We start from the raw sequence: 51125 nt of genomic DNA, 5'->3' as shown, positions 1-51125 counted from the left end.
AACACTTGAAAAGAGGTGCTTTTATGGCTATTAGCGAAAGAATTCACTTTTTCCGAAATCTGCGTGGAATGACACAGAAATATCTCGGTTTACAACTCGGTTTTCCCGATAAATCTGCTGATGTTCGCATGGCACAGTATGAAACAGGTTCCCGTACTCCAAAAGCGGATATTACCGCAGCGTTGGCACAAGTTTTGGATGTTGCACCCGAAGCATTGAACGTGCCCGATATTGACAGTTACATAGGTTTGGCTCACACTTTCTTTGCGCTTGAAGATATTTATGGCATTACCGTCAGCGAAGCCGATGGGGAACTCTGCCTTAAAGTTAATGCCGACAAAGGCAAGGATGCCGCAGAGGTTATCCGTATGCTTGCCGCTTGGAACGAACAGAAAGCCAAACTCGATTCAGGTGAGATCGACAAGGAAACCTACGACCAATGGCGCTATCACTATCCCAAGTTCGATACAACGGGCGGATGGGTTAAAGTTCCTTCCCAAGAACTCAGCGATGCTATGGTCGAAGCGTTCAAAGACCGTTTGAAACCGGACTAAGAAAAAAGACGACAAAAAGCCCTTAACTGCGGTAATCCACAGTTAAGGGCTTTTTAATCGTCTAATACAGATTTAATTGTTGATGACAACCACTTGGCTATTATTCTGATAACCTACAAACCACTCGTGGTATAGAATAATGGTCACTCTAAGGATTGTTATCAAATCGTTATCAAAAGGGGTGAGCGAAATCCGAATACCCTTGATATTACTGGGTTTTTGGGCTCTCTTTTATTATTCCCACTCGACTGTGCCGGGGGGTTTGGAGGTGATGTCGTAGACAACGCGGTTGATGTGGGCGCATTCGTTTGTTATGCGGTTGCTGACCTTTGCAAGAATGTCGTACGGTATTCTTGCCCAATCGGCTGTCATAAAGTCGTCTGTGGTTACTGCTCTGATTACCACAACATTATCGTATGTTCTATGGTCGCCCATAACGCCTACCGAGTTTACGCCCGGAAGCACACAGAAAAACTGTGCAAGGTTACTCTCGTAGCTATTCTTTGCCATCTCGTCACGAAGAACCCAATCGGCATCCTGCAAAATCTTTACCTTTTCGGCAGTTACCTCGCCGATAATTCTTACGCCGAGTCCGGGGCCCGGGAACGGCTGACGCCACACAAGCTCGTGAGGAATTCCAAGCTTTTCGCCTACTGCCCTGACCTCATCCTTAAACAAATCTCCGAGAGGCTCGATTGTATCAATAAACGAAATATCACTTGGCTTTTCCACCATATTATGATGAGTTTTGATAACGGCAGTCTGTGCCTTACCGTCGCTTTTTCCCTTACCTGATTCGATGCGGTCGGGATAAATGGTTCCCTGTGCGAAAAAGCCCTCTGCGGCTCTCGCTCTGACCTCGTCCCAAAAGACCTTATAGAATTCGGTACCGATAATCTTGCGCTTTTGCTCCGGATCGGTAACACCCTTTAGACATTCCATAAAATGCTCGCCGCAGTTTACACGAACAAAATTCATATCAAAAAGTGACGTGAAGGTTTTTTCTACGAAGTCGCCCTCGTCCTTTCTCATAAGACCCTGATCGACAAAAACGCAGGTGAGCTGTTTGCCGACTGCACGGGAAATCAAGCCTGCCGCAACAGAGCTGTCTACACCGCCGGACAAGCCGAGGATAACGTGCTTATCGCCGATTTTTTCACGCAATTCCTTTACGGTATTTTCAATAAAATTATCCATCACCCAATCACCTGAGCACTTGCAGACCTCGTACAAAAAATTGTACAAAACCTGCTTGCCGTACTCGGAATGAGTAACCTCGGGATGAAATTGAACAGCGTAAATATTCTTTTCCTTATTTTCCATCGCGGCACAGGGACAATCGTCTGTAAAGCCGATAATTTCAAAGCCCTTTGGCGGAGTTGCAATATAATCGGTATGGCTCATCCAAACAACAGATTTTTGAGGAACATCCTTGAAAAGCACGGATGATTTTGCGTTAAGCTCTATCTTGCCGTATTCCGAAACAGGAGCTGTCTTAACCTCGCCGTCACCCATCCACGCGATAAGCTGACAGCCATAGCAAATGCCCAAGACAGGAATGCCAAGCTCCAAAATATCCTTTGTATAATGAGGTGATGACATATCAAAAACAGAATTAGGTCCGCCTGTAAATATTATGCCCTTGTAACCGTTTGCTTTGATAGTTTCAAGCGGTGTGGTATAAGGCAAAATTTCTGCATAAACATGGTGGTCGCGCACACGCCTTGCGATAAGCTGATTGTACTGACCGCCGAAATCCAAAACTAAAATCTTTTCCATAGCATTCTCACAATCTAAATAAATGTAAAAATATTATATATTAAACCAATGATTATTGCAAGTGGGTATTGCACCAAAAGCATTGATTACGACAACTATGCTTTTTTGAGGACGAAGACGAGCCAGCCGTTGTTTTCGAAGCGGTCGGTGACCTCAAAGCCGTTTTGGGCAAAGGAGAACAGCACCTCATCCTCTCTGCTTTCAATTATTCCGCCTGTGATATACACTCCGTCGTCGGTCAAAAAATCCCCGACAGTCTTATTAAACTCCATAATAATATCGGCAACAATATTGGCCACAACAACATTAAATTTGCCGTTAACCTTATCGGACAGATTGCCCTGAACAACGGTGAATTTGTCATCGCCGAAGCCGTTTTGGAGAGCATTTGCCTTGGCAGTTTTTACGGCGAGAGAGTCTATATCCACACCAAAGGCAGACCTTGCACCGAGCAAAAGAGCCGCTATTGAAAGTATGCCCGAGCCGCAGCCGATGTCAAGTACGGTGCTGTCGGAGGTGATATAATTTTCAAGGGTTTCGAGGCAAAGCTGAGTGGTGGGGTGAGAGCCCGAGCCGAAGGCAAGTCCCGGCTCAATATCGAGCACCTTTCGGTCGCCCGCGTCATAATTATCCTCCCAAACAGGACGGATAAGAAGCTTTTTGCCGATAGGCATGGGGTGAAAATACTGCTTCCAATTATTCTGCCAATCCTCCACCTTGCAATCGGAAATTGTAATTTCGTGCTTAATTCCAAGTGCATTAAGTCTTTCTGCGATAAACGATGTTGACTCAAGAGGGTTTTCCTCCGGATTAATATAAACGTGAATTATTCCCTTTGTTCTGTCCTTTTCAAGCAACGACTCCTCAATCAAATCGATATGAGCAATCTGCATTGTTTCCTCCTCCAAGGCAGAATAATCCTCTATATAAATACCGTACGGCACAACCATATTTGCAATATCGCCTGCTGTGTCAATATCCTTTGTGTCAACAGTGACAGCAATTTCTGTCCAGCTGTCCTGCTCAACGGCATTTGTCATTCCCATTGTCGTACCTCCGATTAAAAGTTAACCTTATGCTCGGGCTTGCCCAAGCTGTGATTGTATATCTTTCTGTTATCAAGAGCCCACTGTCTGTCGGAAAATCCGCCTGTCTGAACACCGCTGAGTGCATTGTTAAACTCAAAAATTGTTGCATCAAGGGTATCAAGAGCAGAAAGAATTTCTGCCTCAATAAACATTGGACGCACGGGTGACCCATACTCGGGAACGCCGTGATGTGACAAAATCATATGCTCGAGCAGGGTGACCTTTTCGCCCGTAATTCCAAGCTCCCTTGCAGCCTGCTCAACATACATTGCGCCCTTTACAAGATGACCGATAAGGTCACCCTCGGTGGAATAACCGCTTGCAAGGCCGGACTGTGATGTTTCAATCTCCCACGTTTTTGCAACGTCGTGCAGGATTGCACCGGAAAGCAACAGCTCCTTATTTATATTGGGATAGATTTTGCAGATTTCCTCTGCCATACGCACAATGCTCATTGTGTGATACATAAGTCCGCCTACAATTGCGTGATGAAGCCTTAATGCAGCCGGATAAACCACAAGCTTATCCCTTTTTTCATCAATGATTTTAAGCACTATTGCCTTAAGCTCGGCATCGTCAAAGGCGTCTACCCTTGAGCGAAGCATACCGAAAAGCTGTTCGCCGCCAACCTCTGCCGACGGCACAAGGTCGGAAAGATTATAGCTGTCGCCTGAATTGGCAGGTCGCATTTGAGAAATCCTGAACTGATCCTTACCGTTGTACTGCTCCACCGTTCCTCTGATTTTAACAATCATATCGGCAGAAAAGACATCATTAGGAGTATAATCCCACCACTTGCCTGTCATTTCGCCGTCCTTGTCGCATATAACTACATCAAGATAGCAGGAGCCTGTTTTTGTCCTTTTTTCTTCACATTTTTTAAGCAGGACAAAGCCCTCGCTCATTCCGTTTGTCAACTGTGTAAAATTCATACGCCGTTATCTCCTTCAATATCAATTTCAAACTACAAGTCAATTATACATTAACAGCCGTTTTTTATCAACCGTACATACAAAAATATTCCCCATATTATTTGACAATTCAAAAAATATATTGTATTATTAATTAGCATTAATATAAAAATTACTCGGGAGGATATACATATGAGTACATGTTGGCTTCAGGGCAAAACCGTTGTTGTTACCGGTGCATCGGGCGGTATGGGTGCAGGCATCGCCGCAACCCTTATCAAAAAGCATGACTGCACAGTAATCGGTGTTGCAAGAAACGAAAAGAAAATGCTTAAATTTATTGAGGAGCTCGGCCCCCAATATGCAAGCAAATTTTCATACAAGCTTTTTGACGTAAGCGTTAGGGAAAATTGGGAGAGCTTCGCAGAAGAGCTTAAAGCTGACGGAACAAAGGTTGATGTACTTGTCAACAACGCAGGCATTTTGCCAAAGTTTAAGAGATTTGATAGGTATTCATACGACGAAATTGAAAGAGCAATGAACATCAATTTCTTCTCGTGCGTATATTCCGTAAAAACAATGCTCCCCATGCTTCTTGAGTCAAGTACACCTGCAATCATCAACATTGACTCCTCTGCGGCTCTTATGACCTTGGCAGGCACATCAATGTATTCTGCATCAAAGGCAGCTCTCAAAGGATTTACGGAAGCACTTCGTGTTGAATTTCAGGGAAAGATGTATGTAGGACTTGTTTGTCCGGGCTTCACAAAGACTGACATTTTCTCCGGTCAGGGCGATGCAGATATGTCAAACGGTGCAAAAATTATGGATATGATTTCCACCGATTGTGACAAAATGGTTAAAATGATTATGTTTGGCATTGAGCATAAGGCTCCGATGCAGGTTCACGGCTTTGACGCTCACGCAATGAGCGTGTTCAACCGCCTTATGCCTGTTTACGGTTCAAAGCTCTTCAGCTCTGTTATGAGAATGGCAAACGTAGATATATTTAAGGAAGTATTTTCAGACTGATTGCTGAATAAAGCTGCTTCTTTGTTTTGGTAATGACGCCAAGGCAGGATAGTATTATTCTGTCTTGGCTTGTTTTATTATTTTGGAAATGAGGTATAACGAATATGGGAGAAACTGTCTCAAAGCAAAAGTATCTTAGCTTCAAGGAAATTGCGGCTTACTCGCTTGGATTGTTCGGCTTTCAGGCAATAGTCGGATTGCTCAACAGCTACCAGGCAGAATTTGACGGCTCAATTTTGGGGGCAAATGTATCGGTTGTTGCAATACTAATTTTGATTGCAAAAATTGTATCTGCCGTCGCTGACCCTGTTGTAGGTAATTTGGTAGACAGGTCAAAAAGCAAAATGGGCAAGTTCAAATCCATGATTGTTTATTCAATTATTCCTTTGCTTATTTTCACCGCGGTGATATTTATTGATGTTCCGTTTAAGGAAAACAAAATTGCAACATACATTTGGATTTTTGTAACGTACCTGATATGGAGCATTGCCATGACAATGGGTGACGTTCCTTCGCAGGGCATTGCCGCTGCACTTACTCCAAATCCAACAGAAAGAACAAACGTTGTTTCTATCTCTAACACATTCAAGCAGGTTGGCTTCAGCGCATGTGTTGTTATCGTGCCTATTGTATGCCTTATCATTCCAAACGGCTCAAAGGTTTTTGTTAAATCGGGCGAGACCGATACCCCTATGATTGCCATGGAATATCTCGGCACGGCAATACTTACAGCCATTCTCGGCTGTGTGCTGTTTGCTCTCATCCCGCTTATCAACAAGGAAAGGGTAACGGTAGAATCCGCAGAAAAAACAACAGCAAAGGATATGCTTTTTGCTCTTAAGGACAACAAGCCGTTTATGCTTGTAATTGTTTCATATTTTCTTGGCTTCGGCAGACAGATGGCTATGGGTATTCAGGTTCAGGCCGCAACAGTAATTTTGGGAAGCCAAAACCTTGTTGCCGTTTTGGGTATCGTAACCGCCGTTGGCTCAATGATAAGCATGGCACTTTGCCCTCTGCTCATCAAAAAGCTTAACGAACGCAATGCTTACATCCTTCTTTCGGTATACGGCTTTGTTGCATCGGTGTTCTCGTTTGCCGTTGGCTATTTCTGGTTCAAGTCACCTCAAAGCTTAGTTCTTACCGTATTGTTCTACGCAAGCCTCTTCCTTATCGGCTTGCAGTTTGGTGCAGTAACCCTTATGCCGATGATTATGACAGCCGACTGTGTAGACTACTACGAATACAAAACAGGCAAGAGAATGGAGGGTACCTGCTATTCTATCCTCACTCTAACAATCAAGGTTTGCCTTGCGCTCGGTACGGCAGTAGGTCTTATCTTCGTTCAGGCATCCGGCTACTATGACGGACTTGCAACAGGTACATTCACACTCGGCACAAAGAACATTATCTTCTTTGCATACACAGCATTGCCGGGTATACTTGCTCTGCTGTCTGTTATACCAATGCTCAAGTACAAGGTTGTCGGTGAGAAGAAGGCAGAAATCAGCGAAGCACTTGCAAAAAAGAGAGAAATTCAGTAATCGCAGATATATTTGAGAATACAAAAAATCGGGTTGAATTTTAGATTCAGCCCGATTTTATTTATCTGTGTTGTTGAATGCTTTATCCCTTCAGTAGTCATAAATGACGACAGCTCCCCTTACATTAAGGGGAGCCGGGAAAAGTTTTTTATTTTGCTGTTTTTGCTTTGATATTTGACCACGGACCGTAATATGTTTTGCCGTTTGCTTTTTTGAATGCACGGATTTTTACATAATACTTTCTGCCCTTGGTAAAGTTCTTGCCGGTATAGGTTGTATATCTTCTGCCTGTGATTTTTGTTTTTGCAACAATCTTCTTAAAGGACTTATCCCTTGCCCAATAGATTTGATAGCCTGTTGCAGAGGTTGAGCACTTATTCCACTTTGCCTTGATTTTGTGACGGCTGCTGTACGCCGTAAGGCTTACAAGCTTAACCTTGGCAGGTGTATAATTCTTTGTGGTAGTGGTTGGTTTGGTTGTAGTGGTTGTCTGCTGAGGAACAGTTGCGTTTGTATTATACAAAACCGCATCTTTTTTTGCTTTCATAAATCCGGCTGCCCAAGCCAAACCATCGGATGCTGTTACATATGCACCGATATTAAAATAATTATACATACCCTGGAACGGAGCAACCGTGCCCTTAACAGCCGTTGCAGTTGGGCTTGTGCCGCCGTTTTCCTGCCTGATTTTTGACGAAATATAGTTTACTCCAAGCTTACTGTAAGCGGATGCCTTCTCGATAGCCTCAACATAAGACTTAACCTGCGAAACGGTTTTTGCCTTGCCCTCGGTATCGGTGTACGAAATAGGCTTTGAACTGTCGGCCATCCACGTTCCATTAAGTATAGCCTTGGCAAGCTTTTGCTTTGCGTTGGAGCCTGCCAAGCATTCATTAGCCTCAGCGGCAATTATGCTTTCGAATTGAAAAATATACTGATCGGTTAAGAAATTAAGAGGGTTGATGTAACGCTGAACATCAGCCTTACTTGCACTTTTGTTTACAGCCATTTCGCCCTTTACTGCGTTTGCAATAGACATTCCTGTGGGCTTAAGAACAAAGTTCCAATTTGGGTGCTTTGCTTTTAATGCTGTCAGCTTATCGGCATAGCTCTTGGGTATACCCTCATACTCACCCTCACTTACCACTGTGTCGCCCGATTCGGCATTGTATACAGGAATGTAAAACGTGTGCTTTGCATTAAGCAGGCCTGCATTCTTGTATCCGTTATAAAGTATTATTCCCTCGTCATATGCACCCTTTATATTAGACATGTACTCGTGCGAAAATTTTTTGCCGGTGGTTATGACATTAAATTTTTGAAAGTACAATGTGTACTGATGTGTAAGATAGTTGTTTGCAATGTACTTTGCACCGTGGTATATAGCTTTATAGGGATCGGTCCATGGTCTGCCCTGATTGTTAAAATATGTTACATCGGCATCCGCCTTGTTGATATAACCGACAATTCCGTTTGTTGCCGTTGCACCTGCAGAGGTTTTTGTTGCCTCGTACTTGCCATTGGCAAGCTCGGTGTAAAGTCTAACCTTATACTGAGTTGATGTTTCCGAAATATAGGTCATACGCTGACCCTCGCTTATCTTTACATTTACCGACCCCGCCGCCTGAACAGGTGATGCAAATGAACATAATGATGTACACAGCATTGCAACGGACAAAATGCCGGATACTATTTTTTTCATACATATACTCCTTAAATATTACAAATTGTAACCTTTATTTCAATATATCACAATTCATTGCAAAAATCAACATACAAATTTTTGCAATTATGCTTTGCTTTGTGCTATAATAAAACAAAAGGAGTGATACCATGTTTGATATTGCGATTGTGGGCAGTGGTCCTGCCGGAATTTCCGCAGCGATAAACTGCAAAATCAGAAACAAAAGCTTTGTGCTGCTTGGCAATAACGAGCTGTCGCACAAGGTTGAAATTTCGCAAGAGATTAATAATTATCCTGCTCTGCCTAATATTTCGGGAAGCGAGCTTAACGAAAGGCTTCGTGCACATCTTGACAATATGGGCATAGAGGTTACACCGCAGAGAATTACAGGTATATACAATATGAACGGCAAATTTGTACTGCTTGCAGACAAAAAGCAATTTGAGGCAAGAGCGGTTATACTTTGCCTCGGTGCAGAAACCGTAAAGCCGTTGCCAAACGAAAGAGAGCTTCTCGGCAGAGGAGTCAGCTACTGTGCCACCTGTGACGGTATGCTTTACAAGGACAGAACGATTGCTGTTTTTTGCGACAGCAAGGAGCAAGAGGAGGAGGTAGAATATCTTGCCGACCTCGCGAAAAAGGTATATTACAGCCACAGATACGACTCGGATATAACCGCAAAAAATGTAGTTCACCTTGAAAAAAGGATTGCAAAAATCAACGGCGAAATGAGGGTTAGCGGAATTGAGCTTGCAGACGGGACAAGCATAGAGGTTGACGGTGTGTTCTTCATCAAGCAGGCTGTGTCGGCAGATGTTTTGCTAAATAACCTGCAAACAGAAAACGGAATAATCAAGGTTGACAGAAGTATGCAAACAAGCATTGACGGTTGCTTTGCCGCAGGCGACTGCACGGGAACACCGTACCAAATTGCAAAAGCGATAGGTGAGGGCAACATCGCCGCCCACTCCGCCATAGCATATCTGTCAAAATAAAAGCAGCAGTTGAGGACTTGAACTTCAACTGCTGCTTATTTTATATCACTAATTGTATCTTTGTAGACAATGTATTTTTATCACCAAATCATTTACTTTTACTTGATTATTTCACTCTTTAATGATAATATATATTTATTAAAATATACGCTAACTTAACATATCTTTTAGAGGAACATTACATATGGATAAGAAAAATATAAAGATGGATAAATATACAACAAAAGAAAAGCTATTAATTTCCTCCCTGGTTTCTGCAATGGTTTCATTCATAGTTTTTATATTTAATCCGATAGATATCTTTGCAAATAATGCACAAGAATTTTCATTTGCATTTAAGGACATTGTTTTTCCCTTTTTGTTGTGCTTTTTGGGAAGCTTTGCTGCTATATTCGGAATACTTATGATATTCAACAGGCATCTTCTTAATCTTATTACTTCAACGTTAATATCCATTTTCATAGCAGGATACATATACAATATTTATATGGGAAAAGACACTTTCGTCTCGGGTGATGTAAGAATAGATTTTGATAAGGCTACAACAACGTACACTATTATTTTAGGCATTACAATTTATGTAATGTTTTTGATTGGTCTGTTTTTGAAGAAAAAATGGAAAAACATATGTGCATTTTTATGTATAGTTTTGATTGCCATGAATTCGGCAACGCTTATTTCCGATTTTACAACAAAAGACTTTGTTTCAAACAGTGGAATAAACGTAAAATATGCATTATCTGAAAAAAATATGTTTAATGTATCACAAAAGGAAAATATCATATATTTTCTTTTTGACAGATTTGATAAAATCTTTTACGACGAGGTTGTACAGGAATATCCTGATTATTTTAATGAATCTTTAGACGGCTTTACCTTTTTTGATAACACTGTCTCAACCTTCAGTAGAACGTATCCGGCAACAACAGGCCTTATAACAGGAGTTGAATACGATGGCAAAACCGATGCAAAGGAATACTTTGAAAAAGCCTATACCACCTCTCCGTTTCTAAAAGACTTAAAAAACAACGGATATGACATTAATATTTATGCTGACAGATATTATGAATACACAGATGCAGACATATTCAAGGATTTAGTTAGCAACGCAACAAAAATTGATGGATATACTCCAAACAAAAAGGATATACTGGAGTATTTACTAACCCTTTCAAACGGTCGTGTATTTCCGCATCAAATGCCGGCATACATTTTTAATTTCACTGCACAAGGTACGGTTTTGAAATTGTCAAGCCTTGACAGTGATAATGAAATATATCACGACGATGACGCAAAGCTCTATAAAAAGCTAAAGGAAAACGGATTAGATTATTACGACAGCGATAAAAACTTTACATTTATCTATTTACACGGTACTCACTCTCCATACACCCTTAACGCAAACGCCGAAAGGGTTAGAAGCTCAACATCAATAGAGCAAACTCTCGGTTCTTTCAAGATAATAAAAGAATACCTAAATGAGCTCAAAAGATTGGGCGTATATGACAATTCAACAATAATTATAACAGGAGACCACGGCTATCCATACACGGATTACAAAAATCTACTTAATGAAGTTTCAGAGGGCACACGAACCTGCGTCTTTATAAAACCAAAGGCTTCAAAATCCCAAGGATTAGCTGTCAGCCATGTACAAGCCTCGGTTTCAGACATAATACCAACAATAGTAAAGGACGCTAATCTGGCAACCAAAAACAATTACGGTGACAGCTTGTTTGAAATAAATGAGGATACTGTACGCACAAGAATTTATTATCACTCAAGAATAAACGAAAACAGCAAACTGATTTTGGATAAATATCAAATAACCGGTGATGCCTCAAATATTAAAAATTGGAAGCTTGAAAAATCAATAAACACAAAACAAGCATGGTATTAATTAGGAGAAAATATGGAATATATATCCAAGCCTTTTGGTATAATAATGAATTTTTGCTATAATCTTGTATCAAACTACGGCATTGCAATAATATTCTTTACATTAATAACAAAGATTATAATGTTTCCCATTTCACTGTGGACACACAAAAATTCATTAAATCTTATAAAAATTCAGCCTCAGCTTAACGGCATAAAGGCAAAATATTACGGCGAAAAGGATAAAATTTCCGACGAACAGTTAAAGCTATACAAGGAACAACACTATCATCCTTTGGCAGGATTAATACCTATGATAGTTCAGCTGTTTTTGCTTATGTGCGTTATTCAGATTATATACAATCCTCTTACCAATATTTTATCAATTGGAAAGGCAGAGGTTTTTCAGATAATATCTGCCGTTTGCGATAAAACAGGATTTGATATAAGCTCAAACACCGTCCAGCTTTTTGCAGTAAGAGAAATTCAAAACGGATTTTCCATTTCCCAAATATGCAGCAAAGATACGGAAAACGCAATTAAATCGCTAAATATGAATTTTGTAGGCTTTGATTTATCAGCCACACCGTTTTCTGCAGGAGGGAAAATGTATATTGTTCCCGTTTTAGCGGGATTATCGGCACTTGCTCTGTGCCTTTTTCAAAACATAAAAAATCCTCTTCAGGCAGAGCAATCAAAGGTTGAACAAATAGGTACAAATGCTGTGTCTATCGGCATTTCACTTATTCTTGGCGGGTTTGTGCCTGCCGGCATAGGCTTTTATTGGATTTGCAGCAATCTTTTTACCATGCTTCAACAAATAATTCTTAATACGGTTATGAATCCAAAAAAGCACATTGACTATGATGCATTGGAAAAAAGCAAGGCAGAGCTTGAAAAAATTTCTTCAATAGGCAGCACAAGCTCTCCAAAACGAGGCACAGAACTGTATAAACGCGAGAAAACAGCTTACAAACGTTTTTTCTCTGTTGAAAACAAGCATCTGGTAATCTATGCTGAAAACGGAGGATTCTATAAATATTTTGATAAAATTATCACTTATCTTTTGAACAACTCAAACATTATTGTTCACTATATCACAAGTGACCCTAATGATAATATTTTTAATTTGGAAAAGGAGTTGAAAAATCTTAAGGCATATTTCATAGGCGAGAAAAAAATGGTTACTGTTTTTATGAAGATGGATGCCGATATTGTCCTTATGACGACTCCTGATTTGGAAACTTATTATTATAAACGTTCTTATGTAAAAAAGGACATCGAATACATATATACCGTACATGGACCAATGAGTACTCATATGGTTATGAATAAAGGATGTCTTGACCATTTTGATACTATTTTTTGTGTAGGAGAATTTCAAATACCCGAAATCCGCAAGCAAGAGGAAATCTATAAGTTACCTCAAAAAGAGCTTGTTGTTTGCGGATATGGATTTTTAGAAACGCTTCAGGAAAAATATGACAATATGCCAAAGCAACAAAACAGTATCCCAAAAATACTGATTGCTCCTTCGTGGCAGGAGGGTAATATTCTTGACAGCTGTATTGAAAATCTTCTTTACGAATTACTTCAAAAAGGATATAATGTTGTTGTAAGACCTCACCCTGAATACAAAAAAAGATATCCGAACAAACTTGATACATTAGTTGAAAAGTATAAGGATTACAATGGAAATGATTTAACATTTGAACTTGATTTTTCATGCAGTGACTCAATTTATAATTCCGATATAGTAATCACAGACTGGTCATCAACCTGCTTTGAATTTTCCTATGTAACTCTAAAGCCATGCATTTTTGTAGACACACCTCCAAAGATCTATAACAAGGATTATGAGGAAATAGGAATTGAACCGCTCGAGCTTACATTAAGAAATATCATCGGAAAAAGATTTGAACCAAATAATTTTGAAGGTATGTCAGACACAATCAACGATATGCTAAAAAACAAGGATGAATATACCGACAAAATAAAAACTATTCGCAACAAATATGTTGCAAACTACGGCAAAAGCGGCGAGGTTGCCGGCAAATACATTATTAATCGCCTAATTCAAAAGCAAAAGGAGCAAAAGAAAAATGAATCCAATTAACCTATACATAGATCCATCGGTAATGAGCTACACTCTTCAATTTGTTGTTGCAGGTGTTGTTACCGTGGGAGCGGTAGCGGGCATCATCGTAAGAAAAGCAAAAAAGAAAATTAAAAAAACTCTTAATATTGAAGAAAAAAAAGAAATTGAAGAGGACATTGTTGACCTCTCCGATACAAACAGCAATAACAATTAAATGATTTTTCATCGCTTAAAAACTAAGCGGATATAATGCGAAAAAAATGTTAAGCAACTAACAAAGCGATGCTTTAATTGCCGCAGGCGACTGCACGGGGACACCGTACCAAATTGCGAAAGCAATAGGCGAGGGCAACATCGCCGCCCACTCCGCCATAGCATATCTGTCAAAATAAAAGCAAAAAGTAAAGGCACTCCTTGCGGAGTGCCTTCGTTGTTTGTTTTAGCGAGATTACATCTCTGCGATTGCAGCCTGTGCTGCAAACATTATTTTGTGTTACAACATAGCGATTAAAAAAGTGACATCTGTTGATTTTCGGGATATAAGTCCTTAAAAACTTCAATGCCTTTTAAATACTTTTCAAGTTCACCTGATTTTGACAGCCCTACAAATATTGCAGTTGCTCGTGCTTGACAATTTATAGATTTTAAAGGATTGAACTCAATATCAGTGAAAGCGTCATATTTCACTAATTCTTTCGCAACATCTGGGGTTTCTAATAACGCATGAATGTAAATCCAATCATAAAACAATGTCTTTGGTTCTAAAGGAAATTCCTCATCATTATATTTAAAGCATTTTAAATTACCAGAATTCTTTAATCGTTCATCTTTCTTTGCTTCAGCTGGAGTAGAACTCATCAAATCTATATAAGGTCCACCATTTTCAAAAACTTTTGATGATTGAAAAATACATTCCACTGGATACTGAAATCCGTTTTTTTCACTTGTTAGTTTTAAATTAAACGCACTTAATTGCATACCTATCGAATCTTTTGATCTTCGTGATACTTCAAGCACATTTAGATTAGGATATTTTTCTGAAAAAGCAGTATGAAGCGAGTCAATACTTTTATGCTTTTGTGTAATTGCAAAGCCTGTATAGAATTCAAAATCAATATTCACTTCTTTAAAAAAAGGTTTTTCCTCTATTGCTAAAAAGGTAGGTCGTCTTGCCATTCTATCCCCTCCCTAATACTATCATTTTTCCAAAATTTGTAGTCTAATCTGTATTTTAAATACTCAGTTGCACGTTTATCAAACAGCTCGCTTTGTATTCCTTTTTCTATCAATTCATAATAATCATGAGAATAAAGACATATTGTTTCTATGTATTTTTTATCAATATACCCTTTTATCAATATTTCTGATTGTGGATTCGTTGTATCATATTCATTAATTTTTAATTCTTTTCTAGTACTTTTATTTCCCGTTATTCTATTGTATGCAACCTCGGAAAACAACTCATCTATTGACTTTGCAAAAGGTGTATTCTTTGCTGCATTTTCAACAGATAACAATATTTCTCCTGAATTATACGTTTTTAAAAGTTCAATATCAAGAAGAATAACTGCAAAATGAATGTTTTCATTTATTTCTTTTGAATACTTGTATTTGTAATTTGGGAAAGAAATCGAACAACTGATAAAATCTAGTAACCCATCAAATCTATCTTTGTCAGGCCTTAATGAATTAATGCCATTTCTTATTTGATTAAATACAGAACATATACCATTTTTCAATATACTATCAATATTTTCAATGGGTGTAAAATGCACTAAGTATTTAACATTTCTAGCTAATAAATACTCATATATTTCTATTGGTGTTTGTTTTGGAATTATTGCCTGATTAACCTGATTTACTTTTTTTAATAAAATATCATCCTTTTCTTTCTTCACTTGGATTAACATCATTTCATATTCTTCAACAGTCATAACCTCAATAACTTTGTAAACACCTACTTTCTCAACATAAAACTCTGCACCAGATTTAAATGATCCTTCATCAATTAATCTTATTATTTCTTTTCCAATAACTGAATCTATGTTAATACAATTACAATTTGTCGGCTTTGTTTTATTACAGGATAAAACATTATATTTAGCATTAGAATTACTTCCTACTTGAATTTTGAAAACGCAATCACAATAATTCATATCATCACCTCAATAACTAAATTTTTCCCTATGTAGAATTATTTCAACGCCGAATAGTTCTTCCATAGTTTCCATTATCTTTTCTTCGTCTATACCAGCCGGATAACGATAACTTACATTATACACACCAATCAACTCTCATTATCTCACTTTTTGCCATCAATGTATTATAACGATTTGACACATTATAGAATGCAAATAATTATTTGTCAAGAAACAAAAAGAGGACGCCGAAGCGTCCTCTTAATTATTGCTATTTTTGTTACCGATTAAGCGTTCTTCTCTGCGATTGCAGCCTGTGTAATAAACAATCACTAACACCAAATGAAACGCCCGTAAAATCAGAGCTTTTTGAATTATACCCAAACAGATACATTTAAGTCAAACCATTTATATACTCTTTTCTTCGTTGATATTGCATATTGATGTTTTTTTGCATCTTCAATTGTCAATACAAAAGCTCCAATCTTAACAGGCTCACACTCCGGATTTTTAACGCCTGTTCTGATGTACCACCTGAACTCGTCTTTTGAAACCCATATTTTTTCAATAAAAGCTTCAATAACCTTTTCAGGAAGATTATCAACATCAAAGGAAGTATATTCCTCAAGCTTTTTTCTCAGATTTTTTAGCTTTGATATATTAATTTTGCAAACAGAAACATCTGATTTGTCGGAATTCAGGTGCTACATATTTTCTGCCGTTTCATTATAATACACCACACTTGTTTTCTAAACCAATGGTTGCCTCTTAATTCTCCCATAGGCAATAAACCCTCTCGTTTTATATTGAGAGGGTTCTTTTCATTTATTTACTTAGTATTGACATTGAGCCTTTGTATTTTTCTATCTTTTATTGGTAGAAAAAGGTTTATTTTAAGCAAATACAACTTCCATACATTTCACCACTGTAAAAGTAATTAAAAGATCTGCATCCCCCAGCACATTTATACCAAACATCGCAATTTGCACATTTGCCCTTGAGCATATCCCTGCGAAATTTTCTGTTATATGCAAAGGCAGTTGGTGATGTCCAAATATCAAGCAGTGTTGTTTGCAAAAGATTACCCTCTATGAATTTATCATCATACAGTGATTCACAGCCTCTTACATTCCCCACAGAGTCAATTCCTATTGTTGTAATACCTGCATTACAACCACTATACCCCATACGAACATTGCCACGAATAAGATGTTCAAGCTCCGTATGATATCCAATGTTGTCTGCAATAGCAATCTGAAAATCAGCAATTTTATTTTCTCTTGCAACAAATTCACATACAGTATGCAATTGCTCTTTTGAAGGAACAAGATATTGCTTGTCCGATGCATTACCAAAAGGAGAGCAGCATTGCAATTGCCACGCATCAATATGTAGAGCTTTGAGCTTTTTATAAAGTTCAGGTATGGTATTTATGCTTTTTGAATTAAGCGTTGATATAACCGTTGTAACAAATCCATTTTCCCTTAATAGCTTGATTGCCTCTATTGCCTTATCAAAGCTACCTTTTGTTCTGAATTCATCATGAACATCTCTGTCACCGTCAATTGACAACGAGATATGCCTTATACCTGTTTCCTTTAACTTTTCAATAATAAAATCATTTATTAAAAAGCCATTAGTAATGATGCTTGTATCTCTGCCGTTATCAACAAGATATTTAACAATATTATCCCAATCCTTTTTCAAAAAGGCTTCTCCACCAATAATGACAACTCTGCGGCAATTCATATCAACAAGCTGTTTAGCAATATTGAGGCACTGCTCTGTGCTCAGTTCATTTTCTCTTTCAGCACCTGCCTTAGAGCCACAGTAGGCACAGTTAAAATTACATTTTCGTGTTATCTCCCAAACACAAGTATCAAGTTTATACATACTATTTCCAATCCCCAAACATAATATCAGGCGGAGCATAAACAGCCAAAGTATTTGCCTTGACCATATTATCAAGTCTACTCTGAACAAATCTAACACTATTAATGTATTTCTCTGCAAGCTGATTCATTTCCACAATAGGCAAATCATCAATCAGAGTAGAATCTAATTTTGAAATACCCTTATCAATCAAATCTTTTGCTGTTTCAAGATGACTTATTGCCGATAATAATATATTGCTGCTTTTTTCAATGTCTTCAAGATTTGTGATTCCTGACATAGCAAAATACACTCCTTATTTTTAATTTTCTTCATCCCAGTTCAGAAGTACCGTGCATCTATCTTCATCACTCTCATCAAAATATTTTCCACCCATAACATCCGGAGAAGCATAAACACAAGGAATATCTTCTATATCATTTTGTTTATTAAAAGGATATGGCTTACAATGAGGACACTCTGAATGCTGAGCAGCATTGTAAAAATGTCCGTTTTCGCATCTTACAAGTTTCATTTCCGGCTTCTCCGACTCAGGAGCTTTGTCGGTTTGTTTTGCTGCCCTTTTTCCAAACAAACCCTTTAATCCTCTTTTCAACTTGCTTCCAAACACATCCGGTGAAGCATAAACACTATTACCTGAATTATCAAGTGCAACTCTCAATTCCTGCATTGTCTGGAATCTTTTATCGGGATCAATCTCTATACATTTATTAACTATGTATTCCAAGCCTTTTGAAAGGTTTGAATTTATCTGACAAATAGGCAATGTTTGACCATTATTGGTTTTAGGATCAACACCAGTAACGAGATGATGCATTGTCATTCCCAAGCCAAATATATCTGTTCTTGCATCTGTTTGTCTTGCCCCATACTGTTCAGGAGCAGCATAACCTTTTGTGCCCAGATTTTGAGTATCACATAGATTATTGGGCTTATATTCTCTCATAATACCGAAGTCAACAAGAACTATTCTACCATCAGGTTTTAATATAATATTTGCAGGCTTTATATCTCTGTGAATAAGCGGAGGCTTTTGAGAATGTAAATATCCAAGAACATCGCATAGCTGCCTTGCCCAATCAATAATATTTTCCTGTGGTTGTGCTCCATATTCCTTATAAATATCTTCAAGAGTTGCTCCTTCAATATAATCCTCAACTACACACAAATATTCATCTGTGTCAATTATATCAATAATGTTAGGAATGGCAGGGTGATTAAGTTTTTTAACAAAATTTGCTTCATTAATCATTGCTGCTATAACATTTGCAGGAGAATTCTTCTTAATGCATATTTTTGCAGCCCAAGCCTTGTTGAGCCTTTTGTCCATTGCAAGATAGGTTTTTGTAAAAGCTCCTTGACCGATTTGTTTTAGTAGCTCATACTTGCGATCAATTACAGTGCCTTCGCATATTTCAAAAGCTTCTGTTTTATCAGACTTGTCACTTTGATTTAATCTCGAAATAATTACAGTATTCAGAAGTTCAGCTGTAATAACAAAACTATTGTCCCCGAAAGCATTGATGATAATATCTTTATTCATAGCTGCAAGCTTAGGTAAGTAATCACACGGATACATATGAAGAACAGATGTATCGGGACCTTTATCGACCTCATCCTTCGTTGTAAAAATAGGAACAAGCTCTCTACCATCAGCCTCAACGGTGGAGATTTTCATTCTTACATCATTATTAAGTTGTAATTTTTGACCTTTCTTAAGTTTTGAAACATCTATACCTTCAAACATTGCTTGAGTATCAACGGATACAGGAATGTACATAGGACATATCAAAATCAATTCTATAATAGCCAATAAGAACTTTATTTTTTCTTCTTTATCCTCTGTACTTTTCCAATCCTTAATCTCCAAATGTATATACTCAATTTGTTGCTCTTCAGATAATGTTTCTGTACCTTTATTCACTTTGTAAAAAACAAGTGTTTCTTCATGGGCAATATCGATTTCATCATCCGCTGAGAGTTCATATTTTGTTTTTGGTTCAATCTTGTTACCATTGAGCCATACTCCGTTCATAGAGTCTGTATCAGCAACAAACCAAGTTGAATTTTCAAAGTAAAAACGAGCATGATGTCTTGAAATATAGTTTGAATCAAATTTAACATCACAATCATCCGTTTTTCCTACACATACAACATCTTTTTTGAATTCCAGATGTTCTCCCTTTGAAGTAATAAACAGTTTGAGGGTGTTATCATAAAGAATAACCGTCTTGTTCGGATCGATTGGTGCATATTTGTAATCCGAATCATATTTATCATTATATTCCATTTCCAAAATATTCCATCCCGGATCTCCATATGCATCTTCCCATTTTTCCTTTCCGCACTTTCTACATCTGTATGCCATAACATCATAATATCCGGAAAGACTCACATAATCGTGTTCATCGCTTTTGCAATCCAAAAATGACGCACCTTTATCGTCAGCCATAGCACGAATAATCTGAACAGATAATGTACTCATACCATCTGCATTGGGATGAGTGCCATCTACAGAATCATAAGGCAACTGATTTGCATATAAATTAATCAGCCTACAATTGTTCTCACATACACATCTTGTGATAATATCATTATATTTTTTTATGTCTTTTCCATTATATGTTTCCGGGAAAGTAAAGTTTGGATTTGATGACATATATGTTGAATTGAGAGTGCAACACCATATTTCAGAGTTAGGATAGTTCTTTTTCAACTTTTTTAACATTAATGAATATGCTGACTCGAATGAACTCTCTGAAGGTGTTAACTCCTCTCCAAGATAATCTGCGTAATAAAGCAATGTACCAAACGCCCAATCATTAGTGCCTAAATAAACAATTATAACATCAGGCTTTACATTATTTATGTGAAGTCCGTTTGTCCTTTCGTTTGAGCAAGCAGAAGGGAAAACACTATCATTATTGGGCAATTTAGCAACTCTACTACCCGACCATGAATTGTTCACGAGAAGCTCTCCACCGAAAAAGTCAATAACCTTTCCCCACCAGGTGTCCTTCATTTCGTGAATATTGGCTCTATTTGAATTATCACCTTCATAAAAAACATTATATCCTCTTGGATTATAACCCGCTAATGTGCTTATTGAATCACCTAAAATTGAAAATTGTTTTCCATAATACTTGTTAGTGATTTTCCATTCATAGTATGTATTTTTCCATTCATAGTATTTAGGAATTTCGTTTCCTGCTTTATGAATTCTACCACTTGGCATAATCGCATCTCCATAGGCATAAGCAAAAGGAGTTCCACCTGAAAATCGCTCCTTGCAAAGTTCAGATGAAATACCGTAAAATTCCAATTCAAAAGCAGTAATATTAGGACAAGCAGAAAACGGATCGTTGTTATTTGTGCTTTTTATAGCAAAAACAATTTTTTTCATATTTTGTTGCAAAACAGAAAACAACTCTTTAATTACCTCATTAAACGCTGAGGCAACAATTTCAGGCGGATTTTTAAACGCTCCACATCCAAATGCACCTAAAACAAGTATTTGAATATGGTTTTCTAATGCAACCTCAAATATATTGCGAATTCTTCTTTTGAACAGTTCATATAATGCAGCCTTATTCGTATACTTTCTTTTTGCAATATAAGGTGCTGCACAAGTTAAAACAGAAACATTAAACCACTCGTTTTCAGGCATAAGAAAAGGAACCGTATCATCAGTTTTGAACACAGTTACATTATCAGTATAAATAACTCTATCTGAGAAAAAATTATTTGTAATTTTCTTGTTGTAGTTATAGTATTCATTTATCGCTTCTGGAACAAGCAAACATGGGTAGAGGCTACTGCTTCTGCACAAGCATTCTTCCTGAGCCATAGCACCATTAACAACTCCGCCGCCAGGATTGTGAGGGTTTGCAAAGTTGAGCACACCGATTTTGCCTTGACCTACATATTCCTTTGCGGTTGCAAAGCTAGTACCCTCGCAAACAGTAATAAAATCACTTTCAACAAGTCTTGCCTGGTAATCATATTTTGAAGCTTCGCTTCTGAAATTTTCTTTATATACTTTTGTTGATTTCTTTGCCTTTTCAGTAGCCTTTGACAATGCTGAAGTTTCGCACATTTTCAAAGTATCCTGAAAGCAATTAATAAGTTGTTCGTTCATAAAATGTCACCTTTTCAAACATTAGACACTATACTTCAAATATGTTTCTTAAAAAGGGTTGCCGCTTCACTGGCAACCCTCTTATTACGCTTCAATATATTTTGTAAAATCGGAATTATATTTTTCTAACAACAGTTTATTTGTAGTTTTTGTAACTACTTTTACCGTTGATGTTATATCTTTTTTGCCAGGTTTATATCCGGCATTAATATACATATAAATAGCAAACAAAACTGCTATTTCACCTGAAAATTCATCTTGTGCAAAAATTTTGTATGTATGTAAATCATTATATACAACACAGTCTTTTTCTATTTGAGCAATTTGAGTATTGTCCTGATAAATAGGTGATTTGCTACCATCTGTACCAAGACCAATTGGAAATAAATCGTATGTTATTCCTGCTTTTTTCATTTGATGATAATCAAATTTTTTGAATAGCCCTCCATTAAATTTGGTTTGATAAACAATACCATTTTGAACACCATTTTTATCTATAATATATGGTCTAAAGGGGTGAGCCATTTCAATAATATCTGATTTTCCGAAACGCATTTCAAAACTATGCTCAAATAGTTTTCCTGTTATATTTGCCTCCATTGAGCCAAGAGAACCTTTAAGAGAAAAATCTCCAACCTGAACATTTCCTCTGTTTATAACAAAGCTCGCTGCAAACAAATCTTTTGAAACTTGTACAACATCAAGTATCATAGATGAATTTTACTCCTTTGGAACAATTACACCGTCTTTAATTTCTAATTCACCAAGATTGTCAAGAACGGTAGTTCTGAATTCTAATTCTTCCTTATCCTGAAATCCAAGAAAATATACGGTATCTATTGCATCCCTGTTAAAGAAAAACATTGATGTTGGATCAACGATTCCTTCAGGATAATAACAAGCAGAATAATCATAGATGGTATCATCGCCTTCTTTTGCCTGAATGCGACCACAAATCATTACTCTTTTGTCACCACCATTTAATAACACAACAGATCCAATTGGTAATAAGTCTTTATACATAATTAGTACCTCCAGATTTTGCTTAATTATATCACATTACATTTATTTTATCAATTATGCGAATTGTAAATTACAACTATTGGTAACAAAATAATTATTATTTCTTTCCCGTTAGTGAAAAGTCACTCCAGTCAATGCTTATTTCAACACCGCCACCTAATCCTAACGCTCCACCAATTTTTCCAGAAACTCCACCTGTTGTAGCCTTTCCTTCTGCTGAAATTCCAACAGCTCCTGCTTTTCCTTCAATACCTGCATCAATTTTTATGCCAAATATAGAAAAGCCACCTGAAACGCTTCCTTTAGCCAAATAAGCTTCTGCACCAACTTTACCTTTGACGCCGAGTTCTGTTTTTGTTGCACCAGTAGTTTCATCTTTGTAGGTTATAACACCAGCACTTCCACCAGCTTCTGCTTCAGCACCAAGTAAAGTTCCTTTGCCCTTAACATGGGCGTTATGCTGATCTGTGCCAAATTTAACTTCAGCATTTCCTTTTGCAGCAGCAGCTTCTGCTTTCACTTTTGCATCAAGTGACGGAGAGAATTTACCTTCTTTAAACAAAGTAGCTCCTACCTTACCACTTGCACCAACAGAGCCGACTGTTCCTCCGATTTCTCCACCAAGCAAGCCTATATTGCCTTTGATCTTACCTTTTGCGAGATGTCCTTCCGCTTCAATGGATTTCTCAATACCAGCATCGCCCTTTTCCGGACTCCACTTTGCTTTTGATTTTGTTTTAATAGAGCCTCCAATTACATCGCCTTCGGCACTTCCAGACGAGTCAAAGCCAAGCACTTTTCCTTCTGTCGATTTTTTGCCCTCAGCTACGGAACCTTCCAACTTCCAATCATCTTTCAAGATTTGCTTAAAGGTACTATCACTTTTACCTTTTTCAGAAACCTTTGTTTTATCTTTTGTCTGTTTAGTTGAGTCTGAACCACCAAGTCCTCCGACACCTAAACCAATTACACCAAGTCCCTTAATTTTACCCGTTAGAGCATTTTTCATGTTCATAACACGAGCATCAGCTCGGTAATAACTATTTGCTCCATTTTCTACCATATTTCTTATATTGGTAATTCTGCTTTCAATATTTGACAACTGAGAAGAAACACTTGACAATCTGTTTCCTAAATTGTTTCTACCTAAAATTCTGCTATCAATCTGCCCACGAGTAGAATTTAGTGAGGATCTTGTATTAGAAACTGTAGTTTTTGCCGAATTGATTGTAGGACTTAATCCAATAACCCCTCCGACATTTATTACTGTCTTTGCCATTAAGTCCACCTCCTAAAAACTATTGAAATCGTATTTATCGAGGTGTTCCACATTTAGGACAAAAACGCTCTGATGCACTAAATTGAGTAGCACATTTTTTACAAAATGCCATATTACCATCTTTAGACTCATTTGAAGCAGGCTGTGAACTACTTACTGTTGGTGTCGTATTTATTGATGGCATAGTAGGGAAGCCTTCATTGTTTTTGTTTAGCTTTATTAAGAGAATAAGAATAGCTACTCCAAGTGCTATCAAAATTGCTAAACCTACATAAATTGCTATAAACTCTGGATACATCAGCCTTTACCTCCTTCATTGCTATTCCAGTGGGTATTTCTACCCACTGGAATTATATCATTTTAGAATGTTTGTGTTTCCTCATCATCATCTTTCTTCTTTTTCTTACCAAAGACAATGAATGCTGAAACACCTATTGCTACTACAACTACACCTACAATAGAACCGATAAATAAAGGAGTATTATTGTACCAACGAACAAACCAATTCGTTGTTACAAGGAAGTCCTCTACAACAAGTTCGTGTATATTTCCAGCAGCATCTGTAGCAACAAACAATACGCTTTGCTTTTCATTCTTTTGAGGAATATCAAAGGTGTATGTTTCGCCTTCAACTGTATATTTTATTTCATTACCCGGCTTAACTTCATTACCATAGTAAATAGTAACCTTATCAAGAACAAGGTTGTCCTTAATTTCAGCTTTTACAGTCTTAACTTCAACAGGGTACTGTTCGCCATTTTCTAAGTCAATTGGAACGATTATTGGCTTTGTTGTATCAATACCAAATGAAATTTCAGCAGATTTTGTTTCATCAGTATTATCATTGTTGTTTCCTGCAATATCCTTTGATAAGACTCTAAGTCTGTATTTACCATCACTATCAATCAATGATTTGTGAACGGTGTATTTATACTGACTCCACTTTCCGTTACCACCTGAAGGATCAACATCATAATCAGTACCTTCTTTAAGGTCAACTGGAGTTCCGTCCTTAAACAGAGTAAGTTTAACGCTACCTTTTTCAAGAGTATCTACATTTGTTTCGGTAAAGATAATATCTTCCTTAACATTTGTAAATTTACCTTCGATTCCAAGCAAATAACGATCAAATGTATATACAGAACCGAATCTGTTTGCAGAGAATGTAATTACCTTTGATGTTTCATTACCAGCATAGTCTGTTAATGTAGCCTGTAAAGTGTATATATCATCAACCTTCTGAACTTTCTCAAAGTCCTTATAAGTAAGTTCCTGACCATTATCTATAGCCTTTGTTGATGATTCGTAGTCAACCTTTGAATTCTTTGCACCAATAAGCTCAATCTTAACAGCATCCTTGTTAAAGTTTGTATCGGTACAAGTAACAATAGGAGCTACTGTGCCATTGTTAGCTGACTTATCTTCAACACCTGTAATTTCAAGTGTAGGAGCTGTCTTGTCAATGCAAAATTCATCAACAGGAACTTCATCCATAGCATTACCAGCCATATCTAAGAACTTAATCTCAAATGTGTATTTTGCATCAATTGAATAATTAATCTTAGCTACATGGACATCGCCTTTATCTTCCCAGTCAACATCTGCATTAAGTTGTGCAGGGAATGTAATTGGATTTCCATTATCTGTTGCTGTACCTATAACCTCAACTCTTGAAGCATCAAAGTTGTGTTCTGTAATGGTAATTGTTGCTGTTCTGTCAGCTTTAAAGTATCTGTAGTTATTGCCATCCTTTAACGCATCATCATTATCGTAAACAACGCTCGTAAGTACAGGAGCGGTCTTATCAATTGTAAATGCGTGCTGTGCAAACTTATCAGCAGGATTTTCTGCACGATCAGAATAACTAATATCAAAGGTATAATCTCCGTCTGCAACATAATCAATTGTAGCAGTATAATATGTTTCATCAGGAGCTTCTGTATTTTTGTGTGCCTCCCAACTTGAAATTGTTGGAATTACACCATCAGTGTTAGTAATGTTATAAATAACATCCTTTTCATTAAAGTTTCTTTCTGTAATCTTTACTGTAGCCTTACGATTTGCCTTATAAATATCCTTATATGACTCATCCGGCGTATTATTATCATAAGTAACTTCAATAGCTGGCTTTGTTGTGTCAATGCTAAACTCAATTTCCTGTTCAGATGTGTTACCAGCTCTGTCAGTCATCTTTACAGTAACCTTGATGTTATTACTGTTGTTATTTACAGTAATCTTTCTTTCCATTTCTGTTACAAGGTTGTTTTCTGTCTTTATCTGCTTCCAGCCTTCTTCACTATCATCAGTATAAGTTTTGTCATTGTTTACAGTAACCTTACCACTCTGATTATTATCAGTATCATAAGGAGCAACAACCGACCATTCAATTTCACGAATACCAGAATATGTATCTATTACATTGATTGTAACAGGTACCTTGCCTGCATAAAGCTCTGTGCCATCTTCTGTTGTGAATGATGAAGCTTCTTTTGTGAACTTAATATGTTCTTCATCGTTATGTTTTGCAGCCGATTCAAGAATAGATCCATCCGGTTTAACAGGAGCAATACTTGTTCCATTATAAGCCAAAATAGAAGTATTATCAGCGTTATCAATTACCCATGCATAAATTTGACCTTTGAAATTGCCTCTGATTGGGATTATTGCTTGATGTTGGTCGGCTTTATACTCTGCTACCGTATAACCTTCTGTTGTTGAACCTGAAGCAACAGGCTTATCAGGCTCAGAATAATCAACTGTGTAATATCTTACTTCACAAGCATCAGAAATATCCTTAACGCCTTCAACAGTATCATCAACAGTTACAATAACATCTACATCGTTTTTGAAATAATATCCATAGTCAGTTTCTTCAACAACGCCTTCTGAATCCTTGCCAAGTTCAAAGCTTACGATTTTTGCTGCTGTTGTATCAACATAGTATGTAAATTCTTTTGTGGCTGTATTTCCACAGTTGTCAGTAACTAATACTGAAATCTTATATTGACCATCGCCCTGATAAGGAATATTGTCATCAGAATCTGTGCCGAAAGTCAAATCAATATGGCGATTAGGCTCAGCCTTAGTTGCATCTTTATCAATACCAAGACCTTCGTTAAATGTCACAGTTTGATATGCTTTTTCGCTTTGATTGTAATATGCATTAACTACAACAGAATATAAACCTGAGTTTATATCTCCATTTGTTTCATCAGTTACATCAAAAGGAATTGTAATGTCCTTACTATTATACCAATTTTTAGTATTTGCAGTTGGTGTAGTAGTATTAACTGTTATATCTGATATATGTGGCGGCTGTTTTTCAGTCATAATTAAGCCATTATCATCCTTCATTTTGTCATTTTCGGTATTTGGAAAACAATTTGCTTTGCTTGCCATTGTCTCAGCTGAAGCATTTCCGGCATTGTCGTATACTACAGCTTTAATAACTCCTTTGAAGTCCATTGGAATTGTTGTTGATGCTGTATATGTATTATTCTCATCAACATTGACATCAACCGATATAGGTTTTCCAAACTTATTACCCAATGCATTATCACTATACATTTGGAATACAATTTTATTGCACTGGGAATTAGCATTGCCATTTGTATCAGAAACAGTTGCTGTTACTTTAATTTCTTCATTACAGAAAAGTCCAAATGTTAAGAAGTTTATAACTTTTGCTGGTGCCGATGCATTAAGCTTTTCAAATGCAAATCCATCAATATTCGGTTCAGCTGTATCAATTCTTACAACAATATCTTTTGCCAATGAAATATTGTTAGCTTTGTCTATTGCATATACATAATATGTTTGATTTTGCTCGACGCTCTTATCTATAGTGAATACATACTTTCCACTTTCGAGCTGTGCAACTGTCGAAAGACCACGAATAGCATCATCATCTAAATCGTTTGATGTTGTGTATACCACACGGTCAATTGGAGATGCTCCGGTTTCGATTGAAGCATTTACACTAACCTTAACATTATCATTATGCCAATCCTTTGATGGTTCTTTTTCAACTGAATTAATTATTGGTAAAACCCTTGTAATCTTAACATCTATTGATTCAGCTTTTGAAACATTACCGGCATTATCAATAGCATATACATAATATATTTCGGTTTGTGATTCAGTTAAATTAAATGAATACTCATTACCTGATAATGTAGCAGTATTATCTGAACCCAATGCTTTAATCTCTTCATTAGTTAATGAAGCATTAGTGGTATAAACTACTCTATTAATTTTTGAAACTATATTGCTGTCTGTTTCGTTGCTATCTGATACTTCTCCACTAACTATTGTGTTTTCATTTGTCCACTCTCTATTAGGTACTTTGCTTATGTTTTTCACAACAGGGGCAGTTTTGTCTATTTTCACCTTAACTGCTTTAGCTGATGAAACATTTCCAGCCACATCTACTGCATAGATATAGTATGTTGAATTTTGCTCGCCGTCAACAGAATTAAAACTGAATTTTCCATCAGCAATTGCAACTTTATTTTCTGTTGCATTTAAAACAGCATCATTATTTAAGGTTGCATCTTTGTTCCAAACAATATAAGAAAGACCTGAAGACGGGTTCTTTTCTTCATTTTTATCTGTTACTGTACCTGTAATTTCAACATTATTTGCATTAGTCCATTTAAATTCAGATTCTGAAACAGAAATTTCTGGAACATCATTGTCAATAACAATAGTATATTTAACTGGTTGATCCGAAGCTTTTATTGCATCCTGTGGATTAATTGTATTTCTATCGTTTGGTTTAACCTGAACATTAGTTAATTCAAAAGATTTTGATACAGTTACACTACTGCTTCTCGGATTGTACCATCCGTTGTCATTTGTTTTGAACTGTGAATAAACAAATTGCAATTCGATATTTTGATTTCTGCCTCTTTTATCTTTGTTTTGATTTGTAAAAACAATTTGTGAGCCAGATTTTAATACAATTGTGTTGCCAACAGTCTTAACAACTAATCCGTCAGTATTGCTACTATTTAATTCACTTATAGAATTAAGTTCATTTGTACCATCGTTAAAGACTATTGATTTAGTACCGTTTTTTATTTCAAGTTTGACATTGTCTTTAAATGAATATAATTTATCGTTTATTTCATAACTTACATTAAAGTTAATAGTATCACTTACATCCTTAACTATAACAACATATGCTGCTGCATCATTATCATATTCGTATGCTGTTGTAACATCATTAACTTTAACTTCATTTATTATGTAACCTTGTGTATTTTTTATTTGGAATTTTAACTCATCACCATAATTTGCTTTTGTTGCAACTTTATTAGTGCTTCCTGAAACAGTTACTGTACCTTTATCAGTTTCATTATCAATATTAATATCATATTGGTTAAGTGCAAATTCAGCTTCAAAGGTATAGTTTTTGTTCATTTCCAAAGCTATTGCTTCGGAACCTTCAAGACTTTTGTTGTTCTCGGTATAGTTTTTTTCTTCCTTTTTATCTGCTTCAAGGTCACCTTTATAGGATATTTTTGAAACACGATATGTTGGATTCGGTATAACCTCAACTATAACCTTTGTCGGATTTGTAGGATCTGTAGATTCGTTAAATTCTTTTTCAAGATTTACAGAACCACCGGCAACTGTTTGCTTTGTTCCATCGGTATATTCAACCTTACCATTTTCATCAACAGTAAAGGATATTTTATAAGTTTGTCTTTTGAAAGATACAACTACAGAATGTGAAGCAGTAATGTTTGAAAAAGAATATGAATATTCTTTTTGAGCAGTTGCAGAAGTTTGTTCAACACCATCTACTTTAAAACTGTCAATACGGTAGCCATCCTTTGCTGTTGCAGTAACTTCTTTTGAGTCATTATATTTAACCGTACTTGTTTCTGTAATATCGCCATGCGAATCAGAATTTGTAGTAATATTAAATGTTTTAATTGCAAATTGTAAAGAGCTGGCAGGCTGAGTAGCCGATAAACTGCTAATTGTTGTTGAAGCCTTTTCGTACTTAGCTTCCTTTGCAGTTGCAGTAATAGTATAGTCTTTACCCTTATATGCTGTAAAACTATATTCACCATCAGCATTGGTTGCTGTTGTTTCCGTTATGTAGCCAGTAACCTTTACTGTAGCGTCCTTATAAGGATTGCCATCTTCATCTGTTACAGTTCCTTTGAGTTCAACTTTCGGAATAGCAACAAGGCTAACATCCGTATTAGCATCACCACTTGCAGGAGTAATTTCAAAATCAGCTACAACTTCATAGCCAATTTTTTCAGCTACTGAAACAGTATATGTTTCGTCCTCCTGAACAAAGTTTTCAAAGGTTGCCACACCATTTACCGTGTTCTTTGTAGAACTTTTGTCATTGTCTGCTTTGTTTGTCAGGGTGATTTCAACCCCGTCAAGGTCAATGGTTGATGAACCATCGGTCAAAGTAACAGTATAACCATCGACTGCTGCTGCAAATACATTGACAAGTGTTCCCAAAGGAATCATTGTTACAAGCATTACAACAACCATAATAGCTGCCATTACTTTAGATGTCTTTTTCTTAACATTACTCAACATCTTGTTTTACCTTCCTTTTTACAAAATAATTTATATATCTAAAGTTTTTTCCGTTTAGAATAGTGTGAAGCCTAAACGATAAAACCAAAAGAAAAATAAATATGTATTGAACTGACTTTTCTCCAACTTTAACAATCATTAACAATGATAAAATTATCAATGAAACAAAGAAAATCAAATCAGCAATAGCTCCATACTTGTTTTGCAAAAACGAGATGAGTCCTATTTTTGCATTCAATTTACGATAATTTCCTTTGTTCAATATTTCTTTTCTTATTTTGTTTGATTCCCAAAAGAAATATTGTTCAGCAACTAAACCAAGCCAAAATATTAAGGGAAACACGATTTTAATCATTAGATAAGATTTTTCATTTCCTACAATAAACATACTTGGGACAATGGCAATGCTTGATATGAAAGAAAAGATTATTGTTAATATCAAGTATTGTTTGCTTTTTTGTATGAGTTGCATCATTAAATCACCTCATCAGAATGAGTGATTGTCTTATCCTTTGTAACCTTAAAGCTTATAGGAGTTGCCAAATTTTCAGAAACTTCCACATTTTCACTTAATACAGTTGTTCCCTCTGATAATACTGTTGTACTGTCGCTAAGAACTTCTGTAGCATTATTACTCAATACCTCTGTTTCGTTCGAACTAAGTACCTCAGTTGCGTTTGTGGTATCGCTCAAAACCTCTGTTTCATTTGACGAAAGCACTTCTGTAGCATTATCGCTAAGAACTTCTGTGGGGTTACTTCCTTCGTTTAATACATCTGTTGCTGTGGATTCAAAATCATTAAGACCAATAGTTCCACCCTTAGTTTTCTTTTTAACAGAAATGTCCTCAGAAGGAGTTTTGTCAAGGCGTTTCGATAAATGTGCCTCTGCCATAGCTTGCTGATCTTCTCTTGATACTTCAACTTTTTCAGTTAATGTACCTCTTTCAAGATTTACCTCACTTGGTCTAAACCTTCTATCTCCATGTGCTTTATTGAATTCTCTCATTGCTTTGATTTCACGAGCAACTGTTTTGCCTGTTAGATCACCTATTACAGAAGGTATGTTCTGATTTATAAACATAAATATAGCGACTACCAAAGCAATTCCGGCAAGTGAAAATCCAATAATTGCTATAATTAACCATGTTGTTGCACTCATTAAACTTTCACCTACTCTCTATATGCATTCTCTATTGCTTTTTCTGTTGAATCAAAACGGGCAATTACATCATTCTTCAAGCCGGCAGTTTTATCTGTAGATGTTGATACATCTGTAACTTCTTGTTTTACTGTATTAAATAAAGAATTCATTTGCTGCTCCGTAATATTATCTGCTTTGAATTTTCTTGCATAGTTTTCCATTGAATACATTGCTAACTTATAAATTTCAAGCTCAATAATTTCACTTTCATTGTTTGATGAAGCGATTTGATGTGTTAATTCCTCTAAATTTTCCCAGTAAGGAGCATACTTACCTTTGTCGTCAGCTTCTTCAATCTGCAATGTAATATCTCTGTTAAACTTACCAATTTCCTTATAAATTGAAGCCATTAAATAATTTGGTGATGTTTCATTCGTAGCTGCATCTTCAAACCATTGAATTGAGCTTTTCATTCTTGTTATTTGATTATCGGCAGTTTCGGTTTTTCCATAATCATAGTAATACCAGTATAATTTTCCAATCTCAAATGCCAAATCAGAATAACTATCTTGTTCTTTAAGTTGTGTTAAATTAGCTTCAAGTTTTTTCTTTAATACTTCTTCTTCGTCTGTTGAAAAAGCAGCATCATCCTTAAAGGCTTCAATCATTCCTTCATAAGCTTCAATGGATGTTGGTTTTATATCAACTGCTTTCGAATAATAAGAAACCTTTTCCTCCGAAGTAGAAGCTTTTTCGGCTAATGATATGTTTTGATTATAGTCAGCATTATTTGTAACAGTTCTCATTGTTAATCCAAATACACCAACTAATAAACAAACAACCATTATGGCAACTGTAATAATAAACCTTTTGAGTTTAGTCTTTTGCATTTTTCTATATGCCGCACCGTATTCTTCATAATGATGTAAAGCATATAGTAGTTCAGCACAAGATTGGTATCTATCATCAGGATTTAATTGCGTGCATTTTTGTATTACAGCCTCAAGTCCTGCTGACAATTGTGGATTCCAATGCCTAATAGGATAAATTTCGTAAGGTGGCTCGCACGGATTTTGACCTGTAAGCAAATGATAAAGAGTAACACCAAGACAGTAAATATCAGTTCTTGCGTCCGTTTGTCCTTTGCCGCCAAATTGTTCCGGTGCAGCGTAACCCTTTGTTCCCAAGCTTACAGTATCCGCTAAACTTTGATCCTTGTACTCACGAGCAATACCAAAGTCAATTACCTTTATAGAACCATCCGGTTTTAACATAACATTTGCAGGCTTCATATCACGATATATAATCGCTGGTTTTCTCGTATGCAAATACTCCAAAGCTTCGCATATTTGCATTGCCCATTCAATTACAAGTTCCTGCGGTTGAGCACCATTGTTTTCAAGAATTTCGCTTAATGTTTGACCTTCTATGTAATCTTCAATAATATAAATAACATTACCATTATCTATAATATCAACAATACGAACAATAGCAGGGTGATCAAGCTGTTTAATCAGGTTTGCTTCAGCTATAGCACTTTGAATAACTATTTCGTTATTCCTATCTTTTGCACGTTTTTCAATTTCTTTAACAGCCCATTGCTTGTTAAGGCGCTTATCTCTCGCAAGATAAACCTTTGACATACCACCTTGACCGACTAAGGTAAGTATTTCATATTTATCATCAATTACTTGTCCGATAAAAGCCACAATTCAACCTCCTATTTTATAATCCTTATTAAAATTGAGGAAATATTGTCGGTTTCTTGTCTTTCTTTATTAAGTTCTATTAGACGAACAATATTATCCTTTATTTCTTTTTCATTATTATTATTTGAAGGTGCAAAGGCTTTTCTAATTTCATCTGTCGAAATAACATGTCTAAATCCGTCAGAACAAAGCATATAGCATTCTTCACTATTATATATACCTTTATAGAAAGCAGGCTCAACAATTTTTGAAGCTCCGATACATTGTAGCAAAACATTTCTTCTTGGATCACTTTCCACTTTGTCAGGTGCTAACCTACCCATCTTTACTTCTCTCGCAACAAGCGTTTGATCCTCTGTCAATATTTCAATATCATTGTTGATTATCTTGTATGCTCTTGAGTCTCCAACATGACCAATTAAGTAAGTTCCGTCATAGAGAAACAAAATCACTGTTATCGTTGAGCCTAACTGAATATGATTTTTCCTGCCATATTCAGCAATATTCTGATTTTGTTCTTTTATAAGACGTTCCCAATAATATTTCACTTCATCTATTACGTTATCTTTTGCGAGCAGATATGGTAAAGTTCCTTCAAACCATTTTGAAAAGGCTGAAATTATAGTTGAACTTGCAACTTCACCTTTTTCAAGACCGCCCATTCCGTCACAAATAATAGCAAGTAAAATATCACCTCTATCTGTTTGTGCTTCTTTAACACAAATACTATCTTGATTAGTTTCTTTTCTAATACCAATATCGGTATGCATTTCCACACAAAATGACATTTACTCACCAACCTTTTCTTCATCTATGTAAAAGACAAAATCTTCATTAGCTAAGCGAAGCTTTGTTCCGTTAAATATTTCAACTTCTTTTTCTACTGCTATAGCTCTGCCATCAACATAAGTCTTATTTGTTGAATTTAAATCAATAATATAATATCTATGTTCTTTTGTAATAATATCCGCATGACTTCTGCTTACAGCATTATTATCAAAAACAAAATAATCGCAATACTTTTTCTCTTTACCTATCCTAAATGACGGCTTGTCAACCATAATTTTTTCGTCGTTCTTTTCTCGTATAAGGTATGGGAAATTAGGCTTATCAAGTTCTTCTGAGCCTAAAACAGTTGTTCCACCCGAGTCCTCTCCTAAAACGGTTGTACCATCACTTAGTCCTTGCGTACTGTCTTTTGGAGGTGTGATAACTTCTTCCTTTTCTTTTTCCTTATCATCTATCGGCGGTATCTCTTCTTCAGGTTCGTCAAACGGATTATATGTTCCTTTTTTTCCTCCCATTGTACCAGTATTGCCCGATACTTTTGTGCCACATTGAGTACAATAGCTTGTTCCTTTAGGTAGTTTTGTATGGCAATTAGGGCATTCTTTATAACTCTTTTCAGAATTATTTCTTCCAAATAGACCTTTAATATATTCCTCTAAGTCGAATTCGGAGAAATTGATACCGCTATTAAGAATTGTTATATAGTCTTTTACATAGCTTGTATCTTCTCCCGGTGCAAAAGAACAATACTGTATTATGTTAAGCAAAAAGTCTCTTAATGACACCTCGCTTTCAAATCCCTGAATTGGAACATATACAAAATATATTTTTTGTGTTGCAGGATTAACTAAAACATGATTAAAATCCATTAACATATTTTCCTGATGAAAGAATGCTTTTTTCACTGCAAGCAAACAATCAAGTATGTTTTGCAACGTATTTGCAAATGTTTCTTTAGTTAATGGCGTTCTTAAATACTGTCTAAAAGTAGTAAAGCCCGACACATTATAAAACAATTTGAAAGAATTGTTTTTCTGAAAAACCTCAACACGAAGAAGTCCTTTTACCTCGTTATTGTTAATTGAGTAAATTTCATGTTCGTTTAACTGTTGCCCTTTTAAACTTTTAATCATTAAATGGTTAACGCCCATTTTTTTAGCAATTTTGATTTTATTCATAAATTCGCTTTACCTTCTCGCAGCAACTAATGCATTATAGCAATTAGTACGATTTTTCTCCGCTGCCTGTATTTTTTTCATAAGCTCGTCCCATTGCTTCATATAGTTAGCCCTTTTACTTGCAGACATACTTTTACTCAATGTCTTTTGAAGCTCGTCACGCTGCTTGTAAAGAGCATCACATTCATTAACTGCACGATTATAATTTGTTTGTGCTGTCTGAATTCTTTGTTGTTTTGCTCTTGCGGCTCTTGCAGCAGCAGCGGCAGCATCATCCTCTCTTTTGATGGTAGCTGCTGTACTTTTAACATCCGTACTTATACTGTTAAGTTGTTTCATTGCATTGTCTATTTGAGCAATTACTTGATCTATAGCACGAGTTATATAGGCAACTTCTTGGCTTTTCCAATTATTTGAAAGTGAGGATTTATAATTGGTAAGTTGATTTTTCGCATTTCTAAGTTGGCTTGCATAAGAAGATAGTTGTCCTGCTTGTGCGTTTGCAGTATTAATATTAATCATAAATAACCTCCTATTTCATATACTCAAAACAGGCAAATTTTTTATTAGTACATAATTATCATTAGGAGTAAAACAAACAAAATCTTGTACATAACTATCATTAACTGTCACAGAAAGTTCCTGCTCATAGGTTTCCTTCCAGAATAATATGCCTTTTTTGGCTTTTATAGTAATTTCCGTACTTCCAGGACTTAATGCTTCAACTATGATTTTTCCCTCATTTTTATTATATTGTACATTACATACTTTATTGTTTTTACTGCTAACTGTTACAGACTTTTTAGATTTTACCAAATTAAATGATTTTGATGGCAATTCTGTAATATTTATTGTTGCACTTGCACCATCATCAAGTATTACTTTATATGTTTCTAAACAAATACTTTCATCTTCAGATTTTTCAACAGATGCATCAATATCATCCCCTCGAGTACATTTATCCACAAAATTACCATCTTCAAAATGGAATCCACAACTCCAAAGATCAACAGAAAAATCTAAGTTCGAACCTTTACTAATCCAATCCAATATTAATTTAACACCGGAATCTAAAAGTTTTCCCGATAAGCCAATGTCTAAACATATTCCTATACAATAATTAAATTTACTATCATTTTTAGAATAATCATCCAAACCTTCAGCATCAGCATAAAGACCTTTTTGCTTAAGACTATCCTCATAATATAAATTTGTTAATGCATTTAAATTAGCGTCGAGACCTACATCATATCTAATTACATTTATAAAAGTAAAAATATTTATACTTGCGTCAACGCCAAGTCTTCCGTGCAAATTAACATTAAGTTTTAACTCTTCTTCTTTTGTACCAAGATTTCTTGTTGAAATATTACCATTATTTGTTGTGATTTGCACTCCACCGTTATCAACCGATGATGTAAAAGAAATCTTACCATCTACAGAAATGCGTATATAAATATATATATTTGCACCTACAATTCCATAAACAGTTGGACAAAATCGAGCGATTTTTATTTCTTTTGCACCTTTAGAATCGGAATCTGTCCAACGAGAAGTGTTCCAATTTGAAGGGAATTTACCATTTCTATTGCTATCTGGCGTATATCTTAAACTTTGATCCAAGGAAAATCCCATACTTGAATCACAAGTCATTTTTACAAACCCTGTACCTTTTTTTGTTGCAAAACTTTTCAAGTTACATGCATCAACATTAAAGTCACCTATTTTAAAATCTACAGATGCATTAACTGTTTGCTTAGCGTTTTGCCAATCTTGTTTTCTTCCTGTCTCTTTATGTGTAAATGCTTTTTTTGCACTAACACTTATGTCAGCACTTGTTACATTAAATTTTAACTCCCAACCATCTACATTCGTTTCAAGAGCTACAAAAGTTGTTGTATCGATACCGTTTCTGTTTGCTTCATCTACATTAACCGCCTCAACAGCTGGTTCAAACTCTAATACAGCAAATTGACACACATAAGTATTTCCATTCATTGATGAAGCAAGTAATTCACCGATTATTGTTCCTAATGGATTGTTTCTAAAAAAATTATCATTTGTCAAGAGCAGATCTGCTCTTTTTAAAACAACTTTGTCCCCAACTTTAGGTTTACCTAGTGATTTTTCGTAAGTATTTTTATTAATCGTAGCCATAAAACTTTGAACATTGCTTATATTTGCAAAATCATCTTTACCGTTCGCAGTTTGAATTAGGTTAGCATCTGATGAATTATGATTAAGATCAATGATGTTTTCATCATATCCTAAATAATTTAATGGTGTTACTTCAAGTTTATCTGTGCTTGAATAAGCTATGGGAGATTCAGCATAATCACTTTCGTTAAATGAAATTACAATGTCACCTTCTGTATAATCAGAGTCATCTTGAACGTATACATCTTCAGCAACAGTTGTTTTTTCAGTGTTTGTTTCAAAATGGAAATTAGAAGTATATGCATTAGCTTTTTCCATTATTTCTTCACAGTCTGAAAGAGACATTTTTTTCGCACCGTCAAAATATCCATTATTCAAATCAAAGAAACCGCTAGCATACGCATTTGCTATAATTTGTGGGTCATCAAGCAAATCGGCATCTTTAATATCATTTACATTACCTTCAACTAAACCATAAGTCGCATTTGCACAAACCATAACTACAATCTCTTTAGTTACCGCTGATTTTAGACCTTTAAGTGCTTGCTCTTCAGTTAAATAACCCCATTCCGCTATTATGCTTGCTTCAACAGAACCATCCTTGCAATTTTCTATATCAGTTGCATTATAATTCATTGAGGTCATTCTATTTTCATACACGTAATATGAAAAAAACTCACCCTTAGTCAAATAAATTTCATCATCTGTTTTTTTTACAGTACAACCAGCCAAAAGTTGTGTAATCATTATCACTGATAAAATTATACAAACAATCTTTTTTATTTTATTCATTTATTTAACCTCCAAAACAAAGTCAAGCACTGAGTAAATTTATTTCTATATCAAAAGAATAAATTCTTGTTATTTTCAATTTTAGGGCAAGTGGGTGCAAGCACCCACTTGCAATGTGTCAATTACTTAAATGCACTTGCATTAGCTTGAACGCCAGTTTCAGTTGATTCATAACTTTGAGCAGTATGATCAAGAAACTTTGCATATGATTCTACTACACTTTTATACTCTTCAAAACGAGGTTTGAGAGCGTTCATTGCGGCTCTAATATCTGTTGCTGCGTCACTCTTCCAAGTTGCTTCCAAATCATTCATATTTTTATTTATATCTGCAAGCTTCTGATCTAACTGTGTGTTAATATTACGAACCTTTGTCGCTGTATCCATTAACACTTGGGTGGAAATTTGAATTGAATCTGCCATTGTTGTAACCTCCTTAATTTACAAGTTTTCTTGCCTCAGAAACTACTGTATCCTGAGTGTCACGATAAGCTTTTGCGCTTTTTCTAAGGAAATCTGCATAGTTGAGCATCAGAGTATGCATCTTCTCGAAGTCATCTTTGAAGCCTGCAATCTGATCAACAAATGCGGTATTGTCCTTTCCGTTCCATGTTGAAGCCATAGCATTAGTTTCGGAATAAAGTGCATCATACTGTGTCTTGTAATCTGCAGCTAAACCTTCAATTCTTCCTGCTGCGGACTCCAACTGCTCAGGTGTAACCTGAATTGTTCTTGCCATAATAATGACCTCCTTAAAATATTTATATTAACATCAGTTTCGAACCATTGCGAATTTCCAGTTCATAAACCGATAAATTAATATTGATGATTGTTCCATCTTCTCGATGGCAAATTGTTGTATTTTCATTTGCTATAAAACGACCATCTGACATTTCAGATATAGCCTTTTTAATAAGTTCCAAAACTTCATACATTGGAGATTGTAACGGAATAAATACATCAAACGATTGATTTATAACAGGTACAAATATTTCAACTAATACCTTTTCCATATTATTCAACCTCCTCGTCTAATTTTGGTGAGAGAAGTTTAACTAAAGATGGCTTGTTTCTTGTGATTACATAGCCATATTCATTGCCAACTTCTTCGTAAAGTTCACTTGTGATCTTATTGATTTTCAACATATATTGGTCTGCAACGCCATCACCAATCCATACTCCATCAGCTCCGGTAATATGACGCTTATACCAAGCATCGTAGGAATAGCCACTATATTGAGTTGCTGACTCAACGATAACAAAGTGCAACTTATAAAAGCTTTCTGCTTTTTCAATTAACAATCCGAGCTTTTCCTTGCCATCATCAGTTAATTGCTCACAAAATCTCTTAAATCCTGCAAAAACATAGACTCTCTCATCGTAGTTATCCAATGATGCCGGATCCATTTTTGCATCCTTAAAGGTGTTGTTTCGCTCTACCATTTCAGCAAACAAGTCTTGAACGAATGTTTCGTAGTTTCCCGCAACAGCTTTTGCACCAAATGTTTCATCATTAAACAACTGCTCCGAGTCAATCAAATATGTATTTGTTGCAATTGAAAGAACTTTAATGAGTTCTTCTGTGAAGTTAGTTGCTTCGTAAACTTCTTGTGCCACTATTGGATATACAACCTTGTTTGCAATGTTTGCCGAAATAATATTAAGTGATTTTTTGTTTACACCAAGAGGAATATTATTGAGTCCATCTATAGTTGATGCAACATAATCAACATCTACTGTATTCGGGAGAACCGGAATAGGTTTAGCAAATATCTCAGCTTTTTCTCTAAGCTCAAAGCAATATGTACGTAAATAATCCTGGATATCATCAACATCTTTACAGTATGCGGTTTGGAACTCATAAACTCTATCAAGAGAAACCAAACCTCTGCCTTTAAATTTTGATGGTATTAATCCTTCTGTTTTTCCAACAATCAAAGAATAATCAGTTGCATCATTAAGTTGCATAGTCAACATCATCTTAAAGTTTTGCTGAGTTTTGTAGCGAACTGCATTAGTGTTTCCTGCTGTAACAGCAAAATAAATACCGTATTTTACACCATCTCTGGAAAGCAATGTAAATTCTTCCTGTAAGTCCTCAAATTGCTCAGCAAATCCCGAATAATTGTTCAATAAAACAACTATATTTGGAATTGTTTTACCACTATTCTTGATGTAGCTTGCATAATCTCCACCATACTCAGAGAATAAATTTCTTCTCTTTTCGATTTCCTGATGTAGCATCTTCAAGAAATTAATAGTTTTTTCTTCGTCTGATGAAACTACTACACCACCAACTTGTGGAGCCTTATCAAACACTTTCAAAGTTTCCGAACCGAAATCCATAATGTAAATATTCAATTCTTCTGCATTGTGATTTTTGATAAGAGAATAGCAAAGAGTTGTTAAGAATGTTGTTTTGCCATTGCCCGTAGCACCATAAACCAAGCAGTTTCCTTCTGATGAGAATGGAACCGTAAGAACACCTTGTTTTTGATTGAATGGATCGTCATACTCTCCTACAACAGGATTAAGAGTAGCGCCTTTATCTACTATTGAATACTTGTTTTCAAGGTCTTCTACATAGATAAGTTCCGGTATCGGATCAAGCCACAGTGGTCTAACTTTAATTTTTTCTTCAGTTGCAAGATCAGATAAGTATTTTACTATTGAAACGATTTGTTTAACTTTACTTCCGCTTATTACCTTCTTTTTGCTCGGCTTCAGCTTCATCATCGTTCTGCCGAGATTATCTACAACTTGAATGCTATTATCAACTGATTTTTCCACCGTATCAGTCGGAATATATTCTGCACCACACCAAGCTGATTGACCTAATGCAAATAACTCATTAAATCCAACCTGAAGATAAAATCTACCAGTTTGCGATAATTCAGCAGCATCCGGACACTTAATCATATCTTGGCTATCTGCTTTTTCTTGAACTTTAAGACATACTCTGAACTTACTATTACTCCAAATTTGATCATCAACAACACCACTTGGTTTCTGTGTTGCAAGAATTAAGTGAACACCTAAACTACGACCTATTCTGGCAGCACTGATAAGCTGCTCCATAAATTCAGGCTGTTGTGTCTTTAATTCAGCAAATTCGTCTGAAATTATGAATAAATGAGGGACAGGCTCACTTACAACCTTATCTCTGTAAAGTTGTTGATATTTATAAATGTCCATAGTTCCTTCATTTGAAACTTTTCTCGCTTCATTGAAAATAGCCTGTCTTCTTCGAAGTTCACTTTGAATAGAAATCAATGAACGCTTAACTGCCGCACCATCTAAGTTTGTAATCGTACCAGCAAGGTGAGGAAGTTTTATTCCTCTATCCTCATCTTCAAATGCACCAGTTAAACCACCACCTTTATAGTCTATTAAAATAAATGCTACTTCATCAGGATGGTAATTTACTGCAAGGGAAAGAATGTATGTAATAATAAATTCTGACTTACCCGATCCAGTCATACCTGCTACCAAGCCGTGAGGACCATGAAATTTCTCGTGTAAATCTAAATTAAATGAACCACCATAAGAATCAACGCCTATCGGTGTTTGTAATGTTATAGTTGGATTATTTTCCTTCCATCTTGTTAGAGAATTTAGATGTTCGATTTTACCAACATTAAACATTTCCAAAAACGTAATCATTGATGGCAATGAATATCTTTGGGTGCTTAAATCAAGTTCTATATTAGCTATATCTTGTCCTAAATTATTGATGGAAGCATCATTAACTTTGTCTGCAACAAATGCAATATTCTTACCAGTGGTATCTTCTCTATCGAACATTTTGGACTTGTCGGCATTTGCGAATATTACCGTCTTTGTTTCTTTTGGCAAGTCCTTTAGTTCTGGTGCAGACAACAAAATACTGAAAGCTCTGTTGTTCTTATACTTAAGAAGTTGCTGTAATGATTCACATTTCTCGCTAAGGGTTTTACTTGTTGATATTACAACATAATACGGAAGCAGCTCTGTGTAATCCTGATTTGATACATCTCCACGAGAAAGTATATTCTTCTCTATGTAAGCGGATATTTCCTTTACCTCATCAGCATTTGTTGCCATAAAACGTATTGTTTTATCATTATCCCAAAAATGCGGTATAAATCTTGCAAATCTCCATTCGTCTTTATCATTTTCATCACACATCAAAATAATTTTAAGTTCATCATAACTGTGTAACGAAATCATTTGAAGAATGAGAGATTTTATCATATTTACCGTTTGAACATACTCTCCGAATATTCCAACAGTCATATTGTCAACTAAAGAAACGCTTACAGGAACATTCACAAGTTCTTTAGGTTCAGCTCCCAATGAGAACATCGCATCCTGCAAGTTATCGTCTTCCATTGTGAATTTCTTTTCAGGGAACTTAACATCTGCATCAAGTGGCAGATTTCCTAATCCCAACCTCAATTTTAAGAAATCTGAATGTCCAATAGCTCTTTCCCAAAGATTTGATTTTTCTTCAGCTATTCTATCCGCACATTCTTCTAATGTTATAAGATTTTCTTGAAGTATATCACTTTGTTCTTTTGACTTTCTTTTTATTTCATCCCTAACACTATCTAAGTATGCAAGATATTTTTCCTGTCTTTTTTTCTCGCTAATTATTCGAGTTTTTTTCTCGTGTTTTTTTGTAAGTATTGGCCACAGTACTGTGCCTAAAAGCATACTTACCGACATCATTAGCGTTGGCAAAGCCTGAGTTATTTCTCCACCATTTGATATAACATTGCTCACCGCAAGTAAACCGGTACTCAACGAAGTCAAGCCCATAGTTAATGATGGTCCCAACATTAATGCAAGAGGTACTGTGTCAAGCTTTTGAAGTTGTGGTGGTGGATCTATTTTTATTTCAGCATGTTCAATCTCTCTATGAAATCGTGGTGAACGGAAAAAATAGTTTTTTTCAGGAAGTTCAGAAGATTCAACAATTTCTTTTATGGGCTGTGGTTTATATTCTGATAAACTTTGAGAATTGATTTTCAATAGTCCATCCGGATTATTTACAGCTAAGAAATTACAACCAACAATGATTTTTAATCCCATTATGTAGATAATATCGCCCGGAATCAAATTCCTTGACTCTACTCTGTATCCATTTACATAAGTTCCGTTTGTACTTCCCAAATCTGCAATAGACCAGTTTTTGCCATCATAGATAATTCTTGCATGTTTACCAGAAGCAAACTTATTATCATAACAAAAATTATTATCATTTGTTCTTCCGATATTGAAAACATCGTTTTTCCTTACCATAACTTTTCTAAAAGTATGGCGTGTATTATCTATACTTTCGGCAAATAAGATGACTCTTTCGTTGTCTCCAGCAATCTTCAAGTTAAAGAATCCTTGAGGATGCAAAACGGTATTATTTACTGGCTCATTATTAGAGTTTAAAACCGAAACCTTTTTATTGCTCTTTAAAACCCATTCACCGTCGACAGCTTCAATGCTAATTAATTCACGAGGATTTCCCAATGAGTCTGTATCTGTAAGCCAATATTGACCTTTAATTTTGTTTGGCAATGTAAGACTAAACATCTGCCTTGATTTTATTAAATTAACTATCATTTCTTGACTTCTCCTTTTTGTACAAATTCATATCTATTTTTAAAAGCAATAGTTGTTCAACAATGTTCGCTTGCTTTTTAGCTACTGCTTTAGCACCTTTTTCAAAATCATTATTCGATTTGAAGAAAAACACAATGGCTAAAAATTGAGTCCAAGTCATTGGTTGTTTCCCACGTTCAATTAATGAAATCATTTGTCGACTCATTCCGACTTTTTGAGCTAATACAGTCTGCGACACCCCAAGTTCCTTTCGTAAGTAAGGCATTGCTTTTGTAAGTGTTTCTATCATATCTTCTTGTTGTTTTGATAAATCATTCAAAGCCATACCTCCTTCTCTTTATCTGAATATTTTTTCGTAGAACTACAAGTTCAAAAATATTACAAATATATATAAAAGATAATTATACACATCACATTATATTATTTGACTAATAGTTTGTCAACAAAAAATGCCAAAAAAGAAGATGTTTTTGTATATTTTTTACTTTATATCCAAATTATTGCTTTGAAAATGTATTTTACCTGAAACATTTATGGTCAAAATTAGTGTCAAAATTATTCTAAAGGAGGAATTTAAATGTCAAGACGAGGCGATAATATTCATAAACGAAAGGATGGCAGATGGGAAGGTCGTTACAAATCCGGAGTTAATGAAATGGGTAAAACCAAATACAAGTCTGTTTATGGAAAAACTTATGGTGAATGTAAAGAGAAATTGGAAAATGCAAAGTTAGGTAAATTATCAAATACTGTAAATTTGACATTAAATTTCAGTTGTATTTTAAATATTTGGCTTGACAATAACAAGGTCAGAATAAAGGAATCAACATTATTGAAATACCGACACATCATTAACATTCATATCGTGCCCGAACTTGGATATTTAAAAATTTCATCAATAAATGCCTGCATTGTGAATGCTTTCTTAGAAACCAAATTGAAGCAAGGTTCAAAAAAAGATGGTAAAGCTCTTTCTCCATCATATGTCAAAACAATGGCGATAATAATAGAATCTGCTTTAGACTTCGCTGTGAAAGAGGGATACTGCCTACCTTTAAAGAGCGAGATTAATAAGCCCTATCTTGACGAAAAGGACATAACAATTTTGACGATAAATGAGCAACGCAAATATGAAAAAGTTTTAAAAAAATCAACTTCTTATGTTGCATTGGGAACTATTATAGCTCTATATACAGGTCTGAGGATCGGAGAAATATGTGCTTTGCATTGGAAAGACATTGATTTGAAAAACGGTTTGCTTTATGTAAATCATACGGTTTCAAGAGTTCCGTCAACCGATGGTATACATAAGACAAAACTTATTCTGACAACCCCTAAAACAAAGGCTTCAAAACGAGTTGTTCCAATACCCTCAAGTTTAAAAATTGTATTAGATAGCATAGAAAATAAAAGTGGCTTCGTTGTATCTAATACAATTACATTTATAGATACTCGCACCTTTGAATATCGTTTTAAAAATTTCTTAATAGATAACGATTTGCTTATAATAAATTTTCACGCACTCAGACACACGTTTGCAACAAGGTGTCTGCAATACGGAATGGATGTAAAAACATTAAGTGAAATTCTCGGTCATGCTTCAGAAACCACAACCCTGAACACTTATACTCATACATCGTTAGATGTAAAAAGAAAACAACTTGAAACTGCTTTGAAAAAATGCAGTTGATTATGGTCAAATTTATGGTCAAAATCTTTTGAAAACGCCTTATTAACGCTGAATTTAAGAACTTTTCGTTGAACTTGTAGTTCTACGAAAAAACAACAGTCATAGGCTTGGTAAAGGATTGTTCCTAAACCAAGCCTATTTTATATGTCAATTAAAATTATGACAATTGTGCGATTTTGGTGTGCAATGTGTTTCTTTGCAAAGTAATCAATTTTGAAAATAACTAAAAAACTCACATTTCTTTAGTGTTTTAAGTAATATAAGAAACGATATAAATATACCAATAATGCAGATAGCCAAAGATACAACATTTCCTCCTGTTATTAATGCCGAAAACCTTACAAGGTCATCCTGATTCAACAAAATTTCAGGTGCAAATATAAAGCCGAATATAGATATAAGAAACGATAAAATGCTGATAACAATGATTAGAATTTTTATATAGTTAATCCAAAATATTTTGCTTCTTACAGCTATACATAGCAAAAGGGGAATTATGGTTCCGCTAATTGCGATAAAAAACATTCTGGCGTTTGACATTGTTTCAAAACTACATACAACGCTCGGCAATGGAAATAATGAAAAATTCACTACATTTGCACCAAAAGCAATTGCACACATTGAGTGGCTTAACTCGTGTAAAAAAGGGTAAATTATAATCGCTGTAAAAAGCCCTACGGGTAAAAGCATAAACAATTTAAAATAGTATTTCATCTCATTCCTCCCTTTCTATTTTTCTCAAATAAAGCAAAAATATAGGGCATTTGCTAAATCACAAATGCCCTATATTCAATTCAATTGCTTGTTATTCTCCCAGCCCCAACAAAAGCCTTTATACTGTTCTACCCAACTATCAAGACTTTGAATAACAACTCCTCCAATATTATGGGCGACTTTGCCGTTGCCAATGTAAATTCCAACATGACCATACTGGCTACTTGAGTATCCATACACTGTTGCTCCGACAGGAATTTTTGACCAATCAGATGATACTCCCCACATTTCAGCAGCACATAAAGCACAGTGGGCTGATCCTCGAGAACCTAAAACAACTTGATATACATCTGCTACCCAAGCCTGACAATAGCCTGAACGAGCTGAAATGGAATAAGCCTCTGAGTTTGTGGCAACAGCGACAATCTTTTTCTGCACCTCGTCAGCAGTTTCATTCTCAAAGGTTAAAGAGCCGATGTCAATGTTACTGCCTGATAAGTTCAAACCGAATATGAGTGAGTTCCACAAATCATTGTTCTTATCGTCAATAAGGTCATTGAGATATGCCCTCTGCTCATCGGTAAAGTTGTATTCGTCAGCCATTTCTGATGCAGTTTTACTTGTGATGTTGATGTCAAGAACAGTAATAGTAACCTCCTCTGTAACGGTGGTCTTGTTGCCATTCTCGTAAGTTTCTTCCTTTTCTCTTGTTTCTGTTCGGGTAGTTATGCTTGATGTAATCGTGTTCATATCCCAAAAGATTTCAGAGAGCAAGTCCTTTGCATTCTCGTCAACAGTTGCAACCTGTTGTGGTGCAGTAGTGTCAGTAGTTGTCTTGACAGAGTAAATTGCAAGAATATCCTTCCAATTCGCTCGGCTACCGTTTATCTCATAGGCGTCATAAGTATTGCTTGACTTTATTCTGTCAATTTCATCCTCATAGTCATTGTTGATTTCCTGAACAACTATGTTGATCGTCATTCCGTTTCCATTATCTTCGCCTGAGAAAAATATGCCATATACGGAAGCACCGACAGCGGCAACAAGAACGATTACAAGTATAATGATAACCGATACCCAACCACCTGCAATAATTGCAGATACAAGAGCCTTGCTACCCTCGATAATTGCCTTAACTGCATTCTTCATTGCAACAGCAGCCTTTTTGATAAATTCGGCAGACTTCTTTGCACTCTCCTTAAATGCCTTTCCTGCCTTCTCAGCTTTCTTTGCATTTTTAGTAGTCTGATATGCTTTTTTAGAGGCTTCTTGTGTAGCCTTTTCTACTGTCTTTGTATCTTTTACAGCCTTACTGCCATTAACGGGTTTAGGTGCTTTTACAGAGCCTTGAGGCTTTGTAGAGCCATTAGGTGCAGTTGGCTTATCAATAACTTCAACATCATTAGCAACCTCTCTTGACTTCTTCCTTTCAAGCTCACGAGAGGCTTTTTTAATTCTGTATTTCTTGATGTTATCAGCCGTATTTTCAGTAGCCTTTTTACCTATGCGATTACCATAATAGGCAGTATCCTCTGCACCCTGAACACCATATTCAAACATTCTGTCATTTGCGTATTCTTCAGGTGTAGCCTCCTGAACAGGTGCAGTATTCTTTTTCACTCTGTTCTTGGATTGATTTGCAACTGTGTTGACCTTTGCACCTGCATATCTTGCTCGGTCAAATTTCTTGATGTTTTTTGAAACCTTCTTGTAGTCAGCCATTAAACCACTTCCTTTGCAACTACAACAAATCTGCCATTGTTTCTTGAATATTCACAGGTTGAAAGAGTGATAAGCTTATCTCCGTATTTAGTGTTTGTTTCTGTGTCATACAAGGCTAAGCTTGAGCATTTCTCTGTGAATATGTCGAAGTCATCAGGTGTACTGAAACTGCTGTATTTGGTGTAATCAAAGCCCTGATTTGAGTATGCAATGGTCTTGAAAGCATAGACAATTTCATAGGTGCTTTTACTGTCAAGGGTGCTGAACTCAATATACTTGTGCTTCTTGTAAAACTCAGAATTTGAGTATCTTGTAAGGTCATAAAACATAGTTCTTGTTTTCATATTATGACCGTAGATTATTGTATTGTCGGTAATACCACCGATAACAAAGGGTACACCATAATCTGAATACTGCTTATTAAAATTATGCTTGAGATAATACTCTCCGAGCATTACAGGATAATTGATATTTGTGCCATCAATTCTTATCCAACCTATGAGGTCATTGTTTTGTTCATATAGAGCTGAAAGCCCGTTATCTTCGCTATTTGATGTTTCATTATCCGTGTTCTCATATTCCTCTGCAATGACCTCAAATACCTCCTGCTCAGTGTCATAGGTCTTGTAATACTGAATAATGAAAAAGGTGCTGGCTGCGAATATCACAGCCAACACCATAGCGAAAAGAACAGTAATTATTCAAACGCTGAGGAAATTGAAAGATTAAACATTTGCAATATGCCGGCGATATCTTCAGTTAAGCTATGTACCCAAGCATTAAAAGTATTTGAAGGTCTTATTTCTGACTCTAGCATTATTGATGATGCAGTTAAAAAAGCAACAAAAAAGTCTGTTAATTCTGTTTCTTCTTTGAAAAAACAAATAATTACTAAAGAAGCTGAAATTGAGAAAATCAAAAAGCGAAACAAAAAATATTTGGATTTGCTTGCAGACGACCTTATCACAAAGGATGAATTTATCAATCACAAGGCTGAAAACGAAAATCAAATTGTAAATCTTCAAAATGATATACAAGAATTGCAGTTTGAAATCGAAAATCATAACAAGCCTAAAATTGACAGTAAAGAACTCTTTGAAACGCTGCATCAACTGCTTGATTGTTCAAATGATGTTGATGAAAGAATTATTGACAAGTTCGTTTATCGAATTATAGTGGATAGTCCAACCCATTTTATTTGGCAGCTTCATTTTAAGCCAATTACAACCGAAAATCCACAATTTGTTGACTTGGCATCTCATCACATTGATTGTAATTTTGCAAAAAACTACTCAAAACAACACCATAAGAAGTTCCATTCCACAAGATGGGTAGATATTGATGTTGATGTGCAAATTGCAATTTAATACTATTAAAACACAAAAAGAGGACTACCGAAGTAGTCCTCTAATGTTTTATAAAGAGTTATTCTCGATTCGCTGTGTTTTAAGCTTGTTCTGCAATTGCAGCCTGAGCGGCAGCGAGGCGTGCGATTGGCACACGGAATGGTGAGCAAGATACGTAATCAAGACCGATCTTGTGGCAGAATTCAACTGATGTTGGGTCGCCGCCGTGCTCACCGCAGATACCGCAGTGGAGTGCAGGACGGGTTGCCTTACCGTTCTTAACTGCCATTTCCATAAGCTGACCAACACCTGTTGTGTCAAGTCTTGCAAACGGATCGCTTTCGAAAATCTTCTTGTCATAGTAAGCGTTGAGGAACTTACCTGCGTCGTCACGGCTGAAGCCGAATGTCATCTGTGTAAGGTCGTTAGTACCGAAGCAGAAGAACTCAGCCTCCTTAGCGATGTCGCCTGCAGTAAGAGCAGCACGAGGAATCTCAATCATAGTACCAACCTCATACTTCATTTCAACACCTGCTGCTGCGATTTCTGCATCTGCAGTTGCAACAACAATGTCCTTAACATACTTAAGCTCCTTGGTATCGCAAGCAAGAGGAATCATTATTTCAGGAGCTACTGTCCAATCAGGATGAGCCTTCTGAACATTGATAGCTGCACGGATAACAGCCTTTGTCTGCATCTTTGCGATTTCAGGATATGTAACAGCAAGACGAAGACCACGGTGGCCCATCATTGGGTTGAACTCGTGAAGAGAAGAAATGATAGCCTTAATATCTTCAACTGTCTTGCCCTGTGCGTTAGCAAGCTTTTCGATATCTGCTTCCTCGGTAGGAACGAACTCGTGAAGAGGTGGATCCAAGAATCTGATAGTTACAGGACAGCCCTCAAGTGCTTCGTAAAGAGCCTCGAAGTCGTTCTGCTGATAAGGAAGAATCTTATCAAGAGCAGCTTCTCTTTCCTCTACTGTGTCTGAACAAATCATCTCACGGAAAGCAGCAATTCTGTCCTCCTCAAAGAACATATGCTCTGTACGGCAAAGACCGATACCTTCAGCGCCAAGCTCTCTTGCCTTCTTTGCATCTGCAGGAGTATCTGCATTTGTGCGAACCTTAAGCTTTCTGAACTCGTCAGCCCAAGCCATAATTCTGCCGAATTCGCCTGCGATTTGAGCATCAGCTGTTTCGATAATACCGTCATAGATATTACCTGTTGAGCCGTCGATTGAAATATAATCACCTTCGTGGAATTCCTTGCCTGCGAGAGTGAACTTCTTGTTTTCTTCATCCATATTGATGTCGCCGCAACCTGATACACAGCAAGTACCCATACCACGAGCAACTACGGCAGCGTGAGATGTCATACCGCCACGAACTGTGAGGATACCCTGAGCAGCCTTCATACCTGTGATGTCTTCAGGTGAAGTCTCAAGACGAACGAGGATAACCTTTTCGCCTCTTTCGTCCCATTCTACTGCATCCTCTGCTGTGAATACAACCTTACCGCATGCAGCACCAGGAGAAGCACCGAGACCCTTACCCATCGGAGTAGCAGCCTTAAGAGCCTTTGCGTCAAACTGTGGGTGAAGGAGTGTGTCAAGGTTACGAGGGTCAATCATAGCAACTGCTTCTGCAGGAGTCTTGTGGCCTTCGTCAACGAGGTCGCA

The 51125-nt window shown here is 36.2% G+C and carries 40 protein-coding genes and 1 pseudogene; 10 read left to right on the top strand and 31 right to left on the bottom strand.

Translation table 11 applies throughout. The features are described 5' to 3' along the window. Positions 1 to 23 precede the first annotated feature (23 nt). Positions 24 to 554: a helix-turn-helix transcriptional regulator gene (locus Q0P34_RS03995; protein ID WP_294953217.1), complete on the top strand. Its 531-nt coding sequence runs from the start codon at positions 24 to 26 to the stop codon at positions 552 to 554. 234 nt (positions 555 to 788) lie between these two features. On the opposite strand, the gene guaA is transcribed toward Q0P34_RS03995, so the two are convergent. From guaA to Q0P34_RS03980, 3 genes are all read right to left on the bottom strand, one after another. Beyond that, complete coding sequence (gene guaA, locus Q0P34_RS03990) at positions 789 to 2333, bottom strand: glutamine-hydrolyzing GMP synthase (RefSeq protein WP_294953212.1); 1545 nt, start codon at positions 2331 to 2333, stop codon at positions 789 to 791. Positions 2334 to 2428: 95 nt separating this feature from the next. Next, positions 2429 to 3379: a 50S ribosomal protein L11 methyltransferase gene (gene prmA, locus Q0P34_RS03985; RefSeq protein WP_294953209.1), complete on the bottom strand. Its 951-nt coding sequence runs from the start codon at positions 3377 to 3379 to the stop codon at positions 2429 to 2431. Positions 3380 to 3393: 14 nt separating this feature from the next. Then, a complete protein-coding gene (locus tag Q0P34_RS03980; RefSeq protein ID WP_294953206.1) occupies positions 3394 to 4353 on the bottom strand; it encodes an HD domain-containing protein in 960 nt (319 codons plus the stop codon). 171 nt (positions 4354 to 4524) lie between these two features. On the opposite strand from Q0P34_RS03980, the gene Q0P34_RS03975 reads away from it, so the two are divergent. After that, complete coding sequence (locus Q0P34_RS03975) at positions 4525 to 5364, top strand: SDR family NAD(P)-dependent oxidoreductase (RefSeq protein ID WP_294953203.1); 840 nt, start codon at positions 4525 to 4527, stop codon at positions 5362 to 5364. A gap of 104 nt (positions 5365 to 5468) precedes the next feature. Next, complete coding sequence (locus Q0P34_RS03970; protein ID WP_294953200.1) at positions 5469 to 6908, top strand: MFS transporter; 1440 nt, start codon at positions 5469 to 5471, stop codon at positions 6906 to 6908. A gap of 148 nt (positions 6909 to 7056) precedes the next feature. Here the strand turns inward: Q0P34_RS03970 and Q0P34_RS03965 are convergent, their stop codons facing one another. Further along, positions 7057 to 8610, bottom strand: coding sequence for a hypothetical protein (locus tag Q0P34_RS03965; protein WP_294953197.1), 1554 nt, complete (start codon positions 8608 to 8610; stop codon positions 7057 to 7059). Between the two features lie 131 nt (positions 8611 to 8741). Here Q0P34_RS03965 and Q0P34_RS03960 point away from each other — a divergent pair, with 131 nt between their 5' ends. Further along, positions 8742 to 9587, top strand: a complete 846-nt coding sequence (locus tag Q0P34_RS03960) for an NAD(P)/FAD-dependent oxidoreductase (RefSeq protein ID WP_294953195.1) — start codon at positions 8742 to 8744, stop codon at positions 9585 to 9587. 150 nt (positions 9588 to 9737) lie between these two features. Here Q0P34_RS03960 and Q0P34_RS03955 read toward each other — a convergent pair whose 3' ends face one another. Continuing rightward, positions 9738 to 10043 (bottom strand): hypothetical protein, encoded by a 306-nt coding sequence (locus tag Q0P34_RS03955; RefSeq protein ID WP_294953192.1) that lies wholly within the window; start codon positions 10041 to 10043, stop codon positions 9738 to 9740. Positions 10044 to 10074: 31 nt separating this feature from the next. On the opposite strand from Q0P34_RS03955, the gene Q0P34_RS03950 reads away from it, so the two are divergent. The 4 genes and pseudogenes from Q0P34_RS03950 to Q0P34_RS03935 form a co-directional block, all read left to right on the top strand. Next, a complete protein-coding gene (locus tag Q0P34_RS03950) occupies positions 10075 to 11487 on the top strand; it encodes a sulfatase-like hydrolase/transferase (RefSeq protein ID WP_294953189.1) in 1413 nt (470 codons plus the stop codon). 12 nt (positions 11488 to 11499) lie between these two features. Next, positions 11500 to 13581 carry a membrane protein insertase YidC gene (gene yidC / locus Q0P34_RS03945; protein WP_294953186.1) on the top strand — a complete coding sequence of 694 codons (2082 nt, stop codon included), beginning with the start codon at positions 11500 to 11502 and terminating at the stop codon, positions 13579 to 13581. After that, positions 13568 to 13777 (top strand): hypothetical protein, encoded by a 210-nt coding sequence (locus Q0P34_RS03940; RefSeq protein ID WP_294953184.1) that lies wholly within the window; start codon positions 13568 to 13570, stop codon positions 13775 to 13777. The genes yidC and Q0P34_RS03940 overlap by 14 nt, the downstream gene beginning before the upstream one ends. Before the next feature lie 79 nt (positions 13778 to 13856). Continuing rightward, positions 13857 to 13955, top strand: a pseudogene (locus Q0P34_RS03935) (thioredoxin reductase); the annotation flags it as partial. 115 nt (positions 13956 to 14070) lie between these two features. Here the strand turns inward: Q0P34_RS03935 and Q0P34_RS03930 are convergent. The 22 genes from Q0P34_RS03930 to Q0P34_RS03825 all read right to left on the bottom strand — a co-directional run bounded on the left by Q0P34_RS03930 (position 14071) and on the right by Q0P34_RS03825 (position 44297). Then, on the bottom strand, positions 14071 to 14739 hold the full coding sequence (locus Q0P34_RS03930) for a hypothetical protein (RefSeq protein WP_294953181.1): 669 nt from the start codon (positions 14737 to 14739) through the stop codon (positions 14071 to 14073). Beyond that, on the bottom strand, positions 14715 to 15719 hold the full coding sequence (locus Q0P34_RS03925) for a DarT ssDNA thymidine ADP-ribosyltransferase family protein (protein WP_294953178.1): 1005 nt from the start codon (positions 15717 to 15719) through the stop codon (positions 14715 to 14717). Before Q0P34_RS03925 ends, Q0P34_RS03930 begins: the two co-directional genes overlap by 25 nt. Positions 15720 to 16589: 870 nt before the next feature. Then, complete coding sequence (locus Q0P34_RS03920; RefSeq protein ID WP_294953175.1) at positions 16590 to 17594, bottom strand: radical SAM protein; 1005 nt, start codon at positions 17592 to 17594, stop codon at positions 16590 to 16592. Between the two features lies 1 nt (position 17595). After that, entirely contained in the window at positions 17596 to 17874 is a 279-nt protein-coding gene (locus Q0P34_RS03915; protein WP_294953172.1) for a hypothetical protein, read from the bottom strand. A gap of 21 nt (positions 17875 to 17895) precedes the next feature. Further along, entirely contained in the window at positions 17896 to 21732 is a 3837-nt protein-coding gene (locus Q0P34_RS03910; RefSeq protein WP_294953170.1) for a TIGR02452 family protein, read from the bottom strand. Positions 21733 to 21816: 84 nt separating this feature from the next. Beyond that, positions 21817 to 22443: a hypothetical protein gene (locus tag Q0P34_RS03905; protein ID WP_294953169.1), complete on the bottom strand. Its 627-nt coding sequence runs from the start codon at positions 22441 to 22443 to the stop codon at positions 21817 to 21819. 9 nt (positions 22444 to 22452) lie between these two features. Next, positions 22453 to 22755, bottom strand: coding sequence for a DUF4176 domain-containing protein (locus Q0P34_RS03900; protein ID WP_294953166.1), 303 nt, complete (start codon positions 22753 to 22755; stop codon positions 22453 to 22455). A gap of 97 nt (positions 22756 to 22852) precedes the next feature. Then, positions 22853 to 24034, bottom strand: a complete 1182-nt coding sequence (locus Q0P34_RS03895; protein ID WP_294953163.1) for a hypothetical protein — start codon at positions 24032 to 24034, stop codon at positions 22853 to 22855. Between the two features lie 34 nt (positions 24035 to 24068). Beyond that, positions 24069 to 24332, bottom strand: coding sequence for a hypothetical protein (locus Q0P34_RS03890; protein WP_294953160.1), 264 nt, complete (start codon positions 24330 to 24332; stop codon positions 24069 to 24071). Positions 24333 to 24394: 62 nt separating this feature from the next. After that, on the bottom strand, positions 24395 to 30571 hold the full coding sequence (locus tag Q0P34_RS03885; protein ID WP_294953158.1) for a carboxypeptidase-like regulatory domain-containing protein: 6177 nt from the start codon (positions 30569 to 30571) through the stop codon (positions 24395 to 24397). 25 nt (positions 30572 to 30596) lie between these two features. Continuing rightward, positions 30597 to 30995, bottom strand: coding sequence for a hypothetical protein (locus Q0P34_RS03880; protein WP_294953157.1), 399 nt, complete (start codon positions 30993 to 30995; stop codon positions 30597 to 30599). Between the two features lie 86 nt (positions 30996 to 31081). Continuing rightward, positions 31082 to 31768, bottom strand: a complete 687-nt coding sequence (locus Q0P34_RS03875; protein WP_294953154.1) for a hypothetical protein — start codon at positions 31766 to 31768, stop codon at positions 31082 to 31084. Positions 31769 to 31779: 11 nt separating this feature from the next. Beyond that, positions 31780 to 33459, bottom strand: a complete 1680-nt coding sequence (locus Q0P34_RS03870) for a serine/threonine-protein kinase (RefSeq protein ID WP_294953152.1) — start codon at positions 33457 to 33459, stop codon at positions 31780 to 31782. 11 nt (positions 33460 to 33470) lie between these two features. Further along, on the bottom strand, positions 33471 to 34229 hold the full coding sequence (locus Q0P34_RS03865) for a PP2C family serine/threonine-protein phosphatase (RefSeq protein ID WP_294953215.1): 759 nt from the start codon (positions 34227 to 34229) through the stop codon (positions 33471 to 33473). Positions 34230 to 34247: 18 nt separating this feature from the next. Beyond that, on the bottom strand, positions 34248 to 35426 hold the full coding sequence (locus Q0P34_RS03860) for a DUF6382 domain-containing protein (RefSeq protein ID WP_294953149.1): 1179 nt from the start codon (positions 35424 to 35426) through the stop codon (positions 34248 to 34250). 9 nt (positions 35427 to 35435) lie between these two features. Beyond that, positions 35436 to 35948 (bottom strand): hypothetical protein, encoded by a 513-nt coding sequence (locus Q0P34_RS03855; RefSeq protein WP_294953147.1) that lies wholly within the window; start codon positions 35946 to 35948, stop codon positions 35436 to 35438. A gap of 15 nt (positions 35949 to 35963) precedes the next feature. Then, on the bottom strand, positions 35964 to 38375 hold the full coding sequence (locus Q0P34_RS03850) for a hypothetical protein (RefSeq protein WP_294953144.1): 2412 nt from the start codon (positions 38373 to 38375) through the stop codon (positions 35964 to 35966). A gap of 122 nt (positions 38376 to 38497) precedes the next feature. After that, entirely contained in the window at positions 38498 to 38797 is a 300-nt protein-coding gene (locus Q0P34_RS03845; RefSeq protein WP_294953141.1) for a pore-forming ESAT-6 family protein, read from the bottom strand. A gap of 13 nt (positions 38798 to 38810) precedes the next feature. Next, on the bottom strand, positions 38811 to 39113 hold the full coding sequence (locus Q0P34_RS03840; RefSeq protein ID WP_294953138.1) for a WXG100 family type VII secretion target: 303 nt from the start codon (positions 39111 to 39113) through the stop codon (positions 38811 to 38813). Positions 39114 to 39135: 22 nt separating this feature from the next. Then, on the bottom strand, positions 39136 to 39387 hold the full coding sequence (locus Q0P34_RS03835) for a methyltransferase (protein WP_294953135.1): 252 nt from the start codon (positions 39385 to 39387) through the stop codon (positions 39136 to 39138). 1 nt (position 39388) lies between these two features. Then, the gene (essC, locus tag Q0P34_RS03830; protein ID WP_294953132.1) at positions 39389 to 43972 is read right to left on the bottom strand and encodes a type VII secretion protein EssC; all 4584 of its coding nucleotides are present in this window, start codon (positions 43970 to 43972) and stop codon (positions 39389 to 39391) included. Further along, positions 43962 to 44297, bottom strand: a complete 336-nt coding sequence (locus Q0P34_RS03825; protein ID WP_294953129.1) for a helix-turn-helix transcriptional regulator — start codon at positions 44295 to 44297, stop codon at positions 43962 to 43964. Before Q0P34_RS03825 ends, essC begins: the two co-directional genes overlap by 11 nt. A 252-nt stretch (positions 44298 to 44549) precedes the next feature. Between Q0P34_RS03825 and Q0P34_RS03820 the strand changes: the two genes are divergently transcribed. Beyond that, positions 44550 to 45662 carry a site-specific integrase gene (locus tag Q0P34_RS03820; protein ID WP_294953126.1) on the top strand — a complete coding sequence of 371 codons (1113 nt, stop codon included), beginning with the start codon at positions 44550 to 44552 and terminating at the stop codon, positions 45660 to 45662. Between the two features lie 207 nt (positions 45663 to 45869). Here Q0P34_RS03820 and Q0P34_RS03815 read toward each other — a convergent pair whose 3' ends face one another. The 3 genes from Q0P34_RS03815 to Q0P34_RS03805 all read right to left on the bottom strand — a co-directional run bounded on the left by Q0P34_RS03815 (position 45870) and on the right by Q0P34_RS03805 (position 48778). Further along, positions 45870 to 46376: a hypothetical protein gene (locus tag Q0P34_RS03815; RefSeq protein ID WP_294953123.1), complete on the bottom strand. Its 507-nt coding sequence runs from the start codon at positions 46374 to 46376 to the stop codon at positions 45870 to 45872. 75 nt (positions 46377 to 46451) lie between these two features. Continuing rightward, a complete protein-coding gene (locus Q0P34_RS03810) occupies positions 46452 to 48098 on the bottom strand; it encodes a hypothetical protein (protein ID WP_294953120.1) in 1647 nt (548 codons plus the stop codon). Next, positions 48098 to 48778, bottom strand: coding sequence for a class B sortase (locus Q0P34_RS03805; RefSeq protein ID WP_294953117.1), 681 nt, complete (start codon positions 48776 to 48778; stop codon positions 48098 to 48100). Before Q0P34_RS03805 ends, Q0P34_RS03810 begins: the two co-directional genes overlap by 1 nt. Before the next feature lie 60 nt (positions 48779 to 48838). On the opposite strand from Q0P34_RS03805, the gene Q0P34_RS03800 reads away from it, so the two are divergent. After that, positions 48839 to 49465, top strand: a complete 627-nt coding sequence (locus tag Q0P34_RS03800; protein WP_294953115.1) for a hypothetical protein — start codon at positions 48839 to 48841, stop codon at positions 49463 to 49465. 79 nt (positions 49466 to 49544) lie between these two features. Here Q0P34_RS03800 and Q0P34_RS03795 read toward each other — a convergent pair. Then, positions 49545 to 51125: putative PEP-binding protein (locus Q0P34_RS03795; protein WP_294953112.1), on the bottom strand; the 1581-nt coding region annotated here is incomplete at its 5' end.

The organism is uncultured Eubacterium sp., from assembly GCF_945980375.1.
GTDB lineage: Bacteria > Bacillota > Clostridia > Oscillospirales > Acutalibacteraceae > Eubacterium_R.
The sequence above is the reverse complement of the archived record's forward strand: the minus strand, read 5'-3'. Positions and strand labels throughout refer to the sequence as shown.

Excerpts from the sequence above, each read along its gene's own strand:
- Q0P34_RS03995 (WP_294953217.1), top strand. The coding sequence starts at position 24 with ATGGCTATTAGCGAAAGAATTCACTTTTTCCGAAATCTGCGTGGAATG.
- guaA (WP_294953212.1), bottom strand. The coding sequence starts at position 2,333 with ATGGAAAAGATTTTAGTTTTGGATTTCGGCGGTCAGTACAATCAGCTT.
- prmA (WP_294953209.1), bottom strand. The coding sequence starts at position 3,379 with ATGGGAATGACAAATGCCGTTGAGCAGGACAGCTGGACAGAAATTGCT.
- Q0P34_RS03980 (WP_294953206.1), bottom strand. The coding sequence starts at position 4,353 with ATGAATTTTACACAGTTGACAAACGGAATGAGCGAGGGCTTTGTCCTG.
- Q0P34_RS03975 (WP_294953203.1), top strand. The coding sequence starts at position 4,525 with ATGAGTACATGTTGGCTTCAGGGCAAAACCGTTGTTGTTACCGGTGCA.
- Q0P34_RS03970 (WP_294953200.1), top strand. The coding sequence starts at position 5,469 with ATGGGAGAAACTGTCTCAAAGCAAAAGTATCTTAGCTTCAAGGAAATT.
- Q0P34_RS03965 (WP_294953197.1), bottom strand. The coding sequence starts at position 8,610 with ATGAAAAAAATAGTATCCGGCATTTTGTCCGTTGCAATGCTGTGTACA.
- Q0P34_RS03960 (WP_294953195.1), top strand. The coding sequence starts at position 8,742 with ATGTTTGATATTGCGATTGTGGGCAGTGGTCCTGCCGGAATTTCCGCA.
- Q0P34_RS03955 (WP_294953192.1), bottom strand. The coding sequence starts at position 10,043 with ATGGATATTAACGTTGAAGTAATAAGATTAAGAAGATGCCTGTTGAAT.
- Q0P34_RS03950 (WP_294953189.1), top strand. The coding sequence starts at position 10,075 with ATGGGAAAAGACACTTTCGTCTCGGGTGATGTAAGAATAGATTTTGAT.
- yidC (WP_294953186.1), top strand. The coding sequence starts at position 11,500 with ATGGAATATATATCCAAGCCTTTTGGTATAATAATGAATTTTTGCTAT.
- Q0P34_RS03940 (WP_294953184.1), top strand. The coding sequence starts at position 13,568 with ATGAATCCAATTAACCTATACATAGATCCATCGGTAATGAGCTACACT.
- Q0P34_RS03930 (WP_294953181.1), bottom strand. The coding sequence starts at position 14,739 with ATGGCAAGACGACCTACCTTTTTAGCAATAGAGGAAAAACCTTTTTTT.
- Q0P34_RS03925 (WP_294953178.1), bottom strand. The coding sequence starts at position 15,719 with ATGAATTATTGTGATTGCGTTTTCAAAATTCAAGTAGGAAGTAATTCT.
- Q0P34_RS03920 (WP_294953175.1), bottom strand. The coding sequence starts at position 17,594 with ATGTATAAACTTGATACTTGTGTTTGGGAGATAACACGAAAATGTAAT.
- Q0P34_RS03915 (WP_294953172.1), bottom strand. The coding sequence starts at position 17,874 with ATGTCAGGAATCACAAATCTTGAAGACATTGAAAAAAGCAGCAATATA.
- Q0P34_RS03910 (WP_294953170.1), bottom strand. The coding sequence starts at position 21,732 with ATGAACGAACAACTTATTAATTGCTTTCAGGATACTTTGAAAATGTGC.
- Q0P34_RS03905 (WP_294953169.1), bottom strand. The coding sequence starts at position 22,443 with ATGATACTTGATGTTGTACAAGTTTCAAAAGATTTGTTTGCAGCGAGC.
- Q0P34_RS03900 (WP_294953166.1), bottom strand. The coding sequence starts at position 22,755 with ATGTATAAAGACTTATTACCAATTGGATCTGTTGTGTTATTAAATGGT.
- Q0P34_RS03895 (WP_294953163.1), bottom strand. The coding sequence starts at position 24,034 with ATGGCAAAGACAGTAATAAATGTCGGAGGGGTTATTGGATTAAGTCCT.
- Q0P34_RS03890 (WP_294953160.1), bottom strand. The coding sequence starts at position 24,332 with ATGTATCCAGAGTTTATAGCAATTTATGTAGGTTTAGCAATTTTGATA.
- Q0P34_RS03885 (WP_294953158.1), bottom strand. The coding sequence starts at position 30,571 with ATGGCAGCTATTATGGTTGTTGTAATGCTTGTAACAATGATTCCTTTG.
- Q0P34_RS03880 (WP_294953157.1), bottom strand. The coding sequence starts at position 30,995 with ATGTTTATTGTAGGAAATGAAAAATCTTATCTAATGATTAAAATCGTG.
- Q0P34_RS03875 (WP_294953154.1), bottom strand. The coding sequence starts at position 31,768 with ATGAGTGCAACAACATGGTTAATTATAGCAATTATTGGATTTTCACTT.
- Q0P34_RS03865 (WP_294953215.1), bottom strand. The coding sequence starts at position 34,229 with ATGCATACCGATATTGGTATTAGAAAAGAAACTAATCAAGATAGTATT.
- Q0P34_RS03860 (WP_294953149.1), bottom strand. The coding sequence starts at position 35,426 with ATGAATAAAATCAAAATTGCTAAAAAAATGGGCGTTAACCATTTAATG.
- Q0P34_RS03855 (WP_294953147.1), bottom strand. The coding sequence starts at position 35,948 with ATGATTAATATTAATACTGCAAACGCACAAGCAGGACAACTATCTTCT.
- Q0P34_RS03850 (WP_294953144.1), bottom strand. The coding sequence starts at position 38,375 with ATGAATAAAATAAAAAAGATTGTTTGTATAATTTTATCAGTGATAATG.
- Q0P34_RS03845 (WP_294953141.1), bottom strand. The coding sequence starts at position 38,797 with ATGGCAGATTCAATTCAAATTTCCACCCAAGTGTTAATGGATACAGCG.
- Q0P34_RS03840 (WP_294953138.1), bottom strand. The coding sequence starts at position 39,113 with ATGGCAAGAACAATTCAGGTTACACCTGAGCAGTTGGAGTCCGCAGCA.
- Q0P34_RS03835 (WP_294953135.1), bottom strand. The coding sequence starts at position 39,387 with ATGGAAAAGGTATTAGTTGAAATATTTGTACCTGTTATAAATCAATCG.
- essC (WP_294953132.1), bottom strand. The coding sequence starts at position 43,972 with ATGATAGTTAATTTAATAAAATCAAGGCAGATGTTTAGTCTTACATTG.
- Q0P34_RS03825 (WP_294953129.1), bottom strand. The coding sequence starts at position 44,297 with ATGGCTTTGAATGATTTATCAAAACAACAAGAAGATATGATAGAAACA.
- Q0P34_RS03820 (WP_294953126.1), top strand. The coding sequence starts at position 44,550 with ATGTCAAGACGAGGCGATAATATTCATAAACGAAAGGATGGCAGATGG.
- Q0P34_RS03815 (WP_294953123.1), bottom strand. The coding sequence starts at position 46,376 with ATGAAATACTATTTTAAATTGTTTATGCTTTTACCCGTAGGGCTTTTT.
- Q0P34_RS03810 (WP_294953120.1), bottom strand. The coding sequence starts at position 48,098 with ATGGCTGACTACAAGAAGGTTTCAAAAAACATCAAGAAATTTGACCGA.
- Q0P34_RS03805 (WP_294953117.1), bottom strand. The coding sequence starts at position 48,778 with ATGGTGTTGGCTGTGATATTCGCAGCCAGCACCTTTTTCATTATTCAG.
- Q0P34_RS03800 (WP_294953115.1), top strand. The coding sequence starts at position 48,839 with ATGCCGGCGATATCTTCAGTTAAGCTATGTACCCAAGCATTAAAAGTA.